The 57671-nt window shown below is 38.5% G+C and carries 55 protein-coding genes and 1 other annotated feature (1 of these 56 running past the window's edge); of the genes, 9 read left to right on the plus strand and 46 right to left on the minus strand.

All coding sequences use genetic code 11. The features are described from left to right. From CCE82_RS05710 to CCE82_RS05750, 9 genes are all read right to left on the minus strand, one after another. Positions 1–430 carry the 5' end (the start) of an AMP-binding protein gene (locus CCE82_RS05710; RefSeq protein ID WP_086428454.1) on the minus strand. It extends 920 nt beyond the left edge of the window, so 430 of the gene's 1350 nt are visible here — the first part of the coding sequence; the start codon lies at positions 428–430; the stop codon falls past the left edge of the window. 359 nt (positions 431–789) lie between these two features. Further along, positions 790–1476, minus strand: a complete 687-nt coding sequence (locus CCE82_RS05715; protein WP_086428455.1) for a 2,3-diphosphoglycerate-dependent phosphoglycerate mutase — start codon at positions 1474–1476, stop codon at positions 790–792. A 715-nt stretch (positions 1477–2191) separates the two neighbouring features. After that, positions 2192–3661: an ATP-binding cassette domain-containing protein gene (locus CCE82_RS05720; RefSeq protein WP_086428456.1), complete on the minus strand. Its 1470-nt coding sequence runs from the start codon at positions 3659–3661 to the stop codon at positions 2192–2194. Positions 3662–3666: 5 nt separating this feature from the next. Further along, complete coding sequence (locus CCE82_RS05725) at positions 3667–4938, minus strand: MFS transporter (protein WP_086428457.1); 1272 nt, start codon at positions 4936–4938, stop codon at positions 3667–3669. A 711-nt stretch (positions 4939–5649) separates the two neighbouring features. Continuing rightward, positions 5650–6507, minus strand: coding sequence for an oxidoreductase (locus tag CCE82_RS05730; protein WP_086428458.1), 858 nt, complete (start codon positions 6505–6507; stop codon positions 5650–5652). A 264-nt stretch (positions 6508–6771) separates the two neighbouring features. Continuing rightward, positions 6772–7320: a 6-phospho-3-hexuloisomerase gene (gene hxlB / locus CCE82_RS05735; protein ID WP_086428459.1), complete on the minus strand. Its 549-nt coding sequence runs from the start codon at positions 7318–7320 to the stop codon at positions 6772–6774. Between the two features lies 1 nt (position 7321). Next, entirely contained in the window at positions 7322–7960 is a 639-nt protein-coding gene (gene hxlA / locus CCE82_RS05740; RefSeq protein ID WP_019169037.1) for a 3-hexulose-6-phosphate synthase, read from the minus strand. A 97-nt stretch (positions 7961–8057) separates the two neighbouring features. Then, positions 8058–8792 carry a glucosamine-6-phosphate deaminase gene (nagB, locus tag CCE82_RS05745; RefSeq protein ID WP_086428460.1) on the minus strand — a complete coding sequence of 245 codons (735 nt, stop codon included), beginning with the start codon at positions 8790–8792 and terminating at the stop codon, positions 8058–8060. Positions 8793–8794: 2 nt separating this feature from the next. Beyond that, complete coding sequence (locus CCE82_RS05750) at positions 8795–9472, minus strand: N-acetylmannosamine-6-phosphate 2-epimerase (RefSeq protein ID WP_086428461.1); 678 nt, start codon at positions 9470–9472, stop codon at positions 8795–8797. A 187-nt stretch (positions 9473–9659) separates the two neighbouring features. Here CCE82_RS05750 and CCE82_RS05755 point away from each other — a divergent pair, with 187 nt between their 5' ends. The 4 genes from CCE82_RS05755 to folE2 all read left to right on the plus strand — a co-directional run bounded on the left by CCE82_RS05755 (position 9660) and on the right by folE2 (position 12564). After that, positions 9660–10505 carry a MurR/RpiR family transcriptional regulator gene (locus tag CCE82_RS05755; protein ID WP_086428462.1) on the plus strand — a complete coding sequence of 282 codons (846 nt, stop codon included), beginning with the start codon at positions 9660–9662 and terminating at the stop codon, positions 10503–10505. Between the two features lie 79 nt (positions 10506–10584). Continuing rightward, complete coding sequence (locus tag CCE82_RS05760; protein ID WP_019169042.1) at positions 10585–10944, plus strand: YojF family protein; 360 nt, start codon at positions 10585–10587, stop codon at positions 10942–10944. A gap of 18 nt (positions 10945–10962) precedes the next feature. Continuing rightward, positions 10963–11640 (plus strand): bacillithiol biosynthesis deacetylase BshB2, encoded by a 678-nt coding sequence (gene bshB2 / locus CCE82_RS05765; RefSeq protein ID WP_086428521.1) that lies wholly within the window; start codon positions 10963–10965, stop codon positions 11638–11640. Between the two features lie 45 nt (positions 11641–11685). After that, a complete protein-coding gene (gene folE2 / locus CCE82_RS05770) occupies positions 11686–12564 on the plus strand; it encodes a GTP cyclohydrolase FolE2 (RefSeq protein WP_086428464.1) in 879 nt (292 codons plus the stop codon). A gap of 567 nt (positions 12565–13131) precedes the next feature. On the opposite strand, the gene CCE82_RS05775 is transcribed toward folE2, so the two are convergent. The 4 genes from CCE82_RS05775 to tadA all read right to left on the minus strand — a co-directional run bounded on the left by CCE82_RS05775 (position 13132) and on the right by tadA (position 18091). Further along, positions 13132–13794 (minus strand): ATP-binding cassette domain-containing protein, encoded by a 663-nt coding sequence (locus CCE82_RS05775; RefSeq protein ID WP_086428465.1) that lies wholly within the window; start codon positions 13792–13794, stop codon positions 13132–13134. 2 nt (positions 13795–13796) lie between these two features. Beyond that, positions 13797–15989, minus strand: coding sequence for an amino acid ABC transporter permease (locus tag CCE82_RS05780; RefSeq protein WP_086428466.1), 2193 nt, complete (start codon positions 15987–15989; stop codon positions 13797–13799). A 610-nt stretch (positions 15990–16599) separates the two neighbouring features. Further along, complete coding sequence (locus tag CCE82_RS05785; protein WP_086428467.1) at positions 16600–17466, minus strand: Cof-type HAD-IIB family hydrolase; 867 nt, start codon at positions 17464–17466, stop codon at positions 16600–16602. Between the two features lie 151 nt (positions 17467–17617). Continuing rightward, on the minus strand, positions 17618–18091 hold the full coding sequence (gene tadA / locus CCE82_RS05790; protein ID WP_086428468.1) for a tRNA adenosine(34) deaminase TadA: 474 nt from the start codon (positions 18089–18091) through the stop codon (positions 17618–17620). A gap of 68 nt (positions 18092–18159) precedes the next feature. Here tadA and CCE82_RS05795 point away from each other — a divergent pair, with 68 nt between their 5' ends. Together CCE82_RS05795 and CCE82_RS05800 are read left to right on the plus strand one after the other, a co-directional pair. Next, the gene (locus CCE82_RS05795; protein WP_086428469.1) at positions 18160–18783 is read left to right on the plus strand and encodes a deoxynucleoside kinase; all 624 of its coding nucleotides are present in this window, start codon (positions 18160–18162) and stop codon (positions 18781–18783) included. Beyond that, positions 18770–19435, plus strand: coding sequence for a deoxynucleoside kinase (locus CCE82_RS05800; RefSeq protein WP_086428470.1), 666 nt, complete (start codon positions 18770–18772; stop codon positions 19433–19435). The genes CCE82_RS05795 and CCE82_RS05800 overlap by 14 nt, the downstream gene beginning before the upstream one ends. 311 nt (positions 19436–19746) lie before the next feature. On the opposite strand, the gene CCE82_RS05805 is transcribed toward CCE82_RS05800, so the two are convergent. Continuing rightward, positions 19747–20445 carry an HAD family hydrolase gene (locus CCE82_RS05805; protein WP_086428471.1) on the minus strand — a complete coding sequence of 233 codons (699 nt, stop codon included), beginning with the start codon at positions 20443–20445 and terminating at the stop codon, positions 19747–19749. Positions 20446–20694: 249 nt separating this feature from the next. On the opposite strand from CCE82_RS05805, the gene sph reads away from it, so the two are divergent. Further along, positions 20695–21687 carry a sphingomyelin phosphodiesterase gene (sph, locus tag CCE82_RS05810; protein WP_086428472.1) on the plus strand — a complete coding sequence of 331 codons (993 nt, stop codon included), beginning with the start codon at positions 20695–20697 and terminating at the stop codon, positions 21685–21687. A 456-nt stretch (positions 21688–22143) separates the two neighbouring features. Here the strand turns inward: sph and CCE82_RS05815 are convergent, their stop codons facing one another. From CCE82_RS05815 to CCE82_RS05840, 6 genes are all read right to left on the minus strand, one after another. Beyond that, the gene (locus CCE82_RS05815; RefSeq protein ID WP_240507168.1) at positions 22144–22428 is read right to left on the minus strand and encodes a type II toxin-antitoxin system HicB family antitoxin; all 285 of its coding nucleotides are present in this window, start codon (positions 22426–22428) and stop codon (positions 22144–22146) included. Beyond that, positions 22425–22673 (minus strand): PH domain-containing protein, encoded by a 249-nt coding sequence (locus tag CCE82_RS05820; protein WP_086428473.1) that lies wholly within the window; start codon positions 22671–22673, stop codon positions 22425–22427. The genes CCE82_RS05815 and CCE82_RS05820 overlap by 4 nt, the downstream gene beginning before the upstream one ends. A gap of 123 nt (positions 22674–22796) precedes the next feature. Beyond that, positions 22797–23879, minus strand: a complete 1083-nt coding sequence (locus tag CCE82_RS05825; RefSeq protein ID WP_086428474.1) for a branched-chain amino acid aminotransferase — start codon at positions 23877–23879, stop codon at positions 22797–22799. A 212-nt stretch (positions 23880–24091) separates the two neighbouring features. Beyond that, positions 24092–25051 (minus strand): L-threonine 3-dehydrogenase, encoded by a 960-nt coding sequence (locus CCE82_RS05830; protein ID WP_086428475.1) that lies wholly within the window; start codon positions 25049–25051, stop codon positions 24092–24094. 211 nt (positions 25052–25262) lie between these two features. Beyond that, positions 25263–26879 (minus strand): ribosomal protection-like ABC-F family protein, encoded by a 1617-nt coding sequence (abc-f, locus tag CCE82_RS05835; protein ID WP_086428476.1) that lies wholly within the window; start codon positions 26877–26879, stop codon positions 25263–25265. Between the two features lie 392 nt (positions 26880–27271). Next, positions 27272–28462, minus strand: a complete 1191-nt coding sequence (locus tag CCE82_RS05840; RefSeq protein ID WP_086428522.1) for a glycine C-acetyltransferase — start codon at positions 28460–28462, stop codon at positions 27272–27274. A gap of 110 nt (positions 28463–28572) precedes the next feature. Between CCE82_RS05840 and CCE82_RS05845 the strand changes: the two genes are divergently transcribed. Together CCE82_RS05845 and budA are read left to right on the plus strand one after the other, a co-directional pair. Beyond that, complete coding sequence (locus CCE82_RS05845; protein ID WP_086428477.1) at positions 28573–29745, plus strand: amidohydrolase; 1173 nt, start codon at positions 28573–28575, stop codon at positions 29743–29745. A gap of 89 nt (positions 29746–29834) precedes the next feature. Then, on the plus strand, positions 29835–30539 hold the full coding sequence (budA, locus tag CCE82_RS05850) for an acetolactate decarboxylase (RefSeq protein ID WP_086428478.1): 705 nt from the start codon (positions 29835–29837) through the stop codon (positions 30537–30539). Between the two features lie 179 nt (positions 30540–30718). Here the strand turns inward: budA and tuf are convergent, their stop codons facing one another. The 26 genes from tuf to radA all read right to left on the minus strand — a co-directional run bounded on the left by tuf (position 30719) and on the right by radA (position 57665). After that, the gene (tuf, locus tag CCE82_RS05855) at positions 30719–31906 is read right to left on the minus strand and encodes an elongation factor Tu (protein ID WP_086428479.1); all 1188 of its coding nucleotides are present in this window, start codon (positions 31904–31906) and stop codon (positions 30719–30721) included. Positions 31907–32087: 181 nt separating this feature from the next. Next, positions 32088–34169 carry an elongation factor G gene (gene fusA, locus CCE82_RS05860; protein ID WP_086428480.1) on the minus strand — a complete coding sequence of 694 codons (2082 nt, stop codon included), beginning with the start codon at positions 34167–34169 and terminating at the stop codon, positions 32088–32090. A 143-nt stretch (positions 34170–34312) separates the two neighbouring features. Further along, positions 34313–34783 carry a 30S ribosomal protein S7 gene (gene rpsG / locus CCE82_RS05865; RefSeq protein ID WP_014614746.1) on the minus strand — a complete coding sequence of 157 codons (471 nt, stop codon included), beginning with the start codon at positions 34781–34783 and terminating at the stop codon, positions 34313–34315. A gap of 80 nt (positions 34784–34863) precedes the next feature. After that, complete coding sequence (rpsL, locus tag CCE82_RS05870; protein ID WP_014614747.1) at positions 34864–35277, minus strand: 30S ribosomal protein S12; 414 nt, start codon at positions 35275–35277, stop codon at positions 34864–34866. A 95-nt stretch (positions 35278–35372) separates the two neighbouring features. Beyond that, positions 35373–35627 (minus strand): ribosomal L7Ae/L30e/S12e/Gadd45 family protein, encoded by a 255-nt coding sequence (locus CCE82_RS05875; RefSeq protein WP_086428481.1) that lies wholly within the window; start codon positions 35625–35627, stop codon positions 35373–35375. 177 nt (positions 35628–35804) lie between these two features. Continuing rightward, a complete protein-coding gene (rpoC, locus tag CCE82_RS05880) occupies positions 35805–39425 on the minus strand; it encodes a DNA-directed RNA polymerase subunit beta' (RefSeq protein ID WP_086428482.1) in 3621 nt (1206 codons plus the stop codon). A gap of 228 nt (positions 39426–39653) precedes the next feature. Next, on the minus strand, positions 39654–43205 hold the full coding sequence (gene rpoB / locus CCE82_RS05885) for a DNA-directed RNA polymerase subunit beta (RefSeq protein ID WP_086428483.1): 3552 nt from the start codon (positions 43203–43205) through the stop codon (positions 39654–39656). A 212-nt stretch (positions 43206–43417) separates the two neighbouring features. Continuing rightward, the gene (locus CCE82_RS05890; RefSeq protein ID WP_086428484.1) at positions 43418–44026 is read right to left on the minus strand and encodes a class I SAM-dependent methyltransferase; all 609 of its coding nucleotides are present in this window, start codon (positions 44024–44026) and stop codon (positions 43418–43420) included. 77 nt (positions 44027–44103) lie between these two features. Beyond that, the gene (gene rplL, locus CCE82_RS05895; protein WP_019169066.1) at positions 44104–44469 is read right to left on the minus strand and encodes a 50S ribosomal protein L7/L12; all 366 of its coding nucleotides are present in this window, start codon (positions 44467–44469) and stop codon (positions 44104–44106) included. Between the two features lie 39 nt (positions 44470–44508). Continuing rightward, positions 44509–45009, minus strand: a complete 501-nt coding sequence (gene rplJ / locus CCE82_RS05900) for a 50S ribosomal protein L10 (RefSeq protein ID WP_019166677.1) — start codon at positions 45007–45009, stop codon at positions 44509–44511. 49 nt (positions 45010–45058) lie between these two features. Then, positions 45059–45200 (minus strand) — a sequence feature (ribosomal protein L10 leader region). Positions 45201–45297: 97 nt separating this feature from the next. Continuing rightward, positions 45298–45993 (minus strand): 50S ribosomal protein L1, encoded by a 696-nt coding sequence (rplA, locus tag CCE82_RS05905; RefSeq protein ID WP_014614754.1) that lies wholly within the window; start codon positions 45991–45993, stop codon positions 45298–45300. Positions 45994–46185: 192 nt separating this feature from the next. Further along, a complete protein-coding gene (gene rplK, locus CCE82_RS05910) occupies positions 46186–46608 on the minus strand; it encodes a 50S ribosomal protein L11 (RefSeq protein ID WP_086428485.1) in 423 nt (140 codons plus the stop codon). 164 nt (positions 46609–46772) lie between these two features. Beyond that, a complete protein-coding gene (nusG, locus tag CCE82_RS05915; RefSeq protein WP_014614756.1) occupies positions 46773–47321 on the minus strand; it encodes a transcription termination/antitermination protein NusG in 549 nt (182 codons plus the stop codon). Between the two features lie 18 nt (positions 47322–47339). Further along, complete coding sequence (gene secE, locus CCE82_RS05920; protein WP_086428486.1) at positions 47340–47519, minus strand: preprotein translocase subunit SecE; 180 nt, start codon at positions 47517–47519, stop codon at positions 47340–47342. A 17-nt stretch (positions 47520–47536) separates the two neighbouring features. Then, positions 47537–47680: a 50S ribosomal protein L33 gene (rpmG, locus tag CCE82_RS05925; protein ID WP_167370966.1), complete on the minus strand. Its 144-nt coding sequence runs from the start codon at positions 47678–47680 to the stop codon at positions 47537–47539. A gap of 71 nt (positions 47681–47751) precedes the next feature. Beyond that, entirely contained in the window at positions 47752–48324 is a 573-nt protein-coding gene (locus CCE82_RS05930; protein WP_086428488.1) for a sigma-70 family RNA polymerase sigma factor, read from the minus strand. A gap of 77 nt (positions 48325–48401) precedes the next feature. Beyond that, positions 48402–48926, minus strand: coding sequence for an NYN domain-containing protein (locus CCE82_RS05935; protein WP_086428523.1), 525 nt, complete (start codon positions 48924–48926; stop codon positions 48402–48404). Between the two features lie 3 nt (positions 48927–48929). Further along, the gene (rlmB, locus tag CCE82_RS05940; RefSeq protein WP_086428489.1) at positions 48930–49679 is read right to left on the minus strand and encodes a 23S rRNA (guanosine(2251)-2'-O)-methyltransferase RlmB; all 750 of its coding nucleotides are present in this window, start codon (positions 49677–49679) and stop codon (positions 48930–48932) included. Positions 49680–49684: 5 nt separating this feature from the next. Further along, entirely contained in the window at positions 49685–50086 is a 402-nt protein-coding gene (locus tag CCE82_RS05945; protein WP_086428490.1) for a Mini-ribonuclease 3, read from the minus strand. After that, positions 50079–51479, minus strand: a complete 1401-nt coding sequence (gene cysS / locus CCE82_RS05950) for a cysteine--tRNA ligase (protein ID WP_086428491.1) — start codon at positions 51477–51479, stop codon at positions 50079–50081. Before cysS ends, CCE82_RS05945 begins: the two co-directional genes overlap by 8 nt. Next, positions 51463–52128 carry a serine O-acetyltransferase gene (gene cysE, locus CCE82_RS05955; protein ID WP_206184377.1) on the minus strand — a complete coding sequence of 222 codons (666 nt, stop codon included), beginning with the start codon at positions 52126–52128 and terminating at the stop codon, positions 51463–51465. The genes cysS and cysE overlap by 17 nt, the downstream gene beginning before the upstream one ends. A 385-nt stretch (positions 52129–52513) precedes the next feature. Further along, positions 52514–53968 (minus strand): glutamate--tRNA ligase, encoded by a 1455-nt coding sequence (gene gltX, locus CCE82_RS05960; protein WP_086428493.1) that lies wholly within the window; start codon positions 53966–53968, stop codon positions 52514–52516. 72 nt (positions 53969–54040) lie between these two features. Then, a complete protein-coding gene (gene ispF, locus CCE82_RS05965) occupies positions 54041–54523 on the minus strand; it encodes a 2-C-methyl-D-erythritol 2,4-cyclodiphosphate synthase (protein ID WP_086428494.1) in 483 nt (160 codons plus the stop codon). Next, positions 54516–55214 (minus strand): 2-C-methyl-D-erythritol 4-phosphate cytidylyltransferase, encoded by a 699-nt coding sequence (gene ispD / locus CCE82_RS05970; protein WP_086428495.1) that lies wholly within the window; start codon positions 55212–55214, stop codon positions 54516–54518. The genes ispF and ispD overlap by 8 nt, the downstream gene beginning before the upstream one ends. After that, complete coding sequence (locus tag CCE82_RS05975) at positions 55215–56276, minus strand: PIN/TRAM domain-containing protein (RefSeq protein WP_086428496.1); 1062 nt, start codon at positions 56274–56276, stop codon at positions 55215–55217. Positions 56277–56294: 18 nt separating this feature from the next. Continuing rightward, entirely contained in the window at positions 56295–57665 is a 1371-nt protein-coding gene (radA, locus tag CCE82_RS05980) for a DNA repair protein RadA (RefSeq protein WP_086428497.1), read from the minus strand. Between the last annotated feature and the right edge of the window lie 6 nt (positions 57666–57671).

Genomic DNA, 57671 nt, shown 5'->3' on the forward strand with positions numbered 1-57671 from the left:
ATGACGGTAAATCTCTCATAAAGCCTTTCGGTAACCCTGTCGTGCCTGACGTAAAACCAATATGTAACAATTGTGGAATCGTCGGCGCTTCATGTGAGGGTTCATATGAAGTAGACGTCACCCCTTCATCTCCCCATATATAAGGCATGCGGTGTAATCGAATAAGCGCATCACGTTGTTCCGTTGACCACTGTGGCCCGAGCACACACGGCACACCTTGGCGTACGAGCACTGCTAAATAAGCCACAATAAAGTCCGACGTTTGGGTATGCATTAACACGACATTTTGATACGCCATATTCGTGGGTAACGCTTCACTTTCCTTTTGGACATCTTGCCATAAGGTTTCATACGTGACCGTCACGTCGTCCATCCAAATCGCAATATGTTCCGGTCTTTCTACTGCATATGCTTCAAGTCGCTTTAACAATTCCAAACTTCATCACACTACTTTTACAGTTTTGCTTTATTTTAACATAGCACTCGCTTTCCACATATGTGAACTTCATTTTTATACTTCCTTAGTTCATATGATTATATTTTGTATGATGTCATCACGCATCATGCAAAATTTAACGCAATGATAACTGAAAAATATTCGTGTATTTCCATATGAAAAGGCCGGGTCATCGTGAAATGCCCAGCCTTTCCCTAACTATATTTAAAGTGCTAACTTGGACGAATCAGGTCAAAGGTTTTGAAGTGATTGATTTTATTGCTTTCAAACCTCGTCCATGATGGCAAATAACATAGTAAATTTATCTCTCATTCTTTTCAGCAATAAGATGTTTATAAATAATATTTATCAATGACTTTTAAACCATCTGTCAATTCGTAAATCAGTGGTGCACCTGTTTTAATTTCATAGCCGACGATATCTTCATCTGAGACGCCTTCTAAATATTTAATCAAAGCACGTAATGAGTTCCCGTGTGCAGCGACTAATACTGTTTTACCGGCGAGGAGTTCTTGAGAAATTTGGTCGTTCCAATATGGGATCACACGCACCAAAGTATCTTTCAAACTTTCAGATTCAGGCATCACGCGTCTATCTAATAATTCGTATTTGCGATCTTTTAAATAGCGCTCGCGTTGTGCTTCATCTTGTGCTGGCGGCGGTGTATCGTAGGATCGTCTCCAAATATGTACTTGTTCTTCACCAAATTGCTGACGTGCTTCATCTTTATTTAATCCTTGTAAACCGCCATAATGACGTTCATTCAAACGCCATGATTTAACAACGGGTACAAAGAGTTGATCAGACTCATTTAATAAATGAAACGTTGTCTTAATCGCACGCTTCAATAATGAGGTAAATGCAATATCAATCTGAATTTCTTGTTCTTTCAATTTTTTTCCTGATGTGATTGCTTCGTTGTGACCTTGTTCGGATAAATCGACGTCTGCCCATCCTGTAAATAAGTTTTCAGCATTCCAGACGCTTTGTCCGTGTCTACATAAAATAAGTTTTGGCATGTTTTACCTTCTTTCTATGTCGTGAACGCCAGTGCCGCAACATTTGTTGATCAAAAATAGACGTTCACGTACTGATTATTGTACCAACAAATGCGCTTACTTTATTTTATAAATTGATTATAACAAGTTTTTTATGCTTTTTCATGATTCCAACATGATAAAATTTGAATATATTGAGTCATTTGCTCCCCCCTAATTCCAAAGAAGGGATGAAAATTTTTGATGCTATTGATGCAGTACTTTGTTTACTTGCCCTCTCACTATGAATAATGTTTTTGATTGCCCTCATGGCTTCGCTTTCCGAGAGGCTAGCCCTTCGACTAACTAACGCTTGATTAAACTGTTACACTTGTTGAGGCGTTAGTGGATTCTGGGAGCAGTACAGAAATCTCATGTGCAACAAAGATTTCGTAGTACTGCCCCCGCAAGGCTGACTAGACTTCTCAAAAGTGATCGCATTGAGAAGTCAGACAGCTACTGCGATAAACAGCAACCATGATTAAACATTAGAACTCGCATTAAGCCCTTGTATTATCCCTCAGGAGTCTCAGCCTTCTGGCAATCTTAGACCCAATACAGAGAAACTGAGGTCAAGTTTATGAAATCAAGAAAACAATAGCATCAATTTTTTATACGCCAATCCCCCTCATTTTCCGATTGCTTTAAAGTCATTAATGAATCATAAATTTTGGGATGGATTAAGACTTGAAATTTTCTATATTTCAATCCCTTCATCACGTACCAATTGAATGGTTTTAGAAGCGAGTGTTTCTACAAAATGTGCATTATGATCAATCGCAATCATGGTCGGTTGTGCGTTTGCCAACATGTCAATCAGTTGGTCCACAACATAAAAGTCCAGATAGTTGGTCACTTCATCCCACATCAACAAACTGTTTTGCTGAATGAGTGAATGCGCAATCAACACTTTTTTCTTTTCGCCATCACTCCAGCCTTCCGTTTGTCGCGTCGCAAACTTTCTCTTATCGACTCCTAATTGATAAAGTAAATGTAGAAATTTCTCCTTTTGAGGTTGTGGCAAAGATTGAAACCATTGATTGTAACCATCTTGATACACATATTTTTGATCGACCACCGACGTCTTTTCAGGTAAATGAATGTCATACTCTCCTACAGTATCATACTGTTCTGGATGTTGTATAAAGTTGAATAATGTTGATTTCCCCACACCATTTTCACCTACAATAAATAATATCTCTGACGGCAACAACGTCACATTAATCGGCTTAAACAATGGTTTTCCATCCATTAATATTGAAAAATTTCTGAGTGATAACACCTGTTTTTTAACGACATCGACGTCCAATTGAATCGTTTCGACTTTTTCAACATTATCAATTAAGGCTTGCTTTTCCTCAATCTTCTTTTCATTTCGTTTCACTACAGCTTTTGACCGTTTCATCAGTTTCGCTGCACGTGCCTTATCAAATGAATCTTTGGAACTCTTTTCCCTCGACGCGCCCCACGATTTCAAACTTTTCGACACTTGATCTAATCTTTTAATTTCCTTCTTCAAAGCCGCATTTTTCTCTTGTGCCAGTTGATCTGCATGTGCTTTTTCGGTCTCCCAAGTTTTAAGATTGCCTTTAATCAACTCAATATTATTTTTATTAATCGATAAAATATATTCTACGGTGTGATCTAAAAATTGACGATCGTGACTAACGAGAATGTAACCTTTCTTTTTATCCAAATAGCGTTGCACCACTTTTCGACCTTCAATATCTAAATTATTCGTAGGCTCATCAATCAACGCAAAGTTATGTTCTTCTAAAAACAACTCTACAAGCAGCACACGCACTTGCTCACCACCGCTTAACGTATCAAAATCACGATACAACAATGCCGTATCCAAGCCGATTAACGAAAACTCTTTATAAATACGCCAAGGTTCTAAAGTTGGATTCCGTTCAAGCAACATCTCCTCCACAGTCACATATTGTTGAGGCTCTGGGTAAGCTGGAAAATATTTAAAAGTCACTGATGCCTCAATCTGTCCTTCATATTCAAGTTGGTTTAATAGCAATTTTAAAAATGTCGTCTTCCCTCGACCATTGCGTCCAATGAGTCCTAATTTCCAACTGTCATCGATGTTTAAATTGAGGTCTGTGAAAATAGCATCTGTATACTTAAAAGATAAATTTTTAATACGAATATGTCCCATCACTCTCACCCCTCACTATGCTTTTCTGGTTGTGTATGATATTGACGTGCAAACATAAAGGCATAAATAAGTAGTCCCACACCAACTACAGACAACATCAACCATGCAAGCTTGATTGAAAAAACATTGGACAGCGTGAGAAAAACAAAAGTGCCTATCGGGATTGTGAGCTGTACTAATGTATAAAAAATGCTTGTTACTGACGAGAGTACTTTGTCAGGTAACGTTTGCATAATAAAAGCATCAATTCTAGGGTTAGAAATCCCCATAAAGTAACCGGATAAAAACAGTAAAATGAGTAATGAATAGCGTTCTTCAATCAACAGTAAATTGAAAATAATCAACACAGTCAACATCATTTCAAAAATTAGATTCGCTTCAATCGATGTCTTCCTTAACGCCTTAAAAGGAAACATTGAACCAGTAATCATGCCTAACGCTTCAGCAGTCGTATAAAGTGTTAATGTAAAAGTGAAATTGAAAAATAACAACGCTTCATTTTCCGAATATGACAGGAGTAACAAACCTTCTTGCGCAAAACTGATTAGATTCATCAATGCAAAAATCATCGCAAAATGAAAGATTTGTTTGTATTTAAAGAGCGTTTTTAAATTTTTATAGCTATCTTGTACAACCGTTTTAACATTCAAACGCTCTCCCTCATAATAATTTTTTGAAGGTATCGCGATTTTGAATTGTTGGCGGTTACACCATAAAATATAAAACGACAATAAAAACAACAGTGCATTCAATAAACTGAGCAACGAAAAATTGTAATTTAACAGGACAATCAGACTCGCTCCACATAGCTTCCCTAGCAACCCTACTGTATGATGCAACCCATTATCAAGCGCCCGTGCATCCGTTAAACTTTCTGCCATTACAAGATGTTTCACAATAGGGATTTCCAAATAAACATTGTATAAAGAAATCAAATCCGAGACAAAGTTTAACAGGAGTAAACAGCCAAAAATGATCCAATTCGCTTCAAAAGACATCAAAAATGCAAACACCAAGTAGATAGTCATTTGCACTAATTTATTCATCAGAAACATACGATATTTATGTACTGTTCTATCTGAAAAATAGCCTAATAAAAAATCACCTATCATAGGAATCGTTGACACAATGACAATCGCACTGATCGCAAGTTTGGCATTTTCCATATTTTGCGCATAAACAATAAACACTAAATTAAACAACACCCCACCGATTGCACTTAACGCATTCGATGACATAAAAAACCTAAAATTTCTATTACTTCTCAAAATATTCATGGGACTGTACCTCATAAGATGAATCTATTTCATGAATCATTGAGATTGCTAGCACATCCATTTTGACTCTCAATCCCGACCGTCTTGGTTCAATCTTACACAAATATAGGCACATATACAATATAGAAGACGGAATTTTCTGTAATTTGAATGTAAAAAAGAGAGATGGGACATCATTGAGTTTCCCAGACCCTCTCCTACGATGAACGGAAATCAAAATATAGAAATGTACAATCAATTAAGGTTAATGGGAATAAAAATTTTTGATTTTGTCACCTTATAAGCTATCTTCATTGATTCGCAGCATTTCATTTCAAATTGCTAAAATGGCTGAGACTCCTGAGGGATAAAGTCGAAAACAAAATACCGTCATTTGAATTTGATAGTGGCTACTGTTTATCGCAGCAGCTGTCTGACTTCTCAATGCGCATGCTTTTGAGAAGTCTAGTCAGTCTTGCGGGGGCAGTACGACGAAATCTTTGTTACACATGAGATTTCTGTACTGCTCCCGAAAATCCAATTCGGCTTCATACCAGTGTACACTTTAATCAAGCCGAATTGAGTTGAGGCAAGTCCCCTAGGAACGCAAGTCCATGGCAACAATTGTGAAAATTTAAAAAAGTTATCAATGAAAGGGATTTGATAAAATGTATCAAAGAAAGACAATTTAAAAATTTTTATGTCCCCTCCCCCATACCACATTTTCTTTTTCTATCGCTGTCTGACCTCATTTTGATGTGCTAACAACGTATATGTCGTTTCAATATAAGGAATGTGGAGTTGATGTTTTTGACCTTGTCTGTAAATATAACCTTGAATCGCTTCAACTTCTGTCACGCGTTCGTTCATCGTATCATAATACATGCTCGTCGCACTTTCATCAGAAAAGATGCGATACGCCGCAATGACATCTTCTACAAATGAATCTTCGTACGTAATCCCTTCCGCATTAGCGACTTGCAAACCTTCTTTAAGCAAGTTTTTACATAATTCCAGCATACGTTCGTCTTTCAACAAGCGTGCGGTGTCTCGACTTAATGCAGTCAATGTGTTCATACCGAGGTTGAAAATCAATTTAAACCAAATCGCCTTCTCAATATTTTCTTCAAGTTCTAACGTGAGCTCAGTCGTTGAAATGGCCGCTTTCAATTGTTCAGTAAACGTATCTTTCTTCAACTGAATGCGGTAATCCTTGTCATGTCTCACTTTATCCTCTTGTTTTTCACCACTAATGTAAACGACAGCTTGGTACGCATCGTAGCCCTCTAATTTTGGAAGTAAGCCACTACCATTTTGTGCTAAAATCACTTTCGATTGCGCGTGTGTGATGGTTTTCAGTTGTGGTAAAATCGTATCAATTTGATGGGTCTTCACCGCAATAAATACCACATCGAACGTCGTCGTTACAGATGACAACGCTTTGACAGGGATACTTTTACGTTCTCCTGTGTCGCGCTCTTCAAATGTCATGACTTTATCTTGTCTCCCTAACAATGTTACATCTAGCGTATCCAATGCTGAAGCAATCGCTGTTCCTACCGCACCGGGCCCAATGATGGCTATTTTCATCTCGTTCATCCTTTCAATCGCAAAGTTTTAATGCCATTTCTCGTCCTTTTATAGTTATATCTCAATATATTCTTTTTTTATTTATAAGTAAAGCGAGTTGATTGTGTGTTGCCAACGCCGTGTCGCGCACATTTCTTCTTTATCTCTTAAATCGACATCATCCCCACTGTTTCAACCCTTCCATCTATTCAAAAAAGCTAGTCCCTACATCCTTATTGTAGAAACTAGCTCTTTCATCGACTTAAATATGTCATTCTATTCACTTTACTCTAAATTCGCATGATTGTTTTGCATCGTCGTTTCATCAACGTCCCATGCGGTCATGAAGTCTAATACAACACCATCTAACATCAACTGTGCACTTTGTTCAAACAAGCTGCCGAGCGGTTGTTCTGAACCTTCAGCCTGATGTTTCGTACCAGCTGGAAGGACGAGCGTCACTGCTGCCAATTCCCCTATCTTAGAATCTGCTGCTGTCGTGACTAATACAATCGTAGCACCGACTTCATGGGCTTTATCGGCTAACAATTTTAAATGCGTTGTCGAACCTGAACCGGAAATAACAACGAGTACATCATCTTTTTGAATGGACGGTGTCGTTGTTTCGCCGACGACATGTGCTTTTTTGCCAAGTTGATTCAAACGCATCGCAAAACCGTTCGCGACGAATCCTGAACGGCCTTTACCTGTCACAAACACCGCTTCTGCATCAGATACAGCTTGTTCAAATTGCGCTATCGCTGGGTCATCCACTTGTGATAACGTTTGTTCGATCTCACGGCAAATCAGTTCAAACTGCTGTTGAATGGCCATCTTATTTACCTTCAATCGCTTCACGGATTTGTTTAGCCGCTTCACGTGGATCGTCGGCGTTTGCGATACCGCCACCTACGATAATTAAATCAGGACCTTCATCCGCAACTTCTTTAACTGTTTCTGGTTTAATCCCACCAGCGACAGCGATTTTAGCGTTTTTGATGACTGATTTCACTTTTCTTAAGCTTTCTAACGGTGATTGACCTTCAGCTTGTAAGTCATAACCGATATGCACTGCGATATAGTCTGCACCTAATGCGTCGATTTCTTTCGCACGTTTTTCTAAATCTTGAACAGCAATTAAGTCGACCAGTAATTCTTTACCATGCTTGTGCGCTTCTTCCACTGCATTTTTGATGGATGCATCTTCAGCCACACCTAAAATTGTGACCACATCTGCGCCAAATTTCACAGCTTGGCTCACTTCATAGTCTGCCGCGTCCATAATTTTTAAATCGGCTAATACTTTCACATCTTCATCTTTCACGTTATCTTTTAGATGTTGAACAGCAGGTAAACCTTCATTAATCACGATAGGTGTCCCAATTTCAACGATATCCACATAGTCCGTTACTTTTTTCGCAAGTTCTGCAGCGTCTTCTTTATTTAATAAATCAATGGCTAATTGTAATTCCATGATTCCATCAATCCTCCGTCATGTTTTGTCTCTCACAGTTGGTGGATTACCCTTTTCAAAAGAGATTAAACATGTCGGATTTCTAGTTCAACACTGCTTACTTTTCAATTTCAGGCATTGCCGCGTCATCCACAAACACTTCAACATGCGGATGACGATGTAAAATCGTAGCCGGCACATCTGTTGTTACTTCTTGGCTCATTAAATGACGAATGGCTTCACGTTTTTGCTCACCAAACGCTAACAGAATGATACGTTTCGCTTTCATAATTGAACTCAATCCCATTGAAATGGCGTGTTTTGGCACATCATCAATTGAATCAAAATAGCGGCTGTTCGCTTTAATCGTACTTTCAGTCAAATTGACACAATGCGTTAAACTTTCAAACGGTGTCCCCGGTTCATTAAAACCGATATGACCATTTTGACCAATACCTAAAATTTGAATATCTAACGGACCGCCTTCTTCTAATAACGATTCATAACGTGCGGCTTCTGCTTCAATATCTTCTGCTTCACCATTTGGAACATGGATATTTTGAGCAGTAAAATGAGGATATGCATCGAATAAGACATTTTTCATATATTGGCAATAACTTTCCTCGTGATCAGAAGCTAAGCCGACGTATTCATCGAGATTAAACGTTTCAACTTGAGACACGTCGATTTGATTTTTTTGGAGTAATTCCACTAAATAGTCATACACTTTGACCATTGTGCCACCCGTCGCTAATCCTAAACGGCTGTCTTTTTGGTATAACATTTGTTTAAATAATTCGCTCGCAACGTAAAAAGATGCGTTCGCTTCACTACCTAAATTGATAATTTTCATCGCTATTTTTCCTCCTCAATCATTTTGACGAAGCGTTTTGTAATATCGCGTGGTCTCGTAATGGCACCACCAACGACTGCCGCATACACGCCTAAATCCATCACCGTTTTTAACATTTCGGGTGTAATGACATTGCCTTCAGCGATCACTTTTTGAGATACGTTCGCTAACACGTCTTTCAAAAATGCAAAATCATTCGCGTATAACACTTGGCCCGTCGTTTGTTCTGTATAGCCGTGTAACGTTGTACCGATATAGTCAAAGCCAAGACGCTCTGCATTTTTCGCTTCTTCTACTGTCGCGATGTCTGCCATCATTTCGACATGAGGTGCCGCTTTACGAATGTACTGTACTAACGCTTCTAAATCTTCAGCAGGACGTTCACGCAATGTCGCATCCATCGCAATCACTTCACATCCGCTTTCTAACAGTTCATCCACTTCTTTTTGCGTTGCGGTAATAAACACAGAAGAATTGTCATAGTCCCGCTTCACAATACCGATGACTGGCAAATCCACCTCTTCTTTAATTGCTAAAATATCTGCTTTCGTATTCGCTCTAATCCCCACAGCGCCTCCTTGTTGTGCAGCTAACGCCATTTTCCCCATAATAAACGATGAATGGAGTGGCTCATCTGGTAACGCTTGGCAAGATACGATTAATCCTTGTGATAAATTCATCTAATGACTCCCTTCTAATTGTTCTTCTACTTCATTTTTAATGGTCGAAACGTGAGGTCCATATACAATTTGAATGTCCTCTTCCTCCCTGTTCACTCTCAATATATCACTAAGAAAATTTTCGTCAACAAAATACGTTGTTTTGGAAATTATTTTCAAATATACTGAATTTAAAAGGAGGATGACGATGAAAATTGAAAATCGTATTCAACAAAATCAACACCTTTTCACGAAAGTCGACCAACAAATCGCTCAATTTATTTTATCGCTTGATGATGATACGAACTTAGGTGCCATTAATCACTTAGCTGATGCGATTGGTGTGTCACCTTCTAGTATTACACGCTTTGCCCATAAATTAAATTATGACAGCTTCCAATCGTTTCGTTTCGCAATCCAACACGAACTGCAAACTGAACCGATACACAATAGTCCTTCCATACAAATTTTGCATCAACATTATCGTTCAATCATGGATCACACTGGAGAATTTCTCGTTGAAGATGACTTGATGTACCTCGTCAATACAATTCAACAAAGCGACAAAATCATTTTCATCGGTATTGGCAGCTCTGGATTAAGCGCACAAGAATTGTACTTTCGCACTTCTCGCATGGGATTTAATACCCTGGCTATTACTGATGCGCATTTAATGACCGTGATTGGACATATGTGTCAAGGTAATACAACCATCGTTGCTTTTACGAATAGTGGTGCCACGAAAGAAATTATGGACAGTTTGAGTCACGGTCGTGAAAATGGCGCGACGATTATAGCCATTTCTCATTTTCGAACGCCTGCACTTGAACAATACTGTCATCGCATCATTATGACAGCTGATCGTAATCAAACCCATGACGCTTACTTTATTAATTCTCAACTTGCCAATCACTTTATTATTGATTTATTAAGTTACCATTTACTCCAAGATGAAGCGCGGTTGGCACATTTCACCTCGAGCTATCAACAACTGTTGTCAAAAAGAGCGCCCGCGACTTATTCGACGCATGATTTTCACCGTCTACAAGATTAAACTGAGCAGAGGTATATTAATTTGGAGTCATTTTTAGTAAAATAGATAGATAATCATAATCAGGAAGGCAGTGAGTCTTTTGCAACCGATTACAGAAGAAGCGGTACAAGCATTACTTGACGAATACGCAAATCAACCTGTCTATCTTCACGTTGAAACGACAAATGGCGCTTATGCCAATCACTTCGATCAACGTGTGTTTAATGCAGGTACTTTTTTAAGAAACATCCAAGTCACATACCAACATGCACAACTTAAAGGGGGACAAAAAGACCCTTACCGTGTAGGACTGAAGCTCGGCGAACATAGCTGGGTATACGTTCAAGGTTTAACGCATTATGAAGTGACTGAAGACGGTATGTTTTTATTGGCAGGATTCAATTATGAAGGACAACTTGCGGCAGCACTTGAAATGAGCCACAAGCCTTTTAAAGCATAGAAAGGAGTTATGATGATTATGACAACTGAAAAACATATTCTTGTCATCTTCCCACACCCGGACGATGAGACATTTTCTTCTGCAGGTACGCTTGCACGTTATGTTGATGAAGGTGTGCCAGTGACATATGCATGTCTGACACTCGGGCAAATGGGACGCAATCTCGGCAACCCACCTTTCGCCACACGTGAATCACTGCCTGATATTCGTGAACGTGAGCTTGATGACGCTATGAAAGCAATTGGTATTACAGATTTACGTAAAATGGGCTTGCGTGATAAAACAGTAGAATTTGAACCCGTGGAAGAAATGGATGCGATGGTGCAATCACTTATCGATGAAACACAACCTTCCACGATTATTTCATTTTATCCAGGTTTTGCTGTACATCCTGATCATGAGGCAACAGCAGAAGCGGTCGTGAGAACTGTCGGTCGTATGGAGGTTTCGCGTCGTCCAAGACTGCAATTAGTCGCATTTAGTAATGATGCCGTTGAACAATTGGGCGAACCCGATATCGTCAATGACATTTCAGCTTATCGAGACCGTAAGTATGCCGCATTTGAAGCACATCGTTCGCAAACGGGACCTTTCCTTGAGCAACTTGCCAATCCACAAGGTGACGTTTCAGGTGCGCCTAAAGATGCCGCAAACTTTTTAACAACTGAAACATTTTGGACTTATTCATTTAAATAAATAACGTATTGCACATGCATGTGACATTTTAGTGGAGGAAGATACATGACTGAATTCGATTTATCGACACGTGAAGGTCGTTGGAAACATTTTGGTTCAGTAGATCCGATCAAAGGAACGAAACCAACAACCAAAGATGAAATGACCGACCTTCAAAGTACACATAAGAATTTTTTGTTTGAAATAGAAGAAGTAGGCATTAAAAATCTCGTGTACCCCGTATGGATTGATCAATATCAAACCGCTGGGAACTTTAGTTTTTCAACAAGCCTCAACAAAGACGAAAAAGGCATTAATATGAGCCGTATCTTAGAATCTGTAGAAGCGGAATATGATAATGGCATTCGTCTTGAGTTTGATGCATTAACACAATTAGTAAACCAATTGAAAAGTCGCATGAAACAACACAGTGCTGGTGTAGATGTGAGCGGTAAGTGGTTCTTTAATCGCTATAGCCCCGTTACACAAATGAAAGCAGTCGGTCATGCGGATGTGACTTATGGTTTAGCGCTAGACAATGATGCAGTGTCTCGTAAAGAAATCACGATCGAAGCCGCTGTCACAACTTTATGTCCTTGTTCAAAGGAAATCAGTGAGTATTCCGCACATAACCAACGCGGTATCATTACAGTGAAAGCATATCTCGATAAAACGACAACACTTCCAGAAGATTACAAGGAAGTCATTTTAGATGCGATGGAAGCCAATGCAAGCTCCATGTTGTATCCAATTTTAAAACGTCCGGACGAAAAGCGCGTGACAGAACGTGCTTATGAGAATCCGCGTTTTGTGGAAGATTTAATTCGTTTAATTGCGGCTGATTTAGTCGAAGTCTCATGGTTAGAAGGCTTTGACATTGAGTGTCGTAACGAAGAATCGATTCATCAACATGACGCATTTGCGAAATTGAAATATCGAAAATAATGGGATAGCCCTCAGTTCCTATGATTTTTAGATTTTGACTGCCCTCACGGCTTCCCTTTCCTAGGGGCTGGTCCTTCAACTAAATTCGGCTTGATTGAAGCATTACATTAGATGGAAGCCGAATTGGATTTTGGGAGCAGTATAGAAATCTCATGTGTAACAAAGATTTTGTAGTACTGCCCCCGCAAGGCTGACTAGACTTCTCAAAAGCGAGCGCATTGAGAAGTCAGACAGCTACTGCGATAAACAGCAACCACTATTAAAGTAAAGAAGTGACTGTTAGCAGTATGCACTTATTCCCTCAGGAGTGTCAGCCTTCTGGGCAATTTTACAATATACACAATGAAAATGAGGGCAAGTTTATGAAATCAAGAAAAACAATATCATCAATTTTCATGTCCAATTCATCCTCATTTTTTGACTATTTTATAATTATTAATACATCATAAAACCATGATAAAGACTGGGAAAACTAATGTCCCAGTCTTTTCCTTTTTAGATCAGTGATCATCAATACAATAAAATTGCTTCAATTACCGCGCACATAAAAACAAATTTCAATAGCGACTAGCACACTTTCTCATTCAAAGCGTTAAGATCAATCACACGGTCAGCTTGTTTGGCTTGCTCAATATTATGCGTGACAAGTACGATGGTTTTATTATCGTGATCACGCAACTGTCGTATGAATTCGAACGCGATGTCTGCGAGTTTTGGATCAAGCGCACCAGTCGGCTCATCAGCTAAAATGATGTCCCCAGGTTTTAAAATCGTTCTCGCTACCGCTACACGTTGTTGCTCTCCACCCGATAAAGTATTAATTTTGTCATTCAATAATGCATCAATTTCAAGTTTCTGTAACACTTGCTGAATTTTGTTGATTTTCTCTTTCTGGCTGATTTTGACATACTCGAGCGCCAGTAATAAGTTATCTTTTACAGTCATATCAGAAATAAGCGCATAGGATTGAAATAAATAATTAATCGTATGTCTTCTCAATTTTGTCGCTGCAGCTGAGTTAATGTTGGGAATTGCCTGATTGTAAATTTTGACTTCACCCGTTTCTATCGTTTCTAAAAGTCCTATCATATTGAGCAATGTTGATTTCCCACAACCTGATTTCCCAACAATGGCTACAAATTCTCCTTGATGAATATCAAGTGAAAAATCACGGATAATCGTTCTACTTCCAAATTTTTTCGTTATATGATTGATTTCAATTGCTTTCATTATCATTTCTCCTTAATTGTAAGAAGTAATTGTTTAATATCATTGCGCGACATATACAAGTAAAAAATGAGTAACTGAATCACGCCGTAAATTGTAATAGAAATAACCCCTGATTTTGATGGCCAGAATAAAACGACAAGCATATCAACCGCCCAAATACTTAAAATCAAAATCATCGGAACTCTATACATTTTAAAGAAATTGAATCCTAAAAACTTTGAAATATAAAGGCGTTCATAATGTGTCAGTCGATACACATAAGCCAATGAGATGAGTAAAAGAATGGATAGCACCAGCGCACCAACAATAAAACTACCAAACCAGACGATTGTTTCTGCTAAGTCTTTTTGAAGTCCATCAATAAAGATTTGAATAGGGACAAATTTTGGTTCATTGTCTGCTAAATGATAGGGTTCCAAGTAGCTTTTTGCAGTATATTTTTCTGCTGTTTGTCGATCCTTAAATTTAATATAGCTGTTCAAATCATTACTTCTCATGCTTTCTGATTGTAAGTAGTTCATATTTTCTGGCGTAATGATATAAATAATCGGATCTTTTACCATCACTTCATCGTTTGGCGTATTGTTCCAACTAAATATTTTTTGCTCAAAATGGTACGTCACAAATTTAAAACGATTTTCCTGATTATATGCAGTCGGAATATCATTTTCATTTCGTTCAGTTGACTCACTTTCTTTAATCCATTGTTCAAACTTTTCTTTCTGTTGTTTCGTGTAAGTATCAGGTATTAAAAACATCTTTGTACCGCGCTCAGCAGTATCGATATATTGCTGTTCTATATTGAGTTGAATCTGCTTTAAATAATTGGGTGAAAAAGTCATATACCAAAATGGCTTTTCTGGTACATTTTCATAAATCGCTTGCTGTCGATAATATTCAAGCAAGTCTTTATCAAAATATTCAGAATGTGCAATGAATACGTTAGCATCTTTGACAATAGATTGATACCAATGATAAATATCGCGATCTAAAGCATTAGATTTTCCAGTTATCGTTGAAAGATCTTCCCCTGTTTGTATATCTTTTAATGTGTAGTATTGAGAAACACCTTCCCATTGTTTGGCAATCCGAAAATTTTGTACAACCTCTTTCATAGGTTCATCCAATCGGACACTACCGAACACGAGCAAAACACTTAGAAGTACATAACCTAATGCGCCCATCCCATAGAGTGTACGATGCGGCACTTTCCCTTTAATTGCATCTACCGGCTTCATTGAAAATACCGTAAACACCGCTATACCAGTCATGAAGAGTATGAGTGTTAAATTGATTACGCCACCTAAAAAGAAGTAAGACAAAACTTTTAATGTAATCGAATGCCAACCACTCACATACCATAAAATAACTGCAAAAACAGGAATAATCAGGATTGAAAACACAACAAATTGACGCAACACTTTATTCGCAACTGTCCATTTTGACCACCCTAAAAGCGTTAAATGCCCTAAATTTTTAAGGTTTGCTACTGTAACAGCAATAAACAATATGAGCACTGCTAACATAGTCATGATCAATAAACATGACAATACAACCGTGACTGTATTATCCATTTTAGCAACGCCGCCATTGACCGTTGTCAAAGCCGTTTCAGATTGATGTGTCACTACAGACAACGCTTTAATCAACTGATTGAATTGCTGTTCTGAACCATAAACTGTATATGTGCCATTGATACTTTTTGTCGTATTGATGTAATTCTGCAAATTGACAATAGAATGCTTTTTAGCAAAGTAAGGCGTATTGAATTTTTTAATATTATTGATAGAACCATTAAAATCTCCAATCGTTGCTTTTTCATTTTTACTATTCAATAATTTTTTGATATCTGGTTGAGACATGATTTGATAATCATACAGTTGAATTTCTGGAAATTGTTCCGCTTTACCTGTTACACCAATCAATTCATGCTGTGTCTCTTCATCAACTGTCGATGTCAGAATCAAAAGTTCAGGAAATTGTTTTAATACATCCATGACATTTTCTTTTTGTTCGATGGTGATACGGTTTAAATAAAACTGATGCTGATCCGCCGAATTCTGTATCTCGTCCCATTTTTCATCATACACTTCACCTAATCGAAACGTTGTCATCATCAAAATAATGATGGCTTGAATAGCGACTAATGCAAAGATGAAATACCGTATCTTTCCTACTAATTGTATATTTTTCATTTATCTCCCCCTCTTTGTCCGTCATCATATGAAGCGTTTTCACTTATTATAATACTCACAAGTAATACGAATGTAAAATTATTTAGTTTTATTTTATATGTAGTATTACAAAATTCTTTTAGTGACATGCAGAACAATAAAAAAGTGCAGGACAACGAAACCTTTAAAACAAGATTTCTGTCCTACACTTGAAACATTCATTTAGGTTGAGGATTGAGACACGATTGAGTTTCCCAGCCCCTCTCTATAATAAGTAAAAATCAAAATATGAAAATGTAAAATCAATTATGGTTAATGGAAATCAATTTTTTTTGATTTTTCATCTTATAAATTTTCCCAATTGATACGCAGCACTTAAATTCAAATTGCTGAAATGGACGAGACTCCTGAGGGATCAGACGCAGCTGAAAATCCAATTCGGCTTCATTCCAATGCACACTTTAATCAAGCCGAATTTAGTTGAAGCAAGTCCCCTAGGAACGCGAGTCCATGATGGCAATTGCGAAAATTAAAAAGGCTATCAATGAAAACAATTTGATGAAAATATATCAAGGGAAGACAATCAAAATTTTTGTCCCGCCTTTTAAACATTCATTTATTGATTTTCGTTTTATTCTTCTTTCCCCAATACACGGTAAATGGCTTTTGCGACACCACTGTTTTCATTCGAATCTGTGACAAATGTCGCAATGTCTTTCAATTCTGGCAACGCATTTTCCATCGCGACAGCCACGCCAACACGTTCTAACATGGACTTGTCATTTAAGTTATCACCCACAGCCATGGTATCCGCCATATCGATACCGAGTTGGTCGGCAATGGCTTGTAAGGCTAGACCTTTTTGTGCATCGATATGTGTAATTTCAATGTTACCGAGTGAAGATGAGGAAACAGCTAAATTACTACTTTCTGATAGTTGCTTTTTCACACGTTCAATTTTATCTAAATCTTTATCGTATGCTAAAACTTTCATAATCAGTTCGCCTGGTACAGATTCGATATCATCATAATTATCAACGACTTTTAATGTACCAAGGTCGATACGATGTTGGATATGTTGTCTAATTTTCTCTGCATCGCCTTTTTGACCTGAATGTTTCGCAATGTCTAAATATATGGCTAAGTCTTTCTCTGGGTCTTCTGTGTAAATACCAAAGTTCGTATAGACTTGATAGTACATATTTTCATTGTTGAGTGTTTGGCGAATGCGTTGATACAATCCATGGTTCAAGCTTGACGTATGGACGATATCGAAGCTTTCATCTCGCACTTCAGCACCATTCAAACAAATATACGGTACCTTTAAACCTGTAGCCATAATCGGATCATTCGCCTCATAAAATGCTCGTCCTGTCGCAATGACCACCGTCACACCTTGAGACTGGGCATATTGAATCGCCTCGACATTTTCTTGTGATACTTCATGAGCTGCATTCAACAACGTCCCATCCATATCTGTTGCTATCAGTTTAACCATCTCAATCCCTCTCTCATTACTTTTCTTTAATCCATTGCCTCGTTTAAAATATAATCTCATTTTAACAAAGTTATAATAGGAAGTACCGTAAAATGAATTCATGGCATGCGCTTTATCATCCACACATCTAGAGAAACTGTAAAACAATGACTTAATTCTTTTGTCGCTTTTTGTGCAAACGTAACGCTTTAAAAAATTGTCGTAAAATTTCACCACAAGAATAGGCCAACACACCCGTCACAACAGTTGCACGGTGATTCATTCGACTATCTTGAACGAGATTCATCAAACTACCGACACAGCCCCCTTTTGGATCCATCGCACCAAAAACAACCGTATCGACACGACTCATCACAATCGTACCTGCACACATCACACACGGCTCTAATGTGACATAAAGCGTACAGCCTTCTAATCGCCATGTCCCTAAAGCTTCTGCAGCACGCTCCATAGCTAGATGTTCTGCATGTGCGGTTGGACTTTGATCCGTTTCTCGTAAATTATGCGCCCGAGCGATTATTTTTTCATCTTTGACAACGACCGCGCCAATAGGAACTTCGCCTTTTTTAGCAGCTTCCCTCGCCTCCTCTAGCGCAATTGACATATAATATTGATGACTTGTCATACAGAATTAGCCTCACTTATGTTAAAATTTTTAGTACTGGTTAAAATAAATAATATGGAGCGAAAAATATGAAAAAACCATTTATCGCAATTGAAGGTCCGATAGGCGTTGGCAAATCTTCATTAGCACATCAGTTGAGTCAATCTTATCACTTTTATGAAGCGAAAGAAATTGTCGGTGAAAACCCTTATTTATCAGATTTCTATACTGATATCTCAAAGTGGAGTTTTCAAACTGAGATGTTCTTTTTATGCCATCGTTACAAAGACTATCAAGACCTTGCAGAACATACTGATGGCATTGTCAGTGACTATCATATATATAAAAACAAAATATTTGCACGCAATACATTGAACGATGCAGAATACGATAAATTTTCAAGAATTTATGACATTTTAACTGAAGATCTCATCTCACCGGATTTCACGGTCATTTTAGATGCAGAATTAAGCGTGCTCAAACAACGTATCGCTAAACGTGATCGCAGTTTTGAAGCCCATATTCAAGACAGTTATTTATTGAAACTCAAAGAAGACTATGCAAATTACTACAATTCTTTAAAAAATGAAGGACATGCGGTGTTGTGGATTGATACGACAAACCTAGATTTTGTCCAAAATGAAGCAGATTATGCGTATGTATTTAATCAAATTAATGAACTAATCGGAGGCCATGAACATGAATCAATATGATATACCGTCGAACGCTATTATTACCATTGCCGGGACAGTCGGTGTAGGAAAATCATCTTTAACACGTGCAATCGCTGAAAAGCTCAATTTCAGAACATCCTACGAAAACGTCGAGCATAATCCTTATTTGGATAAATTTTATCATGATTTCACACGTTGGAGCTTTCACCTACAAATCTACTTTTTAGCTGAACGTTTCAAAGAACAAAAGCGTATGTTTGAATATGGCGGTGGATTTGTCCAAGACCGTTCGATTTATGAAGATGTCGATATTTTTGCGAAAATGCATGAAGAACAAGGCACGATGTCTCCTGAAGATTTTAAAACATACTCTAACTTGTTTGACGCGATGGTGTTGACACCTTATTTTCCTAAACCTGACGTACTCATTTACCTCGAATCCGATTATGATACCGTGATTGAACGTATTCAAACACGTGGCCGTCAAATGGAGATTGAAACAGATCCTGAATATTGGAAAATGTTATTCCAACGTTATGATGATTGGATTAATCAGTTCAATGCATGTCCAGTTGTCCGCGTGAATATTAAAGAATATGACTTGTTTGATGATCCTGATTCAATTGATATCGTGTTGAAGAAAATTGAACATGTTATCAATACTTACAGACAAGTTGATACACGTTCATAAAGCTTTGGATGAACAGGTCTTTATGGATTGCATGCTGAAGCTCCTGTTCCTAGGTGGCGCTCTTCAACTCAATCCGTTTTAATTAAACTGTACATGAGGTGGAAGCCGAATGGGATTTATCAATTTAAACATTTTTAGCATCAAATAGGTTAGAAAGATGAAATAACTTTTGAATTATCATCTTACTTTTTCATCAATGACTTAAATCGCAAAATGAACAGGCTGGAAAATTTTCCGGCCTGTTTTCTTTATGCGTATGTTTTGAATGTGCATGTCACTACTTACAAAATGAAAGTACGGCTTGTCCTCTGTCATTTCGCTTTAGGTAACACGTCTTCTAAAAGCCCGACATGGTCAATGACGACATCTGCCGCTTCGAACTTCGCCTCTTGTCCTAACCCTGTACGCACGCCTACATTCAGGGCACTTCGCATATTTTTGCCAGTCAACATATCGTTATCCGTATCGCCCACCATGATGACATTTTCGCCGCGCACACCAAGCTCCCATAATGGCTGAAGTAAACAAATATCTGGCTTTTCATATTGTCCATCATTCGTTGAGATGACCATATCAAATGCATCTGTTAATTGTGTTTTTTCAAGAAATTGTGTCACGCCTGTATGATTATCACTGGTTACGATACCTAACGCATAGCCTTGTGACTTTAAACGTTGAATCAATGACGCCACACCTTCATACAATTCAATTTCAGGGACGCGTTGACTGATTAAAGTTTGACTCCGTTGCGCGACCCAATCCGCCACATCTTCATCCGTAAACTGTTGAAAGACTGCAATCAAATCTTTCAGTGTCCCTCCATTCATCACACTGTCTTTTTTAAATTGACCGTCTTCAATACCTATCGTACGATACACGGTTTGTCGATCTTCAAGTTGAAAATGGTCACATACATCATCTACAAGTTGAATTCCGATTTTCGTCCAACTTTCATCAAAATGAATCAATGTCCCATCTTTATCAAATAATATCCATTGGGTTGAAATCATCCATTTGCCTCCATTCATCTCATTGATGTCTTTATATCAAACAAAAAGTAGCTAAAATAACTCAATTCGCTTTTAATGAGGTACTTTCTTGAACCATTGTATCACGCGTTGCTATTTCTTATATTACAAAACTTAACTTTCATTGCAAATAGCAGATTAATATTTATTTATTTTTTCATAAACAGTTAATAATCATTTAATTTTATTATTCTATAAATGATGTAAAATATAACAGAAGGAGTGATGAGTATGAAAAAACTAAAACAAAAAAAACGCTTAACATCACTATTATTAGCCACTACGATGCTTTTAGGTATGGTCAATACTGGCGTTAGCCATGCTGCTTCAGACCAAAATCAACCGGAACTAAAATTAGCGACGCACAACGTTTACATGCTTTCAGGTTTTCTCTATCCTAATTGGGGGCAAAACAAACGTGCAGATTTAATTTCAAAATCCAAATATATACAAGATAATGATGTCGTGATTTTCAATGAAGCATTCTATCCCTCTTCAGCCAATCAATTATTCAATAACTTAAAATCATCCTATCCGCACCAAACGCCAGTACTCGGTCGTTCATATTCAGGATGGGATCGTACGGAAGGCCATTATTCAAGTACGACTTTTGAAAATGGCGGTGTTGCAATCGTAAGTAAGTATCCAATTAAAGAAAAAATTCAACACGTTTTCCGACACGGCTGTGGTTTTGACAACGACAGTAACAAAGGGTTTGTCTACACAAAAATTGAAAAAGATGGGAAATTTGTTCATGTCATCGGTACGCATACACAATCTGAAGACTCTCGCTGTGGCAGAGGTCAAGACCGAGCGATTAGAGCTGAACAAATGGGCGAAATTCGCGACTTTGTGAAAAATAAAAACATCCCTAAAGATGAAGTTGTTTACATTGGTGGCGACATGAATGTCAATAAATATGGTGGCAATGGTGAATTCCAAGACATGTTGAAAAACTTAAATGTCAATGACGTCCTTTATGCAGGCCATTCAAGCACATGGGATCCTAAATCTAACTCAATTGCCAAATACAATTATCCTAATAGTGCACCTGAATATTTAGACTATATTTTTGTAGATAAAGACCATCGTCAACCAGGCCAACTCATTAATGAGGTCGTAGGTGAAAAATCACCAACTTGGGATGTTTACAAATTCCCATACCTCTATGTATATAACGATTACTCTGATCACTATCCAGTCAAAGCATATAGTAAATCATAGCAGTCATTCTCATAGACAATAGTCATATTTTTGAATCACCCGCTATTAAAACCTATGCTTTCCCTACAAAGAAACAAAAAATTATAACATATCGACTTGAAGCCGAGACTTTCGTTATCCATTACGAAACGTCTCGGTTTTTATGTTAAATTAATTTCGAAAATATCCTTCGCTCCTCGTCCAACACTGTTTAAAACGTCACACCATCAAATAGCACTGTTAAACAAATTAGAGCGCACTTTCACCGTCCAGCTATTATCCATTCTAAGCGCACGTAAAAAACTAGAAACCCTTTAAATCAGGATTTCTAGCTTTTGATGTTTATTAATTCCACTCAATTAAAACGATGTGAAACTTTATTTTGAAATTCTTCATGAAAGTTATTGTACAAACCAGATTGCAGTGAAACTATAATAGCAGTATTTTTACTAACATTTTCTTGTTGCATATATTTATTTACTTGTCTATATGTGATGGCAAACGTAACGTGAGCCTTGTTTGTTCTTCAGTTTTTTTAGTAATTGGTTCTGGTATAGGTGTACCTACATTTAAATTTGCTTCTAACCAATCTTTTTTTATTGTTAAAAGGTCATTTACAGCTTTTATTTCTGAATCACCAGTACCAACAAGACCATCCAACTCTTCATATTTAGCTATAAAATATTCAATACCATCATAATCTGTATCCTGCTCTACTTTTAACGTATAAGGCAATTTTAAATAGTAATTTAAATCTTTCATGCTATCACCTTTTCTAAATCTTTTAGTAAAGTTTCAATATGATATTTGCATATAGAATCTGTAATATTAACTGTTCTCACAGGGATTTCTTTATATAAGGGATGCCTATACATAATATTTCCACCCTTACCTCTTTGATTCATTATCTCAAAACCGTACTTGCTTAGTAGAGAAATAAAATCTTTTTTATTCACATTTCTTGGGTTATTTTTTATTTTCTCTAGTGTTTTATCACGTTTAGTCAAATAAGTACCACCATCCTAGTGTCACCTATATACCATTTCGTTATTAGTATATAAAATAATTTCAAAAAATAAATTTAAAAGCTAGAAACCCTTTAAATCAGGATTTCTAGCTTTTGATGTTCATTATCTTTCGTAATGAGGAACAACAACGCGCCAACCGTGTGGATCTTCTAGCTTACCACTTTGAATACCTGTGTAATGGTCATACAATTTTTGCGTCACTGGACCAGTTTCATTATTGTTAATCACAATTTCTTCATCTCTATATTGTAATGTACCTACTGGCGAGATAACAGCCGCTGTCCCTGTACCAAATACTTCTGTAAGTGCACCACTTTGATGTAATTCGTACAACTCATCGATAGAGATACGACGCTCTTCTGTTTCGTAACCTAATGATGCGGCTAATTCTAAAACAGTTTTACGTGTAATACCTGGTAAAATACTACCATTTAATGATGGTGTCACAACTTTACCATCAATGACGAAGAAGATATTCATGCTCCCTACTTCTTCTACATATTTTTGTTCCACACCATCTAACCATAATACTTGGTCAAAGCCGAGTTGGTTCGCATTGGCTTGTGCGAGTAAGCTTGCCGCATAGTTTCCAGCTACTTTCGCGAAACCTACACCACCGCGTACCGCACGTACATATTCATCTTCTACGTAAATTTTCGTTGTACGTAATGAATCTCCGCCATAATAAGAACCTGATGGCGATAAAATGATTAATAAACGATACTCATGAGAAGGATGAACGCCTAAAACACCTTGTGTCGCGAAAACAGTTGGTCGAATGTATAAAGATTGACCTTCACCATTAGGTACCCAGTCACGATCAATATCAACCAGTTGTTTTAACCCTTCCAATAATAATGCCTCGTCAATTTGTGGCATTTTTAATCGCTCTAAAGATTGATTAATACGTTTAAAGTTTTCCTCAGGTCTAAATAAGACAACCTCGCCATCATGCTTGTATGCTTTTAATCCTTCAAAAACAGCTTGTCCGTAGTGGAGACTTTGTGCAGCTGGTGACAGTTCAATTGGACCATAAGGAATAATCTTTAAATCGTGCCATCCTCGATCTGATGAATATTCAAAACTTAACATGTAATCGGTAAACACTTCACCAAAAGTAAGCGTGCTAAAATCAGGCTTTTCTTTTAATGAAGGGCTCACTTCTAATTCGATTTTTTCTGACATGATTATTCCTCCCATATGTAAAATATAATATTAACCATTATAGCAATGACCGCCTTATAATTCAATGAGTATTCCGAAAATTACAATAATTGTCTTTTATCTTTAACATGCGCATGATCAATTGCACTTACATAAGAGAGGGATAATACATAAAAATAGTGCGAAATGTAAACACTACAACATGTCCTCATCTCGCACTATTTTTCTATAATTTATGCTTTATGGCTTTCTTTTTCACGAATACCTTCAAGCATGCGCACTGTCATTTTTTCTAAGTCATACTGTGGATTAAAGCCCCATTCTCCACGCGCACAACTTGTATCAATACTATCTGGCCAACTTTCCGCAATATCTTGACGAACTGGATCAACATCATACGTTAATTCAAATTCTGGAATATGTGCTTGAATGGCTTCTTTAATCATTTCAGGTTCAAGGCTCATCGCACTCAAGTTATAAGCATTACGATGAATCAGTTTACCCCCATCTGCTTCCATTAATTGAATAATCGCATCGATCGCATCGTCCATAAACATCATGTCCATATACGTGTCTTTTTGAATATAGCTCGTATATTTACCCTCTCGTACCGCTTGGAAATAAATGTCTACCGCGTAATCCGTCGTGCCCCCACCTGGTTCTTTAACATATGAAATAAGTCCTGGGAAACGCACACTACGCGTATCCACGCCGAACTTAGTGAAGTAGTAGTCACATAACAATTCACCTGATACTTTGTTGACGCCATACATTGTATTTGGACGTTGAATCGTCACTTGTGCTGTATTTTTCTTAGGTGTATCTGGCCCGAATGCACCGATAGAACTTGGTGTGAAAAATTGTAAGTTGTATTCACGTGCTGCTTCTAACGCATTCACTAAACCACCCATGTTCAAGTTCCATGCGAGTAGCGGATTTTGTTCACACGTCGCTGATAACAATGCCGCCATGTGCATTAATGTATCTGGTTTAAAAGATTCCACTAATTGAACCATTTTGTCAGCGTCTGTGACATCAAGAATTTCAAATGGCCCCGCTGCCACAATTGAATTTGCTTCTGGTTCACGAATATCTGTTGCTAACACATTTTCATTACCGTAAATTTCACGACATTTCGCAACCAATTCCGTTCCAATTTGTCCTAAAGCACCGGTTATCATAATTCTTTTCATTATCTTCCATCTCCAATCTGTTTCTCTCATACGGACATATGTATTCTATGTACAACCATTCCATGTCATATACACTCAGATTATATCACTTAAGCGCTTTCCTGTACATGTATAGCATACACTAAAATACAGTAACAACATCAAACCTTTTGCTTAAAATGAAAAAGAGGGTTATGACAACTGAATGCCCTAGCCCCCATTGCACTATTGATTACAGTAAGCATTTTTCTTTAACATAATCATAATGACCTTCAAATCTTTCTAACTTTTTGTCTTTTAATAAATAAGTAACATTAAATAGTTTATTGAGAAAGTAACGATCATGTGAAACTGCAATAATAGTCCCTTCATAATCTAACAACGCCTCTTCTATTGTTTCTTTTGCATCTATATCTAAATGGTTTGTCGGTTCATCTAATACAAGTAAATTGTAATTTGAATTCACGATTTGTGCCCAGCGTAGTCGGATTTTTTCACCACCACTTAAATCTTTAACTTTTTTAAAGACATCTTCTCCATAAAACATGAAATTTGCTAAAATATGTCTAGCTTGTCCTTCTGATACATTAACTTTTTCACGAAATACATTTAATAAAGTCTCATTGTGCTCGTTTTCAAATTCATGTTGTGACAAGTAGCCTATTTTTAAATTATCTGGCGTTTTAATCATACCACTATCACTTGAAACCATCCCTAAAATCACCTTTAATAGTGTAGATTTTCCTGTACCATTATCTCCTATAATCGCTACATGTTCACCTCTTCTTACCAACATATTCACATTTTCATATAATAAATCATCATATCTTTTAGTGATATTTTTCATTTCAACCACTCTATTGGAAACACGTTTTCCTTCTTGTAATTGCATTTTCATTTTTGGTGCTTCTATCGTAGGTCTTTCTAAACGTTCAATTCGATTTAAAGCTTTTTCCATATTTTTTGCCCGGCGATACATGGAAGCATTAGGCGGATTCGCTTGGCTAGCCCACATTCTTAATCGTTGAATCGACTCTTTCATTTTTTTAATTTTCTTTTGTTGTGTTTGATAAGCTTCAAATTCATTTAAAAGCCGCTTCTCTCTTTCCTCAACAAAATATGAATAATTTCCATTGTAAAAGTGTAGCTGCTTTTGATCTATTTCTATAATTTGATTGACAGTCTCATCTAAAAAATAGCGATCATGTGAAATAATAACAGCAGCACCTTGGTAATTTTTTATATAGTTTGTTAACCACTCAATCGCTTTAAAATCAAGGTGGTTTGTAGGTTCATCTAATAATAACAACTCTGTATGTTGGATTAATATTTGCGCAATACCCACTTTTGTCCGTTCTCCTCCAGACAAATCTCCCCAAACTGACTCTAGTAAGTGCGTTATATTTAAGCCATGGGCGACTCTACGTATTTCAGCATCCATTTTGTATCCGCCATTTTCATCGTAATAAGTCTGTAATTCTCCATAACGTGCCATTAACATATCGATATTGTCTATTTCTTTACTCATTCTGTCTTCTAATTCTTCAAGTTGCTCCGATACCTTATTTAACTCCTGAAATACAGATTTTAAGCACTGATATACCTTTGCATCTTCTTCATATTGAGGCGTTTGGTTTAAGTATCCTATTCTAATATTTTTCTTCCAACTCACTACGCCTGTTGAAGGCTTTTCTATACCTGAAAGTAATTTCAATAAAGTTGTTTTTCCTTCTCCATTACGTCCAACTATACCTATTTTGTCACCAGTGTTAAGCGTGAGTTTGATATGATCAAATAACGTTTCTTCTGTATAATTTTTCGTTATATTCGATGCATTTAATAAATTCATCATTCTTCCTCCATATTATCTATAAGGAAGAACTTTAAAGTGTCCGTTCCTTATAGTTTGATTCAACACTTCAAAAAAGACAGACTCCACCAATTTTGAAATTAAAGTCGCAAATTTGTTGCGTATAATTTGTAAATATCTGCAACTATCAACTATAAGAAACATACAGGACACCTCCTCACACATGATTTCATTCATATTTTACTATAAATAAGCGTTTTCATACAGGATGTTTTTATCTTCAACATTTAAGTCTATAGATAGCAAAAGGACAAGTTTAAAAATATTGCATCAATAGCATCAAAAATGTTTATATCCTATTTCCCCCTTATACTAAGATGCCAATAAAAAAAAGCAGTACACCCTAAGATGCACTGCCCTACTTACATATTCTATTCAATAATGCCGAGTTCTTTACCGACACGTGCATAGACTTCTAATGCTTGATCTAACATTTCTTTTGTATGCGCTGCAGTTGGCATGTTACGTACACGACCTGTGCCACGTGGGACAGTTGGGAACACAATTGATTTCACGTAAATGCCTTCTTCCATGAGACGTTTACTGAATTGTTGTGTTTTCTTTTCATCACCAATAATGACAGGTGTAATCGGCGTTTCAGATTGACCTGTATCAAAGCCTAAACGTGACAAGCCCTCTTTTAAGTAATTCGCATTTTCCCATAAACGGTCATGCAATTCTGTTGATGCCATTAATTTCTTCACGGCTTCCGTAATTGCCTTCGTATCTCCAGGCGCTAATGAAGTTGAGAATAAGAATGGACGTGATTGTGCTTTTAACCAATCGATTAATTTTTGTGAACCAGCAACATAACCGCCAACAACACCGATTGCTTTTGATAATGTACCGATTTGGAAGTCAACTTTATCTTGTAAGCCAAAGTGTTTCACCGTACCAGCACCTTTACCCATCACACCTGAACCGTGTGCATCGTCCACATACACCATAATGCCATATTGTTCACAGATTTCGACGATTTCAGGTAATTTTGCAACATCGCCATCCATACTGAAGACACCGTCAGTAATGTACATCACTTTGTTATATTGACCTGATTCTACAGCTTCTTTTGCTTTTTGACGCAAATCATCCATATCTGAATGGTTCACACGAATAATTTTCGCTTTAGATAAACGACAACCATCAATAATTGACGCATGGTTCAGTTCATCAGATAAGATTGCATCATTTTTATTCATCACAGCTGAAATGGCTGCCATGTTACAGTTAAAGCCTGATTGATATGCAACTGCTGCTTCTGTCCCTTTGAACTCAGCTAACGTTGCTTCTAATTCATCATGTAAGTCTAATGTCCCATTGATTGAACGTACCGCACCAGCACCGACACCATGTGTATCAATCGCATTTTTAGCTGCTGTTTTTAAATCTTCATTCGTCGCTAAACCTAAGTAGTTGTTTGAAGATAAATTGATATATTTCTTTCCATTAATTTGAATTTCTGGTCCATTCGCACCTTCAACTGTATCAATCTCGTTATACAGTCCATTTTCTTTTAAATGGTTCAAATTTTCATCTAGAAAGTCGTTTAATTGTTGTACCACCTGAATTTCCCCTTTCACATTTTAAATCCTCTTAATCATAACGCATTTTGAACAAACTTAAAAGCGGGTGTATAATAAATGCAATAACCGTATTTAAGGAGAGAGTAATCGTGACGGATTGGTTCCAATTGGCATATGACAAAGAACAGGAGATGGTTCAAACACGACGCTATCTCCATCAACATCCTGAATTGTCATTTCAAGAAACAGAAACACATGCTTATATTTTGCAACGACTTCAACAATTAAATTTTCAAATTGATGAAAAAGTCGGTCAAAATGGTATCATTGCACGTATTGTTGGTGATGAAGCAGGGCCTACTATAGCATTACGTGCAGATTTTGATGCACTCCCCATTGAAGATTTAAAAGACGTCCCCTATCGTTCTACCGTCCCTGGTGTGATGCATGCGTGTGGTCATGACGGCCATACAACGATTTTATTGACTGTCGCCGAACTCCTACATGCGCATCAATCTCAGTTAAAAGGGAGCGTCGTCTTAATTTTCCAATATGGCGAAGAAGTGACGCCTGGGGGTGCACAAGAAATGATTGCGGATAACGCCTTAATGGGTGTCGACAAAATTTACGGCAATCATTTATGGAGTGGCTATCCGACAGGCACAATTCATACACGACCTGGTCCGATGATGGCACAACCAGATGAATTCAATATTACGATTCACGGTAAAGGGGGCCACGGTGCTAAACCCCATGAAACGATTGATCCGATTGTTATCCTTGCTGAGTTCATTTTAAGCGCACAAAAAATCGTTTCTCGCACGCTAGACCCTGTGAAGCAAGCCGTCATTTCATTCGGTAAAATTGAAGCCGGTGAAGCAGATAACGTCATTCCTGATACAGCAACTTGTCGTGGTACTGTGCGCACATTTGAAACAGAGGTCCAGGCTCATATTTATCATAAAATGGATTTGTTATTACAAGGACTCGCCCTCGCAAATGACGTCACATATACGTTTGACTACATTAAAGGCTATTTACCTGTCTATAACCATGAAGCATCAGCAGAAATCGTTAAAAATGCTGCCCATGCGTTAAACTTCCGATATCAAGAGTCTGATTTAATGATGGTCGGTGAAGACTTTTCGTTTTATTTAAAATCTAGACCTGGTGCATTTTTCTTAACTGGCTGTGGGAACGCTCAAAAAGGAACAGACTGGCCACATCATAGTCCACATTTTGATATTGACGAAGATGCGATGAAATATGCCGTGAGCACTTTTATGAAGATTTTAGAACTTGAAGGGGTATTCAAAGATTAACTGAACAATAACATCTCATCGCAGTTTCTTTTCACAGTAGCTGCGATGTTCTTTTCTCTATAAAAAATTAAAATGAAAGGAATGTTACGATGGGAGATACACTCTATCAACATGGTACACTTGGCACACTCATAGCAGGCTTATTAGAAGGCACTGCAACAATTCAAGACATACTCGAACATGGTGATGCCGGTTTAGGGACGTTAGCTGGATCCGATGGTGAAGTAATTTTTATAGACGGTCAAGCATTTCACGCTAATGCTCAAAACGAATTCACACAACTTTCTGGAGAAGAACTCACCCCTTTTGCGACAATTACACATTTCCAAGCACATCATACATTTAACGTGACAAATCAATCAGCGCAACATGTATTAGAGCACGTCCGTACAAAAATGCGCAGTCAAAATGCATTTTCAGCAGTCAAAATTACTGGAACATTTCAACACGTGCACGTACGAATGATGCCAGGACAAACACCCCCATACCGTCGCTTAATTGAGTCAGCACAGCAACAACCCGAATATACACGCACAGACATTACAGGTACATTGATTGGCTTTTACACGCCCGAACTGTTTCATGGTATTGGTGCAGGTGGCTTTCATATTCACTTTGTTGATGATGCGCGTACTTTTGGAGGACATGTTTTAGATTTCCATATAGACGAAGCCGATGTAGAAATTCAAGATTTTGAAACGTTAGCACAACATTTTCCAGTCAATCATCGTTCATTTACAGAGGCGGAAATTGATTATGAGGATATTAATGAAGAGATTAGAGAGGCTGAGTAACGTTTCAAAGCACTATCAAAATTGAGCTTTTCTCTTATGTATTTCATCTCAGCTGACATTGCTATATGTCCATAAAAAGGATAGGGACTTGGAAAACTTAATCTCCCATCCCCATTTTCAAGCAAATAAAAAAAGAGCTGGCCGAGGCCAACTCTTTTTTTATCTATAATAAAGATAGATTATTGTTCGATTTGAGTAACAACGCCTGATCCTACAGTACGTCCACCTTCACGAATTGAGAAACGAGTACCGTCTTCGATAGCGATTGGAGAAATTAATTCAACTTCCATTTCAACGTTATCGCCAGGCATTACCATTTCAGTACCTTCTGGTAAGTGTACAACACCAGTTACGTCAGTAGTACGGAAATAGAATTGTGGGCGGTAGTTAGAGAAGAATGGCGTATGACGTCCACCTTCGTCTTTTGATAATACGTAAACTTCTGCTTTAAATTTTGTGTGTGGTGTGATTGAACCAGGAGCAGCTAATACTTGACCACGGTTGATGTCTTCACGTGCAACACCACGTAATAAAGCACCAATGTTGTCACCAGCTTCAGCGTAGTCTAATAACTTACGGAACATTTCTACACCAGTAACAGTTGTTTTAGAAGATTCTTCAGTTAAACCGATGATTTCTACTTCGTCACCAACTTTGATTTGACCACGTTCAACACGACCAGTAGCAACTGTACCACGACCTGTGATTGAGAATACGTCCTCAACAGGCATCATGAATGGTTTGTCTGAGTCACGGTCTGGAGTTGGGATGTAAGTGTCAACAGCTTCCATTAATTCTAAGATTTTTTCTTCGTATTTAGCGTCGCCTTCTAAAGCTTTTAATGCTGAACCAGCGATTACAGGTACGTCATCACCTGGGAAGTCGTATTCAGATAATAAGTCACGAACTTCCATTTCAACTAATTCTAATAATTCTTCGTCGTCTACCATGTCAACTTTGTTTAAGAATACAACTAATGCTGGTACACCAACGTTACGTGATAAAAGGATGTGCTCACGAGTTTGTGGCATTGGACCGTCAGCAGCAGATACTACTAAGATACCACCGTCCATTTGTGCAGCACCAGTGATCATGTTTTTAACATAGTCAGCGTGACCTGGGCAGTCAACGTGTGCATAGTGACGTTTGTCAGTTTGGTACTCGATGTGTGAAGTATTGATTGTGATACCACGTTCTTTTTCTTCTGGAGCGTTGTCAATCATGTCGTATGATTGTGCAACAGAGTCACCATGTTTTGCTAATACAGTTGCGATAGCAGCTGTTAAAGTTGTTTTACCATGGTCAACGTGACCGATAGTACCAATATTGGCATGTTCTTTTGAGCGATCGAATTTTTCTTTTGCCATTATGAAATCTCTCCTCTTTGATTAAGAATTATTATTTTAATATCTCTCATGAAAGTTACTCACCAACATGAGATAGATAATGTTATTTCCTTTATAAATCATTTCTTAGAAAAAATCAATTTAAAAACCAGTCGCTATTTGAGTTACCCTCAAGGGCGACGCGTCAAACTAAGATGACGAATTATTCACCTTTGTTCTTTTTGATGATTTCTTCAGAAATTGATTTAGGTACTTCTGCATAGTGATCGAAGTACATAGTGTAAGTACCGCGACCTTGCGTGTTAGAACGTAATGAAGTTGCATAACCGAACATTTCTGAAAGTGGTACATAAGCATTAACAACTTGTGCGTTACCACGTGGTTCCATACCATCTACACGTCCACGACGAGCAGTTACGTCACCCATGATATCACCCATGTACTCTTCAGGCATTTCGATAGTTACTTTCATCATCGGTTCTAAGATAACTGGATCACATTTTTTAGCAGCTTCTTTAAGTGCTAATGATGCAGCAATTTTGAAGGCCATTTCAGATGAGTCGACATCATGGTATGAACCATCAAATAATTTTGCTTTAACATCGATTAATGGATAACCAGCTAATACACCGTTTTCCATAGCGTCTTTAAGACCTTGTTCAACTGATGGGATGTATTCACGAGGAACTACACCACCAACGATAGCGTTTTCGAATTCGAAACCTGCGCCTGTTTCGTTTGGTGTGAATTCAATGTGAACGTCACCATATTGACCACGACCACCAGATTGACGAGAGAATTTACCTTGAACAGCAGCAGAAGACTTGAATGTTTCACGGTAAGATACCATTGGTGCACCCACGTTTGCTTCTACGTTAAATTCTTTCTTCATACGGTCAACGATGATGTCAAGGTGAAGCTCACCCATACCACCAATGATAACTTGACCAGTTTCTTCATCTGTGTGCGCTTTGAAAGTAGGGTCTTCTTCTTGAAGTTTCACAAGCGCTTGAGTCATTTTATCTTGGTCTGCTTTTGATTTAGGTTCAACTGATAAGTGAATAACTGGCTCTGGGAATTCCATTGACTCAAGGATGATGTCATTTTTCTCTCCACAAAGTGTATCACCTGTACCAGTGTCTTTAAGACCTACAGCCGCTGCGATATCACCAGAATATACAGTGCTGATTTCTTCACGTGAGTTTGCGTGCATTTGTAAAATACGACCTACACGTTCACGTTTACCTTTAGTTGAGTTTTTAACGTATGAACCTGAAGTTAAAGTACCAGAGTATACACGGAAGAAAGTTAATTTACCAACGTAAGGGTCAGTCATAACTTTAAATGCTAATGCAGCAAATTCTGCATCGTCGTCCGCTTTAGCGATAACTTCTTCATCAGGATCATCCGCACGATGACCAACGATTGGTTTAACGTCTAAAGGTGATGGAAGGTAGTCAATTACTGCGTCTAACATTAATTGAACACCTTTGTTTTTGAATGCTGTACCACAAAGTACTGGGTAGAACTCAACATCTGTTGTTGCTTGACGGATTGCGTCTTTAAGCTCATCAACAGTGATTTCTTGTTCTTCAAAGATTTTTTCCATTAAGCTTTCATTTGTTTCAGCAACAGCTTCGATTAATGCTTCACGTGCTTCTTCAGCGCGCTCACGGTAGTCTTCAGGAATTTCAGTTTCTTCAATTTCAGTTCCTAAATCATTTGTGTACTTGAAACATTTCATTGTTACTAAGTCAATGATAGCTGAGAAATCATCTTCAGCACCGATTGGTAATTGAATTGGTGCAGCATTTGCTTGTAAACGATCATGTAAAGTGCTTACAGCGTAATCGAAGTTAGCACCTAATTTGTCCATTTTGTTTACAAATACGATACGAGGTACACCGTAAGTTGTTGCTTGGCGCCAAACTGTTTCAGTTTGAGGTTCTACACCTGATTGCGCATCAAGAACTGTTACCGCACCATCAAGTACACGTAATGAACGTTCAACTTCTACAGTGAAGTCTACGTGTCCAGGTGTATCGATGATGTTAACACGGTGATCTTTCCATGCAGCAGTTGTTGCCGCTGAAGTGATCGTAATACCACGGTCTTGCTCTTGTTCCATCCAGTCCATTTGTGAAGCACCTTCATGTGTTTCACCAATTTTGTGGATACGTCCAGTGTAATAAAGAATACGTTCAGTCGTCGTCGTTTTACCAGCATCGATGTGCGCCATGATACCGATATTACGAGTGTTCTTTAAAGAAAAATCTCTTCCCATGGGTATTCTTTCTCCTTCCAGAATAATAGGATTATATGATTAGATATAGCTTTACCCTAAGCATGTATAGAACAGTTCAATCAATAGCTTAAAAGCAAGTTGATGGCGCTATACAGAAATTGCTCAGGGGATTCGCAAATATCTTACCAGCGGTAGTGAGCGAATGCTTTGTTCGCTTCAGCCATTTTGTGAGTGTCCTCACGTTTCTTAACTGCACCACCAGTGTTGTTAGCTGCGTCTAAGATTTCGTTAGCTAAACGCTCTTCCATAGTTTTTTCACCACGAAGACGCGCATAGTTTACTAACCAACGTAAACCTAAAGTAGTACGACGCTCTGGACGAACTTCTACAGGTACTTGGTAGTTTGAACCACCTACACGGCGTGCTTTAACTTCAAGTACTGGCATAATATTGTTAATTGCTTCATCGAAAACTTCCATTGCATCACGACCAGAACGTTCTTGAACTAAGTCGAATGCTGAGTAAAGAATACGTTGAGCAGTTCCACGTTTACCATCTAACATAATCTTGTTGATTAATTTTGTTACTAACTTAGAGTTGTGAATTGGATCTGGTAACACATCTCTTTTAGGTACTGATCCTTTACGAGGCATAATACAAGTCCTCCCTTCCTATTATAATATATTTGATTTCTTTCATCATGATTAAAAACGATTTTTACAATCTTTTAATCTTATTTTTTAGGTTTTTTAGTACCGTATAATGAACGGCTTTGCATACGACCGTCAACACCTGACGTATCTAATGCACCACGAACGATATGGTAACGCACACCAGGTAAGTCTTTTACACGTCCACCACGTACAAGTACTACACTGTGTTCTTGTAAGTTGTGTCCGATACCAGGGATGTATGCGTTGATTTCAATGTTGTTTGATAAACGCACACGTGCATATTTACGTAACGCTGAGTTTGGTTTTTTAGGAGTCATTGTACCCACACGTGTACATACGCCACGTTTTTGTGGAGAATTCAATTTAGTGAATTGTTTCTTTTGACTGTTAAAACCTCTATTTAAAGCTGGTGAATCAGATTTTTTAGTTTTGCTTTGTCTTGGTTTACGTACTAATTGGTTAATAGTAGGCATTCAAGTTTCCTCCTCTCTTCATTTCTTAATCCCACACATCCAGGTGGTTCATTTTTAGGTTAAATAAAATTTAGTAAGCATAATACTTACTAATCTCACTTGAGCAAAGCAACGACTGTTGCCTTTACATTTATACCAACATATTCTCCAAGTGCTTGTTGACTTGAAAAGAATTCGATAGGTATCTTATTTTGATTGGCAAAGCTTAACACGCGCGCGAGTAAATGCACATTCACATCTTCGCCTATAATCAGTTTGTTTACGCGTTGATTACGAAGCGCCTTTAACGTTTCCTTTAAACCAACCACGTAGGCTTGTTTGTCAAAGCGTGTGACTTTTTCATTAGACATTTACATATCCTCCAAAGTACTGCTTGCATCAACCTTTACTATATTATCATCTTAGCAAATCGTTCGTCAACAGTTATTCGAAAATATTCTATGATTTTATTGAAGATTTTAACAGTCAGTTCGAACGAGAAGTCACCGTTGCCGATGACCTCTGTTCAACTCACTGGAGATGAAATGTTATTCCACAGTTACTTGATTTTCAAGACCTGGTTGTGTCACTTCATCCTTTTCAATATCAACTTTACTGTAACGTTTCATACCTGTACCTGCTGGGATTAACTTACCGATAATAACGTTCTCTTTAAGACCGAGAAGATCATCGCGTTTACCTTTAATCGCGGCATCAGTTAAGACACGCGTTGTTTCTTGGAATGACGCTGCAGATAAGAAGCTTTCTGTTTCAAGAGACGCTTTTGTAATACCAAGCAATACTGGTTTTGCAGTTGCTGGACGTTTGCGCTCTTTGAATGCTTCACGGTTTGCATCTGTGAAGTTGTGGATGTCAACAAGTGAACCTGGTAATAATTTCGTGTCACCTGCTTCAATGATACGTACTTTACGTAACATTTGACGTACCATGACTTCAACGTGTTTGTCGTCAATTTCTACACCTTGCATACGGTAAACTTTTTGTACCTCTTTAAGCAAGTACTCTTCTGTAGCTGTTAAACCAGCGATAGAAAGGAAGTTTTTCGGCTCGATTGAACCTTCCGTTAAGACTTCACCACGTGCAACGGATTGACCGATTTCAACTTTCAGACGTGATGTTCCTGATGCAAGGTAAGAGCGTGTTTCGTTTGCACCTTTAACAACGATTTCTTGTTGTCTGTCTTTACCCACTGTAATGTTATCAATGACACCTTCAATTTCAGTAATCACTGCTTGACCTTTAGGGTTACGTGCTTCGAAAATCTCTTGGATACGAGGTAAACCTTGCGTGATATCGCTTCCGGCTACCCCACCTGTATGGAACGTACGCATTGTTAACTGTGTACCTGGCTCACCGATAGATTGTGCAGCGATAGTTCCGACTGCTTCACCTACTTCTACTTTTTCACCTGTTGCTAAGTTTTTACCGTAACATTTTTCACATACACCATGACGTGTGTTACATGTAAATGCAGAACGGATGTACATTTCTTCGATACCTGCATCTGTAATCTCTTTTGCAATTTCAGGTGTAATCAATTCATCTGGACGAATGATCACTTTGTCTGTCTCTGGGTGACGTACTGTTTCTTTAGAATAACGACCTTCAATACGTTCGATAAATGGTTCGATCATTTCTGTACCTTCTTTGATATCTGAAACGAGTAAACCACGGTCAGTACCACAGTCTTCTTCACGTACGATAACGTCTTGTGCAACGTCAACGAGACGACGTGTTAAGTAACCTGAGTCGGCAGTCTTAAGTGCTGTATCGGCAAGACCTTTACGCGCACCATGTGTAGAGATAAAGTACTCTAATACTGTTAAACCTTCACGGAATGATGATGTGATTGGAAGTTCGATGATTTTACCTGATGGAGCGGCCATTAAACCACGCATACCGGCAAGTTGCGTAAAGTTAGATGCGTTACCACGGGCACCAGAGTCACTCATCATGAAGATAGGGTTTGTTTTATCAAGAGACTTCATCAGTTTCGCTTGAATTCTATCTTTCGCATTTGTCCAAATTTCAATAACTGCGTTGTAACGTTCTTCTTCTGTTAATAAACCACGGTTAAATTGTTTTTGAACACGTTCAACTAATTTCTCAGACTCATCTAAAATCTCTTGTTTATCAGGTAATACCACGATATCAGCTACACCAACTGTAATACCTGCTTTAGAAGAGTATTTGAAACCTAAGTCTTTCATTAAGTCAAGCATCATAGACGTATCCGTAATGCTAAAGCGATTGAACACTTCTGCGATAATATTACCTAAGAATTTTTTGTTGAATGGTGGTACGAGTTCAGTGTTTTCAAAGTACTCTGCCAAACCACCTTCTCCAAGTTCAGACGCATCAACGAAGTATTTATCAGGCGTACTCTTTTCTAAGTTCGTCGCTGTCGGTTCGTTAATGTATGCAAATGAATCTGGAATAATTTCGTTAAAGATCACTTTACCTACAGAAGTTGTTAAGATTTTACGGTTTTGCTCTTCAGTAAATGTTGGGTTGTTGAATGATGACGCTTGAACCCCAATACGTGTATGCAAGTGAACATGTCCATTTGCATAAGCTTTAATGACTTCATTCGTATCATTGAACATCATACCTGTATTCACTGCATCTTTACGCTCTAACGTTAAGTAATAGTTACCTAAAACCATGTCCTGAGATGGTGTAACAACCGGTTTACCATCTTTAGGGTTCAAGATGTTTTGAGCAGCGAGCATTAACATACGTGCTTCAGCTTGTGCTTCTTTTGATAAAGGTACGTGAACCGCCATTTGGTCACCATCAAAGTCGGCGTTATAAGCTGTTGTTACAAGTGGGTGTAAACGAATCGCACGACCTTCAACTAAAGTCGGTTCGAACGCTTGGATACCGAGTCTGTGTAACGTTGGTGCACGGTTAAGTAATACTGGGTGTTCGATAATGACATCTTCTAATACATCCCAAACTTCATCTTCTGTACGCTCAATTTTACTTTTTGCGTTTTTGATGTTTGTCGCAATTTCACGTTGTACAAGTTCTTTCATGACAAACGGTTTGAACAATTCTAATGCCATTTCTTTTGGCAGACCACATTGATACATTTTCAAGTTCGGTCCTACCGCGATAACTGAACGACCAGAATAGTCTACACGTTTACCAAGTAAGTTTTGACGGAAACGACCTTGCTTACCTTTCAACATGTGTGAAAGTGATTTAAGCGGACGGTTACCTGGACCTGTTACCGGACGACCACGACGACCGTTATCGATTAATGCATCAACAGCTTCTTGTAACATACGTTTTTCGTTTTGTACGATGATGCCAGGCGCACCTAAATCTAATAAACGTTTTAAACGGTTGTTACGGTTGATGACACGACGGTATAAATCGTTTAAGTCACTTGTCGCAAAACGTCCACCGTCAAGTTGTACCATTGGACGAATTTCAGGTGGGATAATTGGTAGCACATCTAAAATCATCCATGCTGGGTTGTTACCAGAGTTACGGAATGACTCCACAACTTCTAAACGTTTAATGGCACGTGTTAAACGTTGACCTGTCGCAGATTCCAACTCGTCACGAAGTATTTTCAACTCTTCATCTAAGTTGATTTCTTCTAATAAGTCTTTAATCCCTTCAGCACCCATTTTAGCAGTGAATTGACCCGGGAATTTGTCATAGTAATCACGGAATTCTGCTTCTGAAAGTAATGTTTTCTTTTCTAAACCTGTTGGACCTGGATCAACCACAACGTATGAAGCAAAGTAAATCACTTCTTCTAATGCACGTGGTGACATGTCTAGTAAAAGACCCATACGACTTGGGATCCCTTTGAAGTACCAAATGTGAGACACTGGTGCTGCTAACTCAATGTGTCCCATACGTTCACGACGTACTTTTGATTTTGTCACTTCAACGCCGCAACGGTCACAAATCATACCTTTATAGCGTACACGTTTGTATTTCCCACAACTACATTCCCAGTCTTTAGTTGGTCCGAAAATTCTTTCACAGAAGAGACCATCTTTTTCTGGTTTTAACGTACGGTAGTTAATTGTTTCTGGCTTTTTAACCTCACCATATGACCAAGAACGGATTTTTTCAGGTGAAGCGAGTCCTATTTTCATGTAATGGAATTTATTTACATCAATCAAGGAGCCTACCTCCTTTAGTTTAAATTAACTGTGCTAGTTGATTGATTTACAATTTATCTCAAAAATGTTGCAGTATCGGACATGTATCGAAATCCAACCCCTCTCGCTGGATTCCGATATCATTTCCGAATGGATTAATCACATCTCCTACTCGTTCATAATGTACGAACGTAAACACTCAGTTACTCGAGCGTGTTGAGATTCGATTAGTCCGTCTACAATTCATCCTTATTCGTTAAATTCTTTTTGTGATTCAGGAACAGTTGAAGGTTGAATGTTGACTTTGCGATCTGGAATATCATCATCGTCTAAGTCACGCATCTCAATTTCATTGTCTTGTTCGTCCATCACTTTAACGTCAAGACCTAAACTTTGTAATTCTTTCATCAATACGCGGAATGATTCAGGAACACTTGGTCTTGAAATGTTTTCACCTTTAACAATTGCTTCGTAAGTTTTTACACGACCTACTGTGTCATCTGATTTGTATGTGAGAATTTCTTGTAATGTGTAGGCAGCACCGTATGCTTCAAGTGCCCATACCTCCATCTCACCAAATCTTTGTCCACCGAATTGTGCTTTACCACCAAGCGGTTGTTGTGTAACGAGTGAGTAAGGTCCTGTAGAACGTGCGTGAAGCTTGTCATCAACCATGTGTGCAAGTTTCAACATGTACATCACACCTACAGAGATACGGTTGTCGAATGGTTCACCTGTACGTCCATCGTAAAGGACAGTTTTACCATCACGTGCCATACCTGCTTCTTCAATTGTAGACCATACGTCATCATCGTTCGCACCATCGAATACTGGTGATGCAACATGAATACCTAAGTTTTTAGCTGCCATACCTAAGTGAAGCTCTAATACTTGTCCGATGTTCATACGAGATGGTACACCAAGTGGGTTCAACATGATGTCGATTGGACGACCATCTGGTAAGTACGGCATGTCTTCTTCAGGAACAATTTTAGAGATGACACCTTTGTTACCGTGACGACCACACATTTTGTCCCCTACATGAATTTTACGCTTTTGAACAATGTAAACACGTACGAGTTGGTTGACACCTGGTGAAAGTGAATCATCGCCTTCTTCACGGTTGAACACTTTAACATCAAGTACAATACCGCCAGCGCCGTGAGGTACACGTAATGATGTATCACGAACTTCTCGTGCTTTTTCACCAAAGATTGCATGTAATAAACGTTCTTCTGCAGTTAATTCTGTTACACCTTTTGGCGTTACTTTACCTACTAAAATGTCACCGTCTTTAACTTCTGCACCAACATAAACGATACCGCGATCATCTAAGTTTTTCAGTGCATTTTCAGATACGTTTGGAATATCACGTGTGATTTCTTCAGGTCCAAGTTTTGTATCACGCGCTTCTGATTCATACTCTTCAATATGAATAGACGTGTACACATCATCTTTAACCAAACGTTCACTCATGATAACGGCATCCTCATAGTTATAACCGTCCCATGTCATGAATCCAACTACGACGTTTCGACCTAACGCCATTTCACCAAGTTCCATTGAAGGACCATCAGCAAGGATTTCACCTTTTTCTACGACGTCACCAACTGCAATAATTGGGCGTTGGTTGTAACATGTACCTGAGTTTGAACGTTTGAATTTCGCTAATGGATAACGATCTAACGTACCATCCACTTCTTCACCGTTTTCTTCAACTAAACGACGGACTAAAATCTCGCTTGATTGAACATGTTCGACACGACCACGATATTTAGAAATCACGGCAGCACCTGAGTCACGCGCAGCAACGTGTTCCATACCTGTACCTACAAATGGAGATTCAGGATTTAACAATGGTACCGCTTGACGTTGCATGTTCGCACCCATTAACGCACGGTTAGAGTCGTCGTTTTCTAAGAATGGGATACACGCTGTCGCAGCTGATACAACTTGTTTCGGTGATACGTCCATGTAATCCATTTTTTCTTTAGCCATCGTTGTGTTATTACCACGGAAACGACAAACAATTTCATCATCAATAAAGCGACCATTTTCATCAAGGCGTGAGTTCGCTTGCGCTACAACATAGCTGTCTTCTTCATCAGCCGTTAAGTAGTCGATTTGGTCAGTGATTGTATTTGTTTCGATATCTACTTTACGATATGGTGTTTCGATAAAACCAAATTCGTTCACACGTGCATAACTAGATAATGAGTTGATCAAACCAATGTTTGGTCCCTCAGGTGTTTCAATTGGACACATACGACCATAGTGAGAGTAGTGTACGTCACGCACTTCCATTTGGGCACGTTCACGCGTTAAACCACCAGGTCCTAATGCTGATAGACGACGTTTGTGTGTCAACTCAGCAAGTGGGTTCGCTTGGTCCATGAATTGAGATAATTGCGAGCTACCAAAGAACTCTTTAATTGATGCAATCACTGGACGAATGTTAATTAATTGTTGTGGTGTGATGGAATCTGTATCTTGAATAGACATTCTTTCACGTACCACACGTTCCATTCTTGATAAACCAATACGGAATTGGTTTTGCAACAACTCACCTACTGAACGTAGACGACGGTTACCAAGGTGGTCGATATCGTCTGTGTAGCCAATACCATGTAATAAGTTGAAGAAGTATGACATAGATGCCACAATATCAGCCGGTGTAATACATTTCACTTCAGAATCTGGGAAAGCATTACCGATGACTGTTGTTGTACGTTCTTCATCATCATTTGGTACATAAACTTTAATAGACTGAATTTCTACAGGCTCATCAATGATACTGTTTGGAAGTTCATAGACTTGTGCATTCGCATTTGTTTCAAGAACGTCCATAATTTCATCTAATTTACGACGATCTAAAACTGTGCCCTCTTCAGCAACAATTTCACCTGTTTCTGTATTAACAATAGGTTCAGCTAATTTTTGATTAAATAGGCGGTGTTTTAAATGTAATTTTTTGTTTGCTTTATAACGTCCTACGCTTGCTAAATCATAACGTTTAGGGTCAAAGAAACGTGAATATAATAAGCTTTTTGCGTTTTCTACAGTTGGTGGTTCACCCGGACGTAAACGCTCATAAATTTCAAGTAACGCTTGTTCTGTATTTTCTGTGCTGTCTTTTTCTAACGTATTACGTAAATATTCATTATCACCAATTAATTCAATAATTTCTTGATCTGTTGAATAGCCTAATGCACGTAATAATACCGTTAATGGTAACTTTCTTGTTCTGTCGATACGCACATAAACGACATCTTTTGCATCAGTTTCATATTCCAACCAAGCACCACGGTTAGGAATCACTGTCGCATCATAGTTCACGCGTCCATTTTTATCTAACTTTTCATTAAAGTATACGGATGGTGAACGTACTAATTGTGATACGATAACACGTTCTGCCCCGTTAATAACGAATGTACCCGTTTCTGTCATTAATGGGAAATCGCCCATAAATACTTCTTGATCTTTCACTTCGCCTGTTTCTTTAATGATTAAACGAACTTTAACGCGTAATGGCGCTGCGTACGTTGCATCACGGTTTTTTGATTCTTCTAAATCATACTTCGGTTCACCTAATCTATAATCAACAAATTCTAATGAAAGATTTCCCGTGAAGTCTTCGATAGGAGAAATATCACGGAACATTTCTAATAAACCTTCTTTTAAGAACCAATCATACGATTTTGTTTGAATTTCAATTAAGTTTGGTAACTCTAAAACTTCCGAAATTCTTGCGTAGTTTCTACGTTTACGATGTCTTCCATATTGGACAAATTGACCTGCCAAACAGATTCACCCCTCAAAAATTGTGCGAACACTTTTCAGCCCTCATCATGTAACAAGACAAAAAGAAAACGGTAGCACATAAAACGATGACACCATTTTCTATTCTATAAGTCTTATTTTGAAATGTTACAATGAAACTTTAACCGTAAAAGTACACACTTATTGAACATAATTATTTCATCTTACGACTATACCATAAACAAGCATTAAAATCAAGATTTAACACTTTTTAAAATATGGTAGCCCTTACTATTTTTAATTGATTCGACATTACCAAAAACAGCTTCCATTTTTTTCTTCGCGGATGGCATGCCTTGCTTCTTTTGAATCACGACGTACAATTCACCGTTAGCCTCAAGCACACGATGCGCATCTACGAAAATTTGATGGACCACTTGCTTACCTGCACGGATAGGCGGATTCGTCACAACATATTGATGTGTTTCGTCAGCAACCTGTGATAAGCCATCACTTTCTTTGATGGTCACATTCGATAATTGATTGCGTTGTGCATTTTTCTCAGCTAAACCGAGTGCGCGGTGATTCACGTCTAACATTGTAATGTGATCATGTGGCGCAACTTTAGCGAGCATCAATCCAATAGGTCCATAACCGCATCCTACATCCACAATTGTCTTTTTTTGACCTGGCGGATGTGCATTAAGAAACGTACTCACAAGCAAGTCTGAGCCAAAGTCGACTTGATCTCGCGAAAAGACGCCCGCATCTGTAGTGAGATGGAGTTGATGTTGCTGATGAACGTATGTAATTTCTTTTTCGTTTGTAGCTGCATCGGGATGTGCATCATAGTAATGACTCATAGGCGTTGCACCTCTTTATTGTTTAATATTCAAAAACCCGCTATTACGTAATAGCGGGTTTTTCACTTATCAATGAATTATTTTAATTCTACTGAAGCGCCAACTTCTTCTAATTGTTCTTTAAGTTTTTCAGCTTCTTCTTTAGGCATAGCTTCTTTGATGATGCTTGGTGCACCGTCAACTAATTCTTTAGCGTCTTTTAAGCCTAAGCCAGTTGCTTCTTTAACTGCTTTAACAACTTTGATTTTTGATGATCCAGCTGAAGTTAATTCAACGTCGAATTCAGTTTTTTCTGCTGCTGCGTCTCCGCCTGCTGCACCTGCTACTGCAACTGGCGCTGCTGCAGTTACACCAAATTCTTCTTCAATTGCTTTTACTAAGTCGTTTAATTCTAAAACTGACATTTCTTTAATTGCTTCAATGATTTGCTCTTGATTAGCCATGTTTATTTTCCTCCAATTTGTTAATTTTTAATTGATTAATTATTCTGCGTTCTCTTCTTTGCTTTCTCCAACAGCTTTAACCGCATAAGCGAAGTTGCGCATTGGTGCTTGTAATACAGAAAGAAGCATAGATACAAGACCTTCGTGTGATGGTAATGAACCAACAGTTTTCACTTCGTCAGCAGTGATGACACTACCTTCCATGATACCTGATTTGATTTCTAAAGCTTCGTGTTCTTTAGCGAATCCAGCGATAACTTTAGCTGGTGCAACCACATCTTCAGTTGTGAATGCGACTGCTGTAGGACCAGTTAAGAACTCGTCTAAGCCTTCAATACCAGCTTTCTCAGCTGCACGACGTAACATTGTGTTTTTGTACACTTTGTACTGAACATTTGCTTCACGTAATTGCTTACGTAATTCTGTTACTTCTGCTACTGTTAAACCACGGTAGTCAACAACTACTGTAGAAACAGAACTTTTAAGTTGATCAGCAATGACATCAACTTGTTGTTTTTTCGCTTCGATGATTCCAGACATTTTGACACCTCCATAGATAAGTTTTGGGTGCTTTAATAATTAAGTGTTCACTTAAATTAAAAAAACACTTTTTACCCACGGCAAAAAGTGCTTGAATGATTTAACGTTCAAGTCCATTTTAGCCTCGGTAGGATATTGTTTTAAGTTCTTTCATGAACTCCTACTGTCTTAGGTAAAATATTCAACAGAATTTAATATAAAGGTTTTCGTGTCATTCGTCAACCTTTTTTCTAATTTACGATGCACTTAATGATTAAACGAAACGCCAATCATTAAGTGCGCATTGAATTATAGTTTGAAAGTTGCAGTATCTACTTTGATACCAGGACCCATTGTAGTTGTCACTGCAACAGATTTGAAGTAAGTACCTTTAGCTGAAGATGGTTTTGCTTTTGTTAACACATCTTGTAAAGTTTTGAAGTTTTCAACTAATTTTTCAGTTTCGAATGAAACTTTACCGATAGAAGCGTGAACAATACCTGCTTTTTCAGCACGGTATTCAACTTTACCAGCTTTGATTTCTTCAACAGCTTTTTTAACGTCCATTGTTACTGTACCAGTTTTAGGGTTTGGCATTAAACCTTTAGGTCCTAATACACGACCTAATTTACCAACTTCACCCATCATGTCTGGTGTTGCAACAACAACATCAAAGTCGAACCAACCTTGTTGGATTTTGTTTACGTATTCAGCATCGCCTACATAGTCAGCACCTGCTGCCTCTGCTTCAGCAATTTTGTCACCTTTAGCGAATACTAATACACGTTGTGATTTACCAGTTCCGTGTGGTAATACGACTGCACCACGGATTTGTTGATCGTTTTTACGTGTATCGATACCTAAACGGAATGCAACTTCTACTGAAGCATCGAAGTTAGCGATAGACGTTTCTTGAGCTAAACGAATTGCTTCTTCAACAGTGTATAGCGCTTGGCGATCAACTTTATTTAAAGCTTCTTGATACTTTTTACCTTTTTTAGCCATTTTTTGTCCTCCTTTAGTGGTTTTATCGGAATGTCCTCCCACATTAACTTGCCTTAATAGCAAGTTGAGCGCAGATAGCCCTTTGCGTCAATACGCTTCGAATGATGATATGTGTCATTAAACATAGGCCTACCTGCGTTCGCTTTCGAAAATTTATCGTATCATTTTTGTTAATTGTCAATATGTTGATAATTACTCAACAACAATACCCATACTACGTGCAGTACCTTCAACGATACGCATAGCTGCTTCTTCGTCAGCAGCGTTTAAGTCAGGCATTTTAGTGTTAGCAATTTCACGTACTTGATCTTTAGTTACTGTTGCAACTTTGTTTTTGTTTGGTTCACCAGAACCTTTTTCAATACCTGCTGCTTTTTTAAGTAACACTGCTGCAGGTGGTGTTTTAGTAATGAATGTAAATGAACGGTCTTCATATACATAAATTTCAACCGGAATAATTAAACCTGCTTGTTCTTGTGTACGTGCGTTAAATTCCTTTGTGAAAGCCATAATGTTCACACCGGCTTGACCTAATGCAGGACCAACTGGTGGTGCTGGGTTTGCTTTACCTGCTGGAATTTGTAACTTAACTACTTTTTCTACTTTTTTAGCCACGATGTGCACCTCCTTGATATCGTGATGTGGTCACAGGGCTCATTTTTGCCCTCCCACTCTTAACATTTCGTGACGAAATGTAGCGCTATGAATGCGCGACCTCGTTATTATAACATTCGCGTTAACTTAATACAACACATTTTTTGTAACATTTTATACTACAATTAAAGTTTTTCGATTTGATCGAATTCTACTTCAACAGGTGTCTCTCTTCCGAACATGTCTACGAGAACAGTAAGCTTAAATTTATCTGCTTCAATTTCGTGGATTTCACCGACTTGGCTTGCGAACGGACCAGACGTAATACGAACCTGCTCACCTAGCTCGACTTCTACATCGATAGATTTTTCGTTCATTCCCATTTGTTTAAGGATAAAACGTACTTCATCTGGTAATAATGGGTTTGGTTTTGAACCAGCACCTGCTGAACCTACGAAACCTGTTACACCAGGTGTATTTCTTACGACGTACCATGATTCATCTGTCATGACTAACTCTACTAATACATAACCCGGAAACGTCTTCTTCATTTGCTTTTTCGCTTTACCATCTTTAACTTGTGTTTCTTCCTCTTCTGGAATGACGACTCTAAAGATTTGCTCTGTCATATTCATTGATTCGACACGTTTTTCTAAATTCTTTTTAACTTTGTTTTCGTAACCAGAGTAGGTATGTACTGCATACCAACGTTTTGCGCCTAGCTCTTCAGACATGCTGACAACTCCTCATTCCTATTTTATCATTTCTATTAACTGACCAATTCCGATATCTAAACCCCAGAAAAATAACAAGAAGAACATTACTGTCATCACTACAATTGTTGTATACTTCACAAGCTCTGGACCTGTTGGCCAACTTGTCTTTTCCATTTCGGATTTAACGCCTTGGAAGAAGCTTTCTTTTTTCGGCATAATCTATTCCCCTCCAATTATTTGGATTCTTTATGAAGTGTATGCGTATTACATTTCGCACAAAACTTTTTCAGTACGAATCGCTCCGTCATGTTCGGCGATTTCGGCACATGATAGTTTCGATTTCCACATTTTTCGCAATTTAACGGCACTTTTTTCAACATTTCTCACCTTGCTTCTATAATACCAGTTTACTATACATAAGTTTATATTCAATTGTCAAACCACTTTCTTACGTAACGAGGCTTTTCAATTTTTGTCGAATTCGGTAAAGCGCGTTATAAACTTTTTTATCCGAGATATCCAGTTCACGCGCAATTTCTGCAGGGCGCCACTCAGCAACAAGGTAATCGAGTACACGCATTTCAAATGGACTCAATTGTTGAAATGTCTGTTGCAATGTCTCTTGAATATAATGGAGGTATTCATGACTGTGGCGTTGTTGTTCGACTAACTGTGTCTGGTAACTCATTGCATACCCTTCGACATAATCTTCAAAAATACGTTGATGGGTCAATTTTTTGCGTCGATAGTCAAGTTTGCGCCGATAAATTGTACGGTTAATATAGTGTTCGAACGGAATACTAAAATGAAACTGCTCGCTTTGTAGCTTTTGATAAATCGCGAGTATCACTTCTTGCACTAAATCATCACAATCTGCTTGAGCAACACTAAAATCACCAAAACTTTTTCGAGCGATAACTTCAATATGTTTAATTAATTTTTCCATTGCTTCGGGTTGCTGCTGTTGGGCTTGTTGAACGGTTTCTGAAACAATATCGTTTGGATTAGGGATCTGTGCCATAAAAACTTTTCCTCACCTTCGACCAATGATGCCTTATCATATCTGTCAAAGGTGTTCATCCACAACTTGCAAAAAGATTATTCTTGAGACTCACCACGTCTTATTTTTTCAAATTCAGAAAGTAACTCTTCTGACAACTGAATCCGTGTACGTGGCTTCGTTTCACCAAATTCGTCCATAGATTTTGTCACGCTGTCTTTATTTTCTTTTAAATGACGCCACATCTCTCTTGAGGATAAACGGTAAGCTCCTGTACCAAAAATCGCATGTTGCTCACTCATATCACTCGTGACGACCGTAATATGTGTCGTATGCTTATTATAAATGTTATAGACGTAGCGCTCGATAAAACTATCTGCTGTTTCGTGCTCTTTAGTAAATACGACATGTACACCATGATACACATACTCAGACTGCGGCGTTCCTCGATCATAAGCATCAAACACACAGACGATTTTACCTTTCGTGACTGCACTATAGTTCGAAATTTCGATGAGTAATTGTTCTCTCGCTTCTTCTAAACTTTCTTTAGCGACGCGACTCAATGCTTGGGACTGACCAATCATGTTATATCCATCTATGATTACGTAATAGTCCTTCATCATTTACTTGTCACCGCCAATAGGTTGACGTTTACGAAATACTTCATACATCATCAAACTTGCTGCGACTGATGCATTTAAACTATTTACATGTCCGACCATTGGGATTTTAATGTAGAAATCGCATTTTTCTTTAACACGACGACTCATCCCTTGGCCCTCACTGCCGATCACAATAGCTAGTGGCATGTCAGCTTGCATTTGGCGATAATCCGTTGCGTTACTCGCTTCTGCACCCGCAATCCAATAACCTTTATCTTTTAACACATCCATCGTTTGCGACAAATTCGTCACACGAATGACAGGGACATGCTGAATGGCACCCGTCGATGCTTTGGCTACCGTTTGCGTCAAACTGACCGAACGACGCTTAGGAATAATAATCCCATCCACACCTGTCGCATCAGCTGTTCTTAATATTGAACCTAAGTTGTGCGGATCTTCCAACCCGTCTAAAATCAGTACCGTTGACAAGCCTTCTTTTTGTGCTTGCTCGGCTAAAAATTGATTCAAATCCGCATATTCATATGGTGCAACATATGCCGCAACACCTTGATGGGGTGCATTGGCAAGTTGGTCTAATTTTGATTTTGGGACCGTTTGGACGACGAGTTTTGATGATTTCGCAACTTTTAAAATATCTTCAATTTGCTGTTTCTTAATCCCTTCTTGAATTAAGATTTTATTAATTGTATGTCCTGATACGACTGCTTCTCTCACTGCATGACGGCCCACAATAATTTCCGAGTCCATGGATTTCAACGCCTTTCTTCAACATTTTCAACAATCACTTTTAATAATGCTTCCAATCGTTCTTCTTGTTGATCTAAATATAAAAAACCAATCACCGCTTCTAAACCTGAACTTTTACGATACGTTTGGACATCTGTGTTTTTCGCTTTTGTATAACTTTTCGCATTTCGTCCACGTTTTACAATCGCAAGTTCTGCTTCATTAAACCAATCTTCTGCTATCAAATTTTCTAGCGTGATTGCTTGGCTTTTAGCTGAAACAAACCGTTTTGCTTCGTGATGAAGACGATTCGGTTTACTTTGCAGCTTCAAAATAATATAAGTGCGGACGTATTGATCAAGCACCGCATCCCCAACATAGGCAAGTGACAGTGGGTTGAGTAGCTTTGCATTTGTCGGCTTATCCACGTTTGTATCTCACACCTTGTGGCGTATCTTCTAAAATGATGTTTTGTGCTTTTAATTGATCACGAATTTCGTCTGCACGTGCATAATCTTTCGCTTTACGTGCTTCGTTACGCGCTTCAATCAGTTGTTCAATTTCTTCGTCGAGTAATCCTTCCTCTTTGTTCGAAGTTAATGGCACACCTAATACGTCGCTAAAGATTGCGAACACTTCTTTAAAACGTTGGATGACTTGTGTTGATGTATTATCTTCTAATAAATATTTATTCGCAAGCTTCACTAAATCATACCAAGCTGTAATCGCATTTGCTGTGTTAAAGTCATCGTCCATGACCGTTTCAAACTGCGTCAAAATCGCGTCAATTTGTGTTAACATCGCGTCGTCGTCGGTTAAGTCTGTCGCCACAGCTTCACGTTCTATCAACGCTTGATAACTGTTACGAATACGTTCTAAACCACTTTTCGCCGCTTCTACAAGCTCTAAATTATAGTTGATTGGGCTTCTATAATGGACGCTAATCATGAAAAAGCGTAACACATCTGGATCAACCTCTTTAATAATGTCGTGCACTAAAATAAAGTTTCCTAAAGACTTACTCATTTTTTCATTATCAATATTGATAAAACCGTTGTGCATCCAATAATTTGCAAATGTCTCATGGTTATGTGCTTCTGACTGCGCAATCTCGTTTTCGTGGTGCGGGAATTGTAAGTCGCTTCCGCCTGCGTGAATATCAATCGTAGGGCCTAACTTTTCAAACGCCATGACTGAACATTCGATATGCCACCCTGGACGCCCTTCACCAAATGGACTGTCCCAACTGATTTCACCTGGTTTCGCCTTTTTCCAAAGTGTGAAGTCTAACGCATCTTCCTTATTTTCACCTTGTTCAATACGGGCACCCACCTTTAAATCATCAATAGATTGGTGACTCAACTTACCATAATCTTCAAATTTGCGCGTTCTGAAATAAACATCGCCACCACTTTCATATGCATAACCTTCATCTACTAACTTTTTAATGAATTTAATAATGTCGTCCATATGATCCATCACGCGTGGATTCGATGTTGCTTTTTTAACATTGAGCGCTGCTGTATCTTCATAAAAGGCTTGAATGTAACGCTCAGCAATCTCTGGCACTGTTTCGCCCAACTCTTGCGAACGCTTAATTAATTTATCGTCAACATCTGTAAAGTTTGAAACGTAATTCACTTCATAGCCTTTATATTCGAAGTAACGGCGGACCACGTCATAGTTAATTGCTGGACGTGCGTTCCCGATATGAATGTAGTTATACACCGTTGGACCACACACATACATTTTCACTTTTCCGGGTTCAATAGGCTGAAATGCTTCTTTTTGACGTGTTAATGTATTATATAATGTAATCATCTTTAATCTCTCCATTTTTAGTTTGTTCAAGTTGTCGTTCAAGTTGTTTGAGTTGCTCATAGATTGGGTCAGGTAAGTCGAGATGATCAAATGTCTTACCGATACGTCTACCGTCTTGTTTCACGATACGCCCTGGAATACCTACAACGGTAGAGTAGCTCGGAACATCTCTCAATACGACAGTGTTCGCACCAATATTCACATTGGAATGCACCTTAATGTTACCTAACACTTTGGAACCTGCTGCGATGAGGACATTATCACCAATATCAGGATGGCGCTTTCCTTTTTCTTTGCCAGTCCCCCCTAATGTTACACCTTGATAGATAGTCACATTGTCGCCAATCGTACAAGTTTCACCGATGACCACACCCATACCATGGTCAATAAACAAGCGGCGCCCAATTTTAGCACCTGGATGAATTTCAATCCCTGTAAAAAATCGAGAAACTTGAGAAATCACTCTTGCAAGTACATAGCGTTTCTTTTGATATAAACGGTGTGCAATCAAATGACTCCAAACCGCATGTAAACCGGCATAAGTTGTAATGACTTCTATCGTTGAGCGTGCTGCCGGATCTTGTTCAAATACCATTTTGACATCATCCATCATACGTCGGAACACAATAACCCCTCCTTCAAACAGCATTACAATTTTTATCTTTATTACCAAACCGAAAAACGAGCCCATCTTCTACTATAACGATGCCTCTAAAATGCGCCATCGTCTTATTTAACAAAACTGAAAAAGCACCTCCAACATGAAATATGTCAGAGGTGCGATATGTGCACGGTTCCACTCTCAATTAGTATATGTTCAAGGCCGAAGCTTTTGATGCATATACTCACTCAATTGTTTATTCAATTCTCATCCTAAAGGTGCATTCAACAAATTTTGCGGTGTACTCCCACCAACCGTACACTCTCTGTTTGACACGCCATTTGTCTACTTGTCCTTTATTCTATTCAAATCCACTTTAATAGTAGTCGATTTTCTGAATGATATCAAGTGCGAAAAATGAACACACGCTTTTTTATAATAAACTTTGAATACGGCGAAGGACTTTATCTTTGCCTAATACTTCCATTGTGTTTGGTAACTCAGGTCCATGCATTTGACCTGTAACTGCTACACGGATTGGCATAAATAATTGTTTCCCTTTGATGCCTGTTTCTTTTTGGACTTCTTTAATCACTTTTTTAATTTCAGCAGCTTCAAAGTTTTCTAAAGTTTCCAGCTTACCGTACAATGTTTGCATTAATTCTGGTACTTGTTCACCATTTAATACTTCTTGTGACGCTTCATCCAATTCTTTTTCATCGCGGAAGAACAACTCTGATAACGGTACAATCTCACCCGCGTAGCTCATTTGTTCTTGATACAGTGCAACCAATTTACGGCCCCAATCCAACTCCGCTTCTGATGGCGATTCAGGTAATAAGCCCGCTTTAATCATATGTGGCAATGTCATTTCAAACACTGTCTCAGCATCTTTTTCTTTCATATATTGGTTGTTAATCCACTCTAATTTTTGTTTATCGAAAAATGCTGGTGATTTTGATAAACGTTTTTCAGTGAAGATGTTGATGAACTCGTCTTTAGAGAAAATCTCTTCTTCACCTTCTGGAGACCAACCTAACAACGCAATAAAGTTGAATAATGCTTCTGGTAAGTAACCTAAATCACGATATTGCTCGATAAATTGTAAAATTTGGCCATCACGTTTACTTAATTTTTTACGTTGTTCATTAACGATTAAAGTCATATGTGCAAAACGTGGAGGTTCCCAGCCAAATGTTTCGTAAATCATTAATTGTTTAGGTGTGTTAGAAATGTGGTCGTCACCACGGATAACGTCAGAGATTTCCATGTAATGATCATCGACTGCTACTGCAAAGTTATACGTAGGTACGCCGTCTTTTTTCACGATAACCCAGTCACCGAAGTTATCCGATTCGAATGTGACAGGACCTTTCACCATATCATCGAACGTGTATGTTTTATTTTGAGGAACACGGAAGCGAATGGCTGGCTTACGTCCTTCAGCTTCAAACTGCTGACGTTCTTCTTCAGTCAGATGCGCATGTTTTCCACCATAACGTGGCATTTCACCACGCGCGATTTGCTCTTGACGTTCTGCCTCTAATTCTTCTTCTGTCATGTAACATTTGTACGCTTTATCTTCTGCTAATAATTGGTCCACTAATGGTTGATAAATTTCACCGCGTTCTGATTGGCGATAAGGACCATAACCTTTATCTTTATCTACAGATTCGTCCCAATCAAGACCTAACCATTTCAAATTATCGAACTGTGATGATTCACCGTCCGCTAAGTTACGTTTAGAATCTGTATCTTCAATACGGATGACAAAATCGCCATCGTAATGTTTCGCGAATAAATAGTTAAATAATGCCGTACGTGCGTTACCAATATGCAAATAGCCAGTTGGACTTGGCGCATATCTTACTCTCACTCGGTTACTCATTTCGTTCACTCCTGTTTCATTGTTCAATTGTTATATTATAGCATGTCATACACATTTATGCATGTTACATTTTTATGATGTTGTCGCAGTTAATGACACAATTGCTTGAGCGGCAATCCCTTCTTGACGCCCTGTAAAACCTAACTTTTCGCTCGTTGTCGCTTTCACATTCACACGCTTCACATCGATAGCAAAGAGCCCCGCAATGACTTCGCGCATTTGATCAATGTAAGGACGGAATTTCGGTTTCTCTGCAATAATCGTCGCATCGATGTTGTTGATGACATAGCCTTCTTGTTGAACTTGGGCATATGCCTCTGTCAATAACTTTTTCGAATCTGCACCTTTAAATTGTGGGTCCGTATCTGGAAATAGCTTACCAATATCACCTAATGCGCATGCCCCTAACATCGCATCAGTAATCGCATGAAGTAATACATCGGCATCGCTATGACCTTTCAAGCCATGCGTATGTGGTACCTCAATACCGCCAATAATTAAAGGGCGTGTTTGATCAAATGCATGCACGTCATATCCTAAACCAACTCTAAACATGATGATGTCGACTCCTTTTTTCTAATATTGCTTCTGCATACGTTAAATCTTCTTCAGTCGTTAATTTAATATTATCATAATCACCTTCAACCATATAAATGCGTTGACCGTATGCTTCGATTAATGAGGCATCATCTGTACCCATCATCTTTTGCGTCTCTGCATGTGTGTATGCTGAAGTGAGTAATTCAAATGTTGCACCTTGAGGCGTTTGCACTTGCCATAATGTTGACCGATCCAATGTTTCTGTGACAAATTGATCCGAAACACGTTTAATCGTATCCTTCGCTTTCACACCGACAATCGCCGCACCATGTGTTTGAATAGCCGCCGTCACCTCATGAATCGTGTCGTGTGTTACAAATGGGCGCGCCCCATCGTGCACGAGCACAATCGTATCGTTTGAAAGATGGATATTGCGCAACACTTGATGAATACTTTCTTGACGTGTATCGCCACCCAGCACCAACTGTTTCACTTTAGAGAAAGGTGCTGTTAACGTTTGAAGTTGTGCGCGATCTCTTTCGTGAATGGCCAAATGAATCCCTTCACATTGGGTATCAGATTGAAAAACAGCCAGCGTATGTTCTAACACGCTGCGCCCAGCAACTTCAATGAGCAATTTATTGTACGTACGCCCCATACGACTGCCTGTACCCGCAGCTGGGATAATGACGTGATACTTCGACATTTATGCTCCCACCTTCTTTGCAAAAATAATGCGTCCTGATGCAGTTTGTAACATACTGATGACTTCAAGTGTAATCGTTTGGTTCACATATTGTTTCGCATCATCCACGACCACCATTGTGCCATCATCAAAATAACCTACACCTTGACCAGGTTCTTTACCAACTTTTGTAATCATCAAATCAAAACGATCCCCTTGATGGACTTCAGGGCGAATCGCATCAGATAAATCATTGACGTTTAACACTTTTATCCCTTGAATACTACACACTTTATTCAAATTATAATCCGTCGTAATGACATGCGCACGATAATGTTGCGCGAGTCTCACAATCAGGTCATCAATGTCTTGGTGATTGCGTTGAGGATGAATAATACGCGTCGGATGTTGCGACAGATGAATTGCATTTAAAATTTCTAAACCACGTCGCCCTTTATCACGCTTAATACTGTCATTCGCATCCGCCACCACTTGCAATTCATTAATCACACCTTGAGGAATGAGAATTTCACCATCAATAAAGCCCGCTTCCATAATTTTTAAAATGCGTCCATCAATAATCGCACTCGTATCGATAATTTTCGGCACAGCATTTCGGGCATTAATCGCCATCGAACGCGCCATATTTTCCGGTAAAAACAACAGCATTTCATCACGCTTTTTGAGTCCAAATTGAAAACCGAGATAACTTAAACTTAATGTGAGTAGGATAGGGACGATACGGTTAATAAAGTCAGTCCCGATAAATTCAAGAATAAAGGAAATCATGACAGATATCAGTAAGCCCATAAATAAGCCAATTGTCGCGAAGATAATTTCAATAGCACTATAACCTAAAATAAATTGCTCTAAGTCTTTCATCGCATAGGCAATACGAGGAATAAACCAACCAAATATTAAAAACATAATCACAATGCCTAATACTGATGTCACGTAACTATTATCTAGCATCGGGGGATGACTGACGTTAAAATCAACCATCACGGCAGGAATTAATATAATCCCTAACACACTACCAATAATAATATAAGACACGATAACTAATAATTTAATAAAATTCACCTTTATCATCCCTCCTTTCTAATTTTTGAGTGCATATTTCAATGCTTCATTCACAGAAGTAACGCCAATCACTTCGATCCCTTCCGGAAATTGCCATCCACCAATATTATTTTTAGGAATAATCGCACGTTTAAACCCAAGTTTTGCCGCTTCTTGGACACGTTGCTCAATTCTAGAAACACGGCGGACCTCTCCAGTCAAACCGACCTCGCCAATATAACAATCGAGACCGTCTACAGCCTGGTCTTTAAAACTAGAAGCCGTCGCAATGACAATCCCTAAATCGACAGCAGGTTCAGAGAGTTTGACACCCCCTGCTACTTTAATGTATGCATCTTGTTGCTGTAATAAATAACCTTCTTTTTTCTCTAGTACCGCCATTAACAGACTGAGACGATTGTGATCAATACCAGTTGCCATACGTCTCGGATTGTTAAATGTCGTCGGTGTGACAAGCGCTTGTACTTCAATCAGCAACGGACGTGTGCCTTCCATTGTTGCGACAATCGTCGAGCCTGCCACATTCGTTGTACGTTCTTCTAAAAACATTTCTGACGGGTTGAGCACACTTTTCAATCCTGACTGCTTCATTTCGAAAATGCCCATTTCATTCGTGGAACCAAAACGGTTTTTGACCGCTCTTAAAATACGATACGCATGATGCTCATCGCCTTCGAAATACAACACCGTATCGACCATATGTTCAAGTAAACGTGGACCAGCGATTTGTCCTTCTTTCGTCACATGGCCAACAATAAACGTCGCAATGTTCATTTGTTTCGCGATATGCATCAAACTTTGCGTACTTTCACGAACTTGAGACACAGAGCCAGGCGCCGAGCTAATTTCAGGATGATAAATCGTTTGAATAGAGTCCACTACGATTAAATCAGGTTTTACCTTTTTCACCGCTTCATGAATGACCATTAAATCCGTTTCCGCAAACACGTTCAGTTGACTCGCATCTTCATCCAAACGGTCTGCTCTAATTTTAGTTTGATTGAGTGATTCTTCCCCAGTCACGTATAGTACATTTTTCTCTTTAGATAGCGCTGCACACATTTGCAGTAACAGTGTAGACTTCCCTATTCCTGGATCTCCACCAATCAGTACGAGTGACCCTTCTACAATACCGCCACCGAGTACACGGTTCAGTTCACCACTATTCGTTTGGATACGGGGCGCAAGTTCTTGTTTAATTTCATTGAGCTTTTGTATTTTAGCCGTACCACTTTTTTGCGCCCTCACCCCGTGTTTAGGACTCGCAGTTTTTTGTTCAAAAGATTCCTCCATTGAATTCCAAGCACCACAGTTCGGACATTTTCCCATCCATTTAGGTGATTGGTAACCACAGGCCGTACATTCAAAAATTGTTTTCGTTTTTGCCACTCTGAC

Source organism: Staphylococcus cornubiensis (assembly GCF_900183575.1).
GTDB classification, from domain to species: Bacteria; Bacillota; Bacilli; order Staphylococcales; family Staphylococcaceae; genus Staphylococcus; species Staphylococcus cornubiensis.

Excerpts from the sequence above, each read along its gene's own strand:
- CCE82_RS05715 (WP_086428455.1), bottom strand. The coding sequence starts at position 1,476 with ATGCCAAAACTTATTTTATGTAGACACGGACAAAGCGTCTGGAATGCT.
- CCE82_RS05720 (WP_086428456.1), bottom strand. The coding sequence starts at position 3,661 with ATGGGACATATTCGTATTAAAAATTTATCTTTTAAGTATACAGATGCT.
- CCE82_RS05725 (WP_086428457.1), bottom strand. The coding sequence starts at position 4,938 with ATGAATATTTTGAGAAGTAATAGAAATTTTAGGTTTTTTATGTCATCG.
- CCE82_RS05730 (WP_086428458.1), bottom strand. The coding sequence starts at position 6,507 with ATGAAAATAGCCATCATTGGGCCCGGTGCGGTAGGAACAGCGATTGCT.
- hxlB (WP_086428459.1), bottom strand. The coding sequence starts at position 7,320 with ATGGCCATTCAACAGCAGTTTGAACTGATTTGCCGTGAGATCGAACAA.
- hxlA (WP_019169037.1), bottom strand. The coding sequence starts at position 7,960 with ATGGAATTACAATTAGCCATTGATTTATTAAATAAAGAAGACGCTGCA.
- nagB (WP_086428460.1), bottom strand. The coding sequence starts at position 8,792 with ATGAAAATTATCAATTTAGGTAGTGAAGCGAACGCATCTTTTTACGTT.
- CCE82_RS05750 (WP_086428461.1), bottom strand. The coding sequence starts at position 9,472 with ATGAATTTATCACAAGGATTAATCGTATCTTGCCAAGCGTTACCAGAT.
- CCE82_RS05755 (WP_086428462.1), top strand. The coding sequence starts at position 9,660 with ATGAAAATTGAAAATCGTATTCAACAAAATCAACACCTTTTCACGAAA.
- bshB2 (WP_086428521.1), top strand. The coding sequence starts at position 10,963 with ATGACAACTGAAAAACATATTCTTGTCATCTTCCCACACCCGGACGAT.
- folE2 (WP_086428464.1), top strand. The coding sequence starts at position 11,686 with ATGACTGAATTCGATTTATCGACACGTGAAGGTCGTTGGAAACATTTT.
- CCE82_RS05775 (WP_086428465.1), bottom strand. The coding sequence starts at position 13,794 with ATGAAAGCAATTGAAATCAATCATATAACGAAAAAATTTGGAAGTAGA.
- CCE82_RS05780 (WP_086428466.1), bottom strand. The coding sequence starts at position 15,989 with ATGAAAAATATACAATTAGTAGGAAAGATACGGTATTTCATCTTTGCA.
- CCE82_RS05785 (WP_086428467.1), bottom strand. The coding sequence starts at position 17,466 with ATGGTTAAACTGATAGCAACAGATATGGATGGGACGTTGTTGAATGCA.
- tadA (WP_086428468.1), bottom strand. The coding sequence starts at position 18,091 with ATGACAAGTCATCAATATTATATGTCAATTGCGCTAGAGGAGGCGAGG.
- CCE82_RS05795 (WP_086428469.1), top strand. The coding sequence starts at position 18,160 with ATGAAAAAACCATTTATCGCAATTGAAGGTCCGATAGGCGTTGGCAAA.
- CCE82_RS05800 (WP_086428470.1), top strand. The coding sequence starts at position 18,770 with ATGAATCAATATGATATACCGTCGAACGCTATTATTACCATTGCCGGG.
- CCE82_RS05805 (WP_086428471.1), bottom strand. The coding sequence starts at position 20,445 with ATGATTTCAACCCAATGGATATTATTTGATAAAGATGGGACATTGATT.
- sph (WP_086428472.1), top strand. The coding sequence starts at position 20,695 with ATGAAAAAACTAAAACAAAAAAAACGCTTAACATCACTATTATTAGCC.
- CCE82_RS05815 (WP_240507168.1), bottom strand. The coding sequence starts at position 22,428 with ATGAAAGATTTAAATTACTATTTAAAATTGCCTTATACGTTAAAAGTA.
- CCE82_RS05825 (WP_086428474.1), bottom strand. The coding sequence starts at position 23,879 with ATGTCAGAAAAAATCGAATTAGAAGTGAGCCCTTCATTAAAAGAAAAG.
- CCE82_RS05830 (WP_086428475.1), bottom strand. The coding sequence starts at position 25,051 with ATGAAAAGAATTATGATAACCGGTGCTTTAGGACAAATTGGAACGGAA.
- abc-f (WP_086428476.1), bottom strand. The coding sequence starts at position 26,879 with ATGAATTTATTAAATGCATCGAATATAACGAAAAATTATACAGAAGAA.
- budA (WP_086428478.1), top strand. The coding sequence starts at position 29,835 with ATGGGAGATACACTCTATCAACATGGTACACTTGGCACACTCATAGCA.
- tuf (WP_086428479.1), bottom strand. The coding sequence starts at position 31,906 with ATGGCAAAAGAAAAATTCGATCGCTCAAAAGAACATGCCAATATTGGT.
- fusA (WP_086428480.1), bottom strand. The coding sequence starts at position 34,169 with ATGGGAAGAGATTTTTCTTTAAAGAACACTCGTAATATCGGTATCATG.
- rpsG (WP_014614746.1), bottom strand. The coding sequence starts at position 34,783 with ATGCCTCGTAAAGGATCAGTACCTAAAAGAGATGTGTTACCAGATCCA.
- rpsL (WP_014614747.1), bottom strand. The coding sequence starts at position 35,277 with ATGCCTACTATTAACCAATTAGTACGTAAACCAAGACAAAGCAAAACT.
- CCE82_RS05875 (WP_086428481.1), bottom strand. The coding sequence starts at position 35,627 with ATGTCTAATGAAAAAGTCACACGCTTTGACAAACAAGCCTACGTGGTT.
- CCE82_RS05890 (WP_086428484.1), bottom strand. The coding sequence starts at position 44,026 with ATGAGTCATTACTATGATGCACATCCCGATGCAGCTACAAACGAAAAA.
- rplL (WP_019169066.1), bottom strand. The coding sequence starts at position 44,469 with ATGGCTAATCAAGAGCAAATCATTGAAGCAATTAAAGAAATGTCAGTT.
- rplJ (WP_019166677.1), bottom strand. The coding sequence starts at position 45,009 with ATGTCTGGAATCATCGAAGCGAAAAAACAACAAGTTGATGTCATTGCT.
- rplA (WP_014614754.1), bottom strand. The coding sequence starts at position 45,993 with ATGGCTAAAAAAGGTAAAAAGTATCAAGAAGCTTTAAATAAAGTTGAT.
- nusG (WP_014614756.1), bottom strand. The coding sequence starts at position 47,321 with ATGTCTGAAGAGCTAGGCGCAAAACGTTGGTATGCAGTACATACCTAC.
- secE (WP_086428486.1), bottom strand. The coding sequence starts at position 47,519 with ATGCCGAAAAAAGAAAGCTTCTTCCAAGGCGTTAAATCCGAAATGGAA.
- CCE82_RS05930 (WP_086428488.1), bottom strand. The coding sequence starts at position 48,324 with ATGGCACAGATCCCTAATCCAAACGATATTGTTTCAGAAACCGTTCAA.
- CCE82_RS05935 (WP_086428523.1), bottom strand. The coding sequence starts at position 48,926 with ATGAAGGACTATTACGTAATCATAGATGGATATAACATGATTGGTCAG.
- rlmB (WP_086428489.1), bottom strand. The coding sequence starts at position 49,679 with ATGGACTCGGAAATTATTGTGGGCCGTCATGCAGTGAGAGAAGCAGTC.
- cysS (WP_086428491.1), bottom strand. The coding sequence starts at position 51,479 with ATGATTACATTATATAATACATTAACACGTCAAAAAGAAGCATTTCAG.
- cysE (WP_206184377.1), bottom strand. The coding sequence starts at position 52,128 with ATGCTGTTTGAAGGAGGGGTTATTGTGTTCCGACGTATGATGGATGAT.
- gltX (WP_086428493.1), bottom strand. The coding sequence starts at position 53,968 with ATGAGTAACCGAGTGAGAGTAAGATATGCGCCAAGTCCAACTGGCTAT.
- ispF (WP_086428494.1), bottom strand. The coding sequence starts at position 54,523 with ATGTTTAGAGTTGGTTTAGGATATGACGTGCATGCATTTGATCAAACA.
- ispD (WP_086428495.1), bottom strand. The coding sequence starts at position 55,214 with ATGTCGAAGTATCACGTCATTATCCCAGCTGCGGGTACAGGCAGTCGT.